The sequence below is a fragment of the Streptomyces sp. NPDC013455 genome (assembly GCF_040632975.1).
Classification (GTDB): Bacteria; Actinomycetota; Actinomycetes; order Streptomycetales; family Streptomycetaceae; genus Streptomyces.
Genome location: NZ_JBEYCX010000020.1, coordinates 55,366 through 111,979, shown reverse-complemented (window position 1 = coordinate 111,979; position 56,614 = coordinate 55,366). Strand labels below are relative to the sequence as shown.

At 75.3% G+C, this 56,614-nt stretch carries 45 protein-coding genes and 3 pseudogenes (1 of these 48 cut by a window edge); 22 read left to right on the top strand and 26 right to left on the bottom strand.

Annotated elements, in window-relative coordinates; translation table 11 throughout:
* Positions 1-34: 34 nt before the first annotated feature.
* Together ABZ576_RS27635 and ABZ576_RS27630 are read right to left on the bottom strand one after the other, a co-directional pair.
* Complete coding sequence (locus ABZ576_RS27635) at positions 35-745, bottom strand: ABC transporter permease subunit (protein WP_360746368.1); 711 nt, start codon at positions 743-745, stop codon at positions 35-37.
* Positions 746-747: 2 nt separating this feature from the next.
* On the bottom strand, positions 748-1,668 hold the full coding sequence (locus ABZ576_RS27630; RefSeq protein WP_360746366.1) for an ATP-binding cassette domain-containing protein: 921 nt from the start codon (positions 1,666-1,668) through the stop codon (positions 748-750).
* Between the two features lie 107 nt (positions 1,669-1,775).
* Here ABZ576_RS27630 and ABZ576_RS27625 point away from each other — a divergent pair, with 107 nt between their 5' ends.
* From ABZ576_RS27625 to ABZ576_RS27615, 3 genes are all read left to right on the top strand, one after another.
* On the top strand, positions 1,776-2,930 hold the full coding sequence (locus ABZ576_RS27625) for a histidine kinase (RefSeq protein WP_360746362.1): 1,155 nt from the start codon (positions 1,776-1,778) through the stop codon (positions 2,928-2,930).
* A gap of 14 nt (positions 2,931-2,944) precedes the next feature.
* Positions 2,945-3,601, top strand: coding sequence for a response regulator transcription factor (locus ABZ576_RS27620; RefSeq protein WP_360746359.1), 657 nt, complete (start codon positions 2,945-2,947; stop codon positions 3,599-3,601).
* A 95-nt stretch (positions 3,602-3,696) separates the two neighbouring features.
* Positions 3,697-4,854: an ROK family transcriptional regulator gene (locus ABZ576_RS27615; RefSeq protein ID WP_360746356.1), complete on the top strand. Its 1,158-nt coding sequence runs from the start codon at positions 3,697-3,699 to the stop codon at positions 4,852-4,854.
* Between the two features lie 187 nt (positions 4,855-5,041).
* Here the strand turns inward: ABZ576_RS27615 and ABZ576_RS27610 are convergent, their stop codons facing one another.
* Positions 5,042-5,803 carry a GntR family transcriptional regulator gene (locus ABZ576_RS27610; RefSeq protein ID WP_360746353.1) on the bottom strand — a complete coding sequence of 254 codons (762 nt, stop codon included), beginning with the start codon at positions 5,801-5,803 and terminating at the stop codon, positions 5,042-5,044.
* Between the two features lie 277 nt (positions 5,804-6,080).
* Positions 6,081-6,965 carry an RNA polymerase sigma-70 factor gene (locus tag ABZ576_RS27605; RefSeq protein WP_360746350.1) on the bottom strand — a complete coding sequence of 295 codons (885 nt, stop codon included), beginning with the start codon at positions 6,963-6,965 and terminating at the stop codon, positions 6,081-6,083.
* Between the two features lie 122 nt (positions 6,966-7,087).
* On the opposite strand from ABZ576_RS27605, the gene ABZ576_RS27600 reads away from it, so the two are divergent.
* The 4 genes from ABZ576_RS27600 to ABZ576_RS27585 all read left to right on the top strand — a co-directional run bounded on the left by ABZ576_RS27600 (position 7,088) and on the right by ABZ576_RS27585 (position 11,975).
* Positions 7,088-7,741, top strand: coding sequence for an NAD(P)-binding domain-containing protein (locus tag ABZ576_RS27600; RefSeq protein WP_360746347.1), 654 nt, complete (start codon positions 7,088-7,090; stop codon positions 7,739-7,741).
* 152 nt (positions 7,742-7,893) lie between these two features.
* Positions 7,894-8,724, top strand: coding sequence for an alpha/beta fold hydrolase (locus ABZ576_RS27595; RefSeq protein WP_360746344.1), 831 nt, complete (start codon positions 7,894-7,896; stop codon positions 8,722-8,724).
* Between the two features lie 115 nt (positions 8,725-8,839).
* Positions 8,840-10,426: an alkaline phosphatase D family protein gene (locus ABZ576_RS27590; RefSeq protein ID WP_360746341.1), complete on the top strand. Its 1,587-nt coding sequence runs from the start codon at positions 8,840-8,842 to the stop codon at positions 10,424-10,426.
* A gap of 145 nt (positions 10,427-10,571) precedes the next feature.
* Positions 10,572-11,975 (top strand): GNAT family N-acetyltransferase, encoded by a 1,404-nt coding sequence (locus tag ABZ576_RS27585; RefSeq protein WP_360746338.1) that lies wholly within the window; start codon positions 10,572-10,574, stop codon positions 11,973-11,975.
* A gap of 225 nt (positions 11,976-12,200) precedes the next feature.
* On the opposite strand, the gene ABZ576_RS27580 is transcribed toward ABZ576_RS27585, so the two are convergent.
* Positions 12,201-13,415: a PLP-dependent transferase gene (locus tag ABZ576_RS27580; protein WP_360746335.1), complete on the bottom strand. Its 1,215-nt coding sequence runs from the start codon at positions 13,413-13,415 to the stop codon at positions 12,201-12,203.
* Positions 13,416-13,475: 60 nt separating this feature from the next.
* Between ABZ576_RS27580 and ABZ576_RS27575 the strand changes: the two genes are divergently transcribed.
* From ABZ576_RS27575 to ABZ576_RS27550, 6 genes are all read left to right on the top strand, one after another.
* The gene (locus ABZ576_RS27575) at positions 13,476-13,961 is read left to right on the top strand and encodes an Lrp/AsnC family transcriptional regulator (RefSeq protein WP_360746332.1); all 486 of its coding nucleotides are present in this window, start codon (positions 13,476-13,478) and stop codon (positions 13,959-13,961) included.
* Positions 13,962-14,013: 52 nt separating this feature from the next.
* Complete coding sequence (locus ABZ576_RS27570; protein WP_360746329.1) at positions 14,014-15,705, top strand: DUF885 domain-containing protein; 1,692 nt, start codon at positions 14,014-14,016, stop codon at positions 15,703-15,705.
* A 173-nt stretch (positions 15,706-15,878) separates the two neighbouring features.
* Positions 15,879-16,556 carry a hypothetical protein gene (locus ABZ576_RS27565; protein WP_360746326.1) on the top strand — a complete coding sequence of 226 codons (678 nt, stop codon included), beginning with the start codon at positions 15,879-15,881 and terminating at the stop codon, positions 16,554-16,556.
* 160 nt (positions 16,557-16,716) lie between these two features.
* Positions 16,717-16,965: a ferredoxin gene (locus ABZ576_RS27560; protein ID WP_360746323.1), complete on the top strand. Its 249-nt coding sequence runs from the start codon at positions 16,717-16,719 to the stop codon at positions 16,963-16,965.
* Complete coding sequence (locus ABZ576_RS27555; RefSeq protein WP_360746320.1) at positions 16,955-18,346, top strand: FAD-dependent oxidoreductase; 1,392 nt, start codon at positions 16,955-16,957, stop codon at positions 18,344-18,346. Before ABZ576_RS27560 ends, ABZ576_RS27555 begins: the two co-directional genes overlap by 11 nt.
* 51 nt (positions 18,347-18,397) lie before the next feature.
* A complete protein-coding gene (locus ABZ576_RS27550; RefSeq protein ID WP_360746317.1) occupies positions 18,398-19,633 on the top strand; it encodes a cytochrome P450 in 1,236 nt (411 codons plus the stop codon).
* Between the two features lie 15 nt (positions 19,634-19,648).
* Here ABZ576_RS27550 and ABZ576_RS27545 read toward each other — a convergent pair whose 3' ends face one another.
* Positions 19,649-20,125, bottom strand: a complete 477-nt coding sequence (locus tag ABZ576_RS27545) for a rhodanese-like domain-containing protein (protein WP_360746314.1) — start codon at positions 20,123-20,125, stop codon at positions 19,649-19,651.
* Positions 20,126-20,219: 94 nt separating this feature from the next.
* Between ABZ576_RS27545 and ABZ576_RS27540 the strand changes: the two genes are divergently transcribed.
* Entirely contained in the window at positions 20,220-20,768 is a 549-nt protein-coding gene (locus ABZ576_RS27540) for an Lrp/AsnC family transcriptional regulator (RefSeq protein ID WP_360746311.1), read from the top strand.
* On the opposite strand, the gene ABZ576_RS27535 is transcribed toward ABZ576_RS27540, so the two are convergent.
* The 5 genes from ABZ576_RS27535 to ABZ576_RS27515 all read right to left on the bottom strand — a co-directional run bounded on the left by ABZ576_RS27535 (position 20,725) and on the right by ABZ576_RS27515 (position 27,071).
* Positions 20,725-23,715 carry an SMC family ATPase gene (locus ABZ576_RS27535; protein WP_360746308.1) on the bottom strand — a complete coding sequence of 997 codons (2,991 nt, stop codon included), beginning with the start codon at positions 23,713-23,715 and terminating at the stop codon, positions 20,725-20,727. The genes ABZ576_RS27540 and ABZ576_RS27535 overlap by 44 nt on opposite strands.
* Positions 23,712-24,875 carry an exonuclease SbcCD subunit D gene (locus ABZ576_RS27530; RefSeq protein ID WP_360746305.1) on the bottom strand — a complete coding sequence of 388 codons (1,164 nt, stop codon included), beginning with the start codon at positions 24,873-24,875 and terminating at the stop codon, positions 23,712-23,714. Before ABZ576_RS27530 ends, ABZ576_RS27535 begins: the two co-directional genes overlap by 4 nt.
* A 107-nt stretch (positions 24,876-24,982) precedes the next feature.
* Positions 24,983-25,609, bottom strand: a complete 627-nt coding sequence (locus ABZ576_RS27525) for a YigZ family protein (RefSeq protein ID WP_360746302.1) — start codon at positions 25,607-25,609, stop codon at positions 24,983-24,985.
* A 35-nt stretch (positions 25,610-25,644) separates the two neighbouring features.
* Positions 25,645-26,187, bottom strand: a complete 543-nt coding sequence (locus ABZ576_RS27520) for a histidine phosphatase family protein (protein WP_360746299.1) — start codon at positions 26,185-26,187, stop codon at positions 25,645-25,647.
* On the bottom strand, positions 26,184-27,071 hold the full coding sequence (locus tag ABZ576_RS27515; RefSeq protein WP_360746296.1) for a hypothetical protein: 888 nt from the start codon (positions 27,069-27,071) through the stop codon (positions 26,184-26,186). The genes ABZ576_RS27520 and ABZ576_RS27515 overlap by 4 nt, the downstream gene beginning before the upstream one ends.
* 142 nt (positions 27,072-27,213) lie before the next feature.
* Between ABZ576_RS27515 and ABZ576_RS27510 the strand changes: the two genes are divergently transcribed.
* The gene (locus tag ABZ576_RS27510) at positions 27,214-27,624 is read left to right on the top strand and encodes a CoA-binding protein (protein ID WP_360746293.1); all 411 of its coding nucleotides are present in this window, start codon (positions 27,214-27,216) and stop codon (positions 27,622-27,624) included.
* An 88-nt stretch (positions 27,625-27,712) separates the two neighbouring features.
* Positions 27,713-28,933: a 4-hydroxybenzoate 3-monooxygenase gene (locus ABZ576_RS27505; protein ID WP_360746290.1), complete on the top strand. Its 1,221-nt coding sequence runs from the start codon at positions 27,713-27,715 to the stop codon at positions 28,931-28,933.
* A 19-nt stretch (positions 28,934-28,952) separates the two neighbouring features.
* Here ABZ576_RS27505 and ABZ576_RS27500 read toward each other — a convergent pair whose 3' ends face one another.
* Entirely contained in the window at positions 28,953-29,318 is a 366-nt protein-coding gene (locus tag ABZ576_RS27500) for a metalloregulator ArsR/SmtB family transcription factor (protein ID WP_360746287.1), read from the bottom strand.
* A gap of 17 nt (positions 29,319-29,335) precedes the next feature.
* Here ABZ576_RS27500 and ABZ576_RS27495 point away from each other — a divergent pair, with 17 nt between their 5' ends.
* Positions 29,336-30,595 (top strand): cation diffusion facilitator family transporter, encoded by a 1,260-nt coding sequence (locus tag ABZ576_RS27495; protein WP_360746283.1) that lies wholly within the window; start codon positions 29,336-29,338, stop codon positions 30,593-30,595.
* 2 nt (positions 30,596-30,597) lie between these two features.
* On the opposite strand, the gene ABZ576_RS27490 is transcribed toward ABZ576_RS27495, so the two are convergent.
* From ABZ576_RS27490 to ABZ576_RS27480, 3 genes are all read right to left on the bottom strand, one after another.
* Entirely contained in the window at positions 30,598-31,155 is a 558-nt protein-coding gene (locus tag ABZ576_RS27490; RefSeq protein ID WP_360746280.1) for a YbaK/EbsC family protein, read from the bottom strand.
* A gap of 43 nt (positions 31,156-31,198) precedes the next feature.
* On the bottom strand, positions 31,199-31,771 hold the full coding sequence (locus ABZ576_RS27485; RefSeq protein WP_360746277.1) for an XRE family transcriptional regulator: 573 nt from the start codon (positions 31,769-31,771) through the stop codon (positions 31,199-31,201).
* Between the two features lie 169 nt (positions 31,772-31,940).
* Positions 31,941-32,705, bottom strand: coding sequence for an acyltransferase (locus tag ABZ576_RS27480; protein WP_360746274.1), 765 nt, complete (start codon positions 32,703-32,705; stop codon positions 31,941-31,943).
* 108 nt (positions 32,706-32,813) lie between these two features.
* On the opposite strand from ABZ576_RS27480, the gene ABZ576_RS27475 reads away from it, so the two are divergent.
* Positions 32,814-33,347 (top strand): gamma carbonic anhydrase family protein, encoded by a 534-nt coding sequence (locus ABZ576_RS27475; RefSeq protein WP_360746271.1) that lies wholly within the window; start codon positions 32,814-32,816, stop codon positions 33,345-33,347.
* Positions 33,348-33,360: 13 nt separating this feature from the next.
* Here ABZ576_RS27475 and ABZ576_RS27470 read toward each other — a convergent pair whose 3' ends face one another.
* The 10 genes and pseudogenes from ABZ576_RS27470 to ABZ576_RS27425 form a co-directional block, all read right to left on the bottom strand.
* On the bottom strand, positions 33,361-34,005 hold the full coding sequence (locus ABZ576_RS27470) for a DedA family protein (RefSeq protein ID WP_360746268.1): 645 nt from the start codon (positions 34,003-34,005) through the stop codon (positions 33,361-33,363).
* Positions 34,006-34,252: 247 nt separating this feature from the next.
* Entirely contained in the window at positions 34,253-35,323 is a 1,071-nt protein-coding gene (locus ABZ576_RS27465) for a class I SAM-dependent methyltransferase (RefSeq protein ID WP_360746265.1), read from the bottom strand.
* Positions 35,320-36,501 carry a glycosyltransferase gene (locus tag ABZ576_RS27460; RefSeq protein WP_360746262.1) on the bottom strand — a complete coding sequence of 394 codons (1,182 nt, stop codon included), beginning with the start codon at positions 36,499-36,501 and terminating at the stop codon, positions 35,320-35,322. Before ABZ576_RS27460 ends, ABZ576_RS27465 begins: the two co-directional genes overlap by 4 nt.
* Positions 36,498-37,298: an alpha/beta hydrolase gene (locus ABZ576_RS27455; protein ID WP_360746259.1), complete on the bottom strand. Its 801-nt coding sequence runs from the start codon at positions 37,296-37,298 to the stop codon at positions 36,498-36,500. Before ABZ576_RS27455 ends, ABZ576_RS27460 begins: the two co-directional genes overlap by 4 nt.
* Positions 37,299-37,301: 3 nt before the next feature.
* Positions 37,302-37,622, bottom strand: a complete 321-nt coding sequence (locus ABZ576_RS27450) for an acyl carrier protein (protein ID WP_360746256.1) — start codon at positions 37,620-37,622, stop codon at positions 37,302-37,304.
* Positions 37,619-42,700: a beta-ketoacyl synthase N-terminal-like domain-containing protein gene (locus ABZ576_RS27445; protein ID WP_360746253.1), complete on the bottom strand. Its 5,082-nt coding sequence runs from the start codon at positions 42,698-42,700 to the stop codon at positions 37,619-37,621. Before ABZ576_RS27445 ends, ABZ576_RS27450 begins: the two co-directional genes overlap by 4 nt.
* A 1-nt stretch (position 42,701) precedes the next feature.
* A pseudogene (locus ABZ576_RS27440) lies at positions 42,702-43,532 on the bottom strand (SDR family oxidoreductase); the annotation flags it as partial.
* Between the two features lie 8 nt (positions 43,533-43,540).
* Positions 43,541-44,185, bottom strand: a pseudogene (locus ABZ576_RS27435) (hypothetical protein); the annotation flags it as partial.
* A 694-nt stretch (positions 44,186-44,879) separates the two neighbouring features.
* Positions 44,880-50,150, bottom strand: a pseudogene (locus ABZ576_RS27430) (beta-ketoacyl synthase N-terminal-like domain-containing protein); the annotation flags it as partial.
* Positions 50,151-50,865: 715 nt separating this feature from the next.
* Positions 50,866-52,914 carry a ricin-type beta-trefoil lectin domain protein gene (locus ABZ576_RS27425; protein ID WP_360746249.1) on the bottom strand — a complete coding sequence of 683 codons (2,049 nt, stop codon included), beginning with the start codon at positions 52,912-52,914 and terminating at the stop codon, positions 50,866-50,868.
* Positions 52,915-53,282: 368 nt separating this feature from the next.
* Here ABZ576_RS27425 and galU point away from each other — a divergent pair, with 368 nt between their 5' ends.
* Together galU and ABZ576_RS27415 are read left to right on the top strand one after the other, a co-directional pair.
* Positions 53,283-54,287, top strand: coding sequence for a UTP--glucose-1-phosphate uridylyltransferase GalU (galU, locus tag ABZ576_RS27420; protein ID WP_360746246.1), 1,005 nt, complete (start codon positions 53,283-53,285; stop codon positions 54,285-54,287).
* Between the two features lie 168 nt (positions 54,288-54,455).
* Complete coding sequence (locus ABZ576_RS27415) at positions 54,456-54,632, top strand: hypothetical protein (RefSeq protein WP_360746243.1); 177 nt, start codon at positions 54,456-54,458, stop codon at positions 54,630-54,632.
* A 208-nt stretch (positions 54,633-54,840) separates the two neighbouring features.
* On the opposite strand, the gene ABZ576_RS27410 is transcribed toward ABZ576_RS27415, so the two are convergent.
* Positions 54,841-55,302: a DUF4442 domain-containing protein gene (locus ABZ576_RS27410; protein ID WP_360746240.1), complete on the bottom strand. Its 462-nt coding sequence runs from the start codon at positions 55,300-55,302 to the stop codon at positions 54,841-54,843.
* 62 nt (positions 55,303-55,364) lie between these two features.
* On the opposite strand from ABZ576_RS27410, the gene ABZ576_RS27405 reads away from it, so the two are divergent.
* Together ABZ576_RS27405 and ABZ576_RS27400 are read left to right on the top strand one after the other, a co-directional pair.
* Positions 55,365-56,450, top strand: a complete 1,086-nt coding sequence (locus tag ABZ576_RS27405; protein ID WP_360746237.1) for a hypothetical protein — start codon at positions 55,365-55,367, stop codon at positions 56,448-56,450.
* A gap of 69 nt (positions 56,451-56,519) precedes the next feature.
* Positions 56,520-56,614 carry the 5' portion of an MFS transporter gene (locus ABZ576_RS27400; RefSeq protein ID WP_360746233.1) on the top strand. Its footprint extends 1,207 nt past the window's final position, so 95 of the gene's 1,302 nt are visible here — the first part of the coding sequence; the start codon lies at positions 56,520-56,522; its stop codon lies off the right edge, out of view.

Here is a 56,614-nt window from a genome sequence, read left to right as displayed (position 1 = left end):
AGTAAAGCGGGCCGCACTGACAATTGGCGGCTCGTCAGGCGTCCCTGAGGCGGAGGCTCCAGGCACCCGCGAGCAGGGCCGCCGCCGTCCACAGCGCGGTCACCGCGAGCCCGCCGAACGGGCCGAGTGCCCCGTCCCAGCTGCTGTGCAGGGCCACTTGGCCGGCCCGGTCGGGGAGGAAGTCGGCGACCGAGCCGGACAGGTCGCCGATGACGAACGACACGACCAGCAGGAACGGGACCAGCACCGACAGGGTGGCGACCGCGCTGCGCAGCACGGCCGCGACCCCGGCCGCGAACAGCGCCATCAGGGTCAGGTGCAGTCCGCAGCCGAGGGCGCCGCGCAGCCCCTCGGCCCAGCCGGGGGCGGACGCGCCGAGGGCCGCCCGGCCCACCAGGAGGGTGACGAGCCCGGTGAGCAGCCCGACGGCCAGTGCGGGCAGGGCGATCGCCGTGGCCTTGGCGGCGAACCAGCGGTCCCGGTCGGGCACCGCGGACAGGGTCAGCCGCAGCGCACCGCCCCGGAACTCGGAGGCCACGGCCGCCGTACCGAAGGCGATCGCGGCGACCTGCCCGAACGCGATCCCGAAGAACACCGAGTACAGCGGGTCGGAGTCGTCGGCGTCGGCCGCGGCGAGCGCCGAGAACGCGGTGGTGGAGACGAAGACGGCGGCGAGGGCGCCCAGCAGGGAGCGCAGGCTCCGGATCTTGATCCACTCGGCGCGGAGCACGGGTGCGAACGACATGGTCAGACCTCCTGGCGCGGTGCGGTGAACTCGGCCTCGGCAGCGGTCAGATCGAGGTACGCCTCCTCCAGGGTGGCCTCGCGGGCCGCGAGTTCCAGGACGGGGACGCCCGCGTCGGACATCAGGCGGCCGAGGTCGTCCACGCGCGCCTGCCGCACCGTCCAGGTGCCGTCCGCGTCCCGGGTGGCCTCGTGACCGTGCCGGGCGAGGAGCTCGCCGAGGGCGGCGGGGTCGGTGGTGCGGACGCGGACGTGGGGCCGCACGCGCGCGTGGATGAACTCCCGGACCGGTGTGTCGGTGAGCAGGCGGCCCCGCCCGACGATGAGCAGGTGGTCCGCGAAGGCGGCGGTCTCGCCCATGAGATGGCTGGAGACGAGGACCGTACGGCCCTGTGCCGCGAGCCGGCGCAGCAGGGTGCGGATCCACACGATGCCCTCGGGGTCGAGTCCGTTGGCGGGCTCGTCCAGCAGGACGACCTCGGGGTCGCCGAGCAGGGCGGCGGCGATGCCGAGGCGCTGGCGCATCCCCAGGGAGTAGGTCCGCACCCTGCGGCGCGCCACGCCGGCGAGGCCGGTCTCCTCCAAGGCGGTGTCGACCCGGCGGGCCGGGATGCGGTTGCTCGCGGCGAGGGCCAGCAGGTGGTCGCGGGCGGTGCGGGAGCCGTGCGCGGCACGTGCGTCGAGCAGGGCGCCCACCCGGCGCAGGGGTTCACGGAGCCGGGCGTACTCCTGGCCGCCGATGGTGGCGGTACCGGCGGTGGGCCGGCCGAGGCCGAGAACGAGGCGCATGGTGGTGGACTTGCCGGCGCCGTTGGGGCCGAGGAAGCCGGTGACCCGGCCGGGGCCCACCCGGAAGGTGAGGTGGTCCACGGCCCGCCGGCCGCCGTACTCCTTGGTGAGGTCTCGTACGTCGATGCTGGTCATGGCAGCAGCCTGGCCGGGCGGCGCGGCCGGTGCCTCCCCCGCCGGTGGAGACCGTCTCCCCCGTGCGGGGGAGGCCGGTCGTCGGTGCCGCCTGCCACGATGAGGCCATGGCCCGCCTTCTGCGCCCGCTGCTGCGCGGGCGGACGTACACACGCCTGCTGCACCTGTGGGTGCCGATGCTGGTGGTCAGCGTCTGGCTCTTCATCGACCTGTCGACCCCGTGGGTGCCCGCGCTGCTGATCGGCCCGCTGGGGTTCGTGCCCGTGGTGCGGCAGGGCGAGGGCGTGCAGGCGCGGCTGCTGCTCACCCCCGGCGATCCGGATCCGGGCATCTCCGAGGCGCCGGCGGTGAGCGGGCGGGACCGGCTGCGTACGGTGGTGTGGCTGGAGCTGCGCATGGTGCTCGGAGCCGTGGCCGCGTTCGCGTCGGTGTGGCTGCCCGTCCTCGCCTTCGAACTGGCGCGGTGCGCGTGGTCGGTGGCGCCGGCCGGGGTCCCGTTGCCGGACCGGCTGCCGCCGCACCGCGCCTGGGCGCTGCTGGCGCCGCTGCCGCTGCTCGTTCTGTACGGGGTGGTCGTCGGGCTCGGCGCGCTGGTGACGGCCGCCGCGCGCCGGCTGCTCGGGCCGTCCGCGGCGGAGCGGCTGGCCGCTCTGGAGGAGCGCACCGAGCAGTTGCTGGAACGCACGCGGATCGCGCGGGAGTTGCACGACTCGATCGGGCACGCGCTGACGGTGGCGGTGGTGCAGGCCGGGGCCGCGCGGGCGGCGGGCGACCCGGAGTTCACCGAGCGGGCACTCGACGCCATCGAGGAGACCGGCCGCGCCGCCCTGGCGGACCTGGAGCGGGTGCTGGGGGTCCTGCGGGAGGCCGAGCGGCCGGTGGGCGCCCGGCCCACGCTGGCCGACGCCGACCGGCTGCTGGAGTCGGCGCGGGCCTCCGGGGCGAAGGTCGACGCGGAGGTGACGGGACCGGTCGGGGCCGTGCCGGGCCCCGTGTCCCGCGAGGGCTACCGCATCCTTCAGGAGGCGCTCACCAACGTGCTGCGGCACGCGGGGGCCGTGCCCGTGACCGTCCGGGTCTCGGCCACCGGCACCAGGCTCGTCCTGGAAGTCCGCAATCCGCTGCCCGGGGTGGTGTCCGGGCCCGGCCGGGGCAGCGGGCTGCGGGGCATGCGCGAACGGGCCGCGCTGCTGGGCGGCACCGCGCACAGCGGCCCCGAGGAGGGCGACTGGCGGGTGCGCGCGGAGCTGCCGACGGGTTGATCTAGGCTGGCCGGATGCCGGTCACCGTTCTTCTCGTCGACGACGAACCCCTGGTCCGTGCGGGTCTGCGGGCGGTGCTGGAGGCGCAGCCCGACATCGAGGTGGCGGGTGAGGCGGCCGACGGCGCGGCGGTGATCCCGCTCGTGCGGCGACTGCGCCCGGACGTGGTCGCGATGGACGTACGCATGCCCCTGATGGACGGCATCGAGGCCACGCGGGCGGTGCTGCGCACGGTGGCCGAGCCGCCGAAGATCCTCGTGGTGACGACGTTCGAGGACGACGAGTACGTGTACGAGGCGCTGCGCGCGGGCGCCGACGGGTTCCTGCTGAAGCGGGCCCGTCCGGCCGAGATCGTGCACGCGGTCCGGCTGGTGGCGGAGGGCGAGTCGCTGCTGTTCCCGGCCTCCGTACGGCGCCTGGCCGCCCGGTACGGCGACGGCGGCCGGCCGGCGCGGGGCGGGCCGGAGCTCGCCCGGCTGACCGAGCGGGAGGCGGAGGTGCTGCGGCTGATGGCGCGGGGCCTGTCGAACGCCGAGATCGCCGCCCGGCTGGTGGTGGGCGCGGAGACGGTGAAGTCGCATGTGAGTGCCGTCCTGGCCAAGCTCGGCGCGCGCGACCGCACGCAGGCGGTGATCGCGGCCTACGAGTCGGGGTTCGTGGAACCGGGGTGAGCGGGGCGCGCGGCCGGGCGGAACCCGGCACTCGCAGGGGTGCGCCGCGCCGAGTACGATCCGGCCAACACGCCCGCGAGCTGGGAGGACGGACGGTGGGCCAGCTGACCGGCGGCGATCCCTCGCTGCTGCGGAGGATCAATTCCGCGGTGGTGCTGCACGCGCTGCGTGCCGCGGACTGCGCGACGCTCACCGAGATCACCCGGGTCACCGGACTGTCCCGGCCGACCGTCGAGGGGGTCGTGGAGGGGCTCATCGAGGGCGGCCTCGTCGTGGAGGCGGCCGCCGACGAGGGGGGTGCGCGCCGGCAGGGGCGGCCCGCCCGGCGGTTCCGGTTCCGGGCCGAGGCGGGTCACCTGCTGGGCCTGGAGGTCGGGCCGCACCGGGTCGCCGCGCTCCTGTCCGACCTGGACGGGCGGGTGTTGGGCGCGCAGGCCAAGGAGGTCGGCGAGAGGGCCCCGGCGGACGAGCGGCTCGACCGGCTGCGCGGTGCGGTCGCCGAGCTGCTGCGCCGGGCGGGGGTGGCGCGCTCCTCGCTGCGGGCGGTGGGCGTGGGCACGCCGGGCATCGTGGAGGCGGACGGCACGGTACGGCTGAGCACGGCGCTGCCGCAGTGGACCGGCCTCAGGCTCGGTGAGCGGCTGAGCCGTTCGTTCAGGTGCCCGGTGCTGGTGGAGAACGACGCCAACGCGGCGGCGGTCGCCGAGCACTGGAAGGGTTCGGCGACCGGGACGGACGACGTGGTGTTCGTCCTGGCCGGGCTGAGCCCGGGTGCCGGTTCGCTGATCGGCGGGCGGCTGCACCGGGGGTACGGCGGGGCGGCCGGGGAGATCGGCGCGCTGCACCTGCTGGGCCGGGAGGCGACGCCGGAGGCGCTGCTGTCCACCACCGACGAGCCGCTGCACCCGCTGGACGAGCAGGCGGTCGCCGAGGTGTTCGCGCTGGCCCGGAAGGGCGACCAGCGGGCGCAGGCGGCCGTCGAGCGGTTCATCCAGCGGCTGGTGCACGACGTGGCCGCGCTGGTGCTGGCGCTCGATCCGGAGCTGGTCGTGATCGGCGGCTGGGCGGCCGGTCTGGACGGCGTCCTGGAGCCGCTGCGCCGTGAACTGGCCCGCTACTGCCTGCGGCCGCCCCGGGTGGCGCTGTCCATGCTGGGCGAGGCGGCCGTGGCGACGGGAGCGCTGCGCCTGGCGCTGGACCACGTGGAGGAACAGCTGTTCGCGGTGGAGGGCTCGGTGACGGCCCGGCGGTGAGCTGCCGGCCGGGGCGCGCCGGGAAGCGGAACACCGGCTGACGCCGTCGTACGGGCGCGGCCGCCTGCGCGGTCTTCCCGGACCTCCGGGAGGCGGCCCCGCGCCTTCGGCTCCCGGGCGTACGGGACGCCCCCCTGGGCCGGCCGCCGTGACGGCGTCGCGGGTTCCCAGGGGGGCGTGGGGTGTGTCAGGAAGCCCGCTGCTCCGGGGCGTGGTGTATCTCCACGCCGGGCGATTCGCCGAAGGTCAGCCGGCAGGTGTCGGCCCGGTAGGTCGCGACCGAGAGTGCCGCGGTGCGGCCCTGGGCGAAGAAGCGGGTGGTGAGGACCAGGACGGGCGAGCCGGGCAGCCGGTCGAGTTCCCGGGCGTCGTCCGCGCGCGCGGAGCCCAGCTCGACGGCGCGGTCCTCGCCGTCCAGCGGCAGGTGCTGCAGTTCCCGCAGCACCGCACGCGCGCGTGCCGCGCCGGACGGCGCGTCGATCGCGGTCAGACCGGGCACGGCACCCGCCGGGACGTACAGCAGTTCGGTGGCGACCTGCTGGCCGTGGGACATGCGGGAGCGGCGGACGATGTGCACCGGCTCGTCGGCGCCGGTCTCCAGGGCCGCGGCGACGGCGGCGGGCGGCGTCGCCTGGAGGCTGTCGACGGGCTGCCAGGCGTCGTGGGCGGCGCCGGGCCAGGAGGGCTGCTCGGTGCCGACGGCCACGCCCACCCGTGGGGGCGCCACGGTCGTGCCGACCCCGCGGCGGCGCTGGAGCCTGCCCTCCAGCTCCAGCTGTTCCAGGGCCTGGCGGAGCGTGGCGCGGGCCACGCCGAAGCGGGCGGCCAGCTCACGCTCGTTGGGCAGGATCTCGCCGACCGAGAACTCCGAGTCCAGTGCCTCGGTGAGCACGGTCTTGAGATGCCAGTACTTCGGTTCCGGTACCGATTCCAGCTGCGTGGTCCCCACCCTGTCCTCCGCAAGAGCCGTGGTCCGGCGGTTTTGGCGCCCTTGTTTATTAAAGGTTGTTGCAGTTCTCTGCGACCATAGGGCGGCCGTCACCCTTGGTCAAGACCAATCCTCGGTCGCGTGGGGAGTGCGCGGGCGTCCCGCCGCGGAGCGTTCACACGGCGTTCGCACCCCCCGGTGTGGGTGACACCGCGGCAAAACTCCCGTCGCACGGCGCGGGCGGCGGCGGTACGGCGGAGCCCCCGCCGGCACGACGGGGGCTCCGGGGGCGGACGGCTCAGCGGCCGGTGAGGTGCCGCAGCTTGTCGGGGTTGCGGATGATGTAGACGGCGGTGATGCGGCCGTCGGCGATGTCCAGCTGGAACAGGCTGTCGGGCTCGTCGCCGGCCAGTGCCAGCGCGGCGGGGCCGCCGTTGACCTCCAGGGGCCGTACGGACAGGCCGGCCGGGAGTTTGCGGGTGACCCCGATGAGGAAGCGGGCGACCTTGTCGGCGGTGTGCAGGACACGTAGCGGCGCCTTGGCCTTGCCGCCGCTGTCGCCGACCAGCTGGACGTCCGGGGCGAGCAGGGACAGCAGGCCGTCGAGGTCGCCCTCGGCCGCGGCGGTCAGGAAACGTTCGGTCAGGTCCCGGCGCCGGGCGGGGTCGACCTCGTACCGCGGGCGCCGCTCCGCCACGTGGCGGCGGGCCCGCCCGGCCAGCTGCCGTACCGCCGCCTCGCCCCGGTCGAGCAGCGTGGCGATCTCGGCGTAGGGGTAGCCGAACGCCTCCCGCAGCACGAACACCGCCCGCTCCAGCGGCGACAGCGACTCCAGGACGACCAGGACGGCCAGGGAGACGGTGTCGGCGAGGACGGCCCGGTCCGCCGTGTCCGGGGCGGTGTCGGCGAACTCGGTGAGGTACGGCTCGGGCAGCCACGGCCCGAGGTACGCCTCGCCGCGCGAGCGCACCTGGCGCAGCCGGTCGATGGCCAGCCGGGTCGCGATCCGCACCAGGTAGGCGCGCGGTTCGCGGACCTCGGCGCGGTCGGCCTGGTACCAGCGCAGCCAGGTCTCCTGGACGACGTCCTCGGCGTCGGCGACCCGGCCGAGCATGCGGTAGGCGACCCCCATGAGCAGGGACCGGTGTTCCTCGAAGACATCGGTGGCTGGGTGTGCGGTCACACGTCCCATCCCATCCGACACACCTGCCGGTGTCCACCCGGAATGCCCGCTTCCATAAGCGGTCCGGATCACAATGACCGCGGACCGCCGACGCGCGGCGGCCGACGATCCCGAGGTGGGCTATGCGGTACGCGGTGCTGGGCACGGGCGAGGTGGGCCGTACCCTCGCCGGCCGGCTGCTGGAGCTGGGGCACGAGGTGACCCTCGGCTCGCGCTCCGCGGACAACCCGGTGGCGGCGGAGTGGGCCACGGCCGCGGCCGGCCGGGCCCACGCCGGGACCTTCGCGGACGCTGCGGCGGCCGGCGAGGTGGTCGTGAACGCGGTCGGCGGCCGGGTGGCACTGGAGGCGCTGGAGGCGGCGGGCGCGGAACACCTGGCGGGCAAGGTGCTGGTGGACGTCTCCAACCCGCTGGCGTTCGAGGACGGGCAGCCGCGGCTGGACCCGGTGGAGTCGGACAGCGTGGGCGAGCGGATCCAGCGGGCGTTCCCGCACGCGCGCGTGGTGAAGACGCTGAACACGGTCAACTGCCGGGTGATGGTGGATCCCGGCCGGGTGCCGGGTGAGCACCAGGTGTTCGTGTGCGGGGCGGACGCCCGGGCCAAGGAGCACGTGCGGGCGCTGCTCGGGGAGTTCGGCTGGCCGGCCGGGCGGGTGCTGGACCTGGGCGGCATCCGGGCGGCGCGTGCGCTGGAGATGTATCTGCCCCTGTGGCTGGCCCTGTTCGGCCGCTTCGGGGACGCCGACTTCAACATCGAGGTGCGCCGGCCGGGTTGAGGGCCGGAGCGGTGGCCGGCCGGTGTCCGCGGAACTCGCGGACGGGCGGCCGGCGCCGGCCGCGGGGAGCGGCGTACCGGGGCTACCCACTGGTAGTAATTGCTGACAAGCTGTCTACGGCGTCCGTCAGCAGCCCAGACGAGGAGCACCCCATGTCCGCCACCGTCTCCTTGAAGGTCCCCGGCCCGCACGGCCCGGGCGATGTCACCGTGTCCTACGCGCGCGTGGGCCGCGGCGAACCGCTGGTCCTGCTGCACGGCATCGGCCATCACCGGCAGGCGTGGGACCCGGTCGTGGACATCCTGGCCACCGAGCGCGAGGTGATCGCCGTCGACCTGCCGGGCTTCGGCGCGTCCCCGGGGCTGCCGGACGGCCTGGCCTACGACCTGTCCACCACCAACTCCGTGCTCGGTGCCCTGTTCGAGGCGCTGGAACTGGACCGCCCGCACGTCGCCGGCAACTCGCTGGGCGGGCTGCTCGCACTGGAACTGGGCCGGGAGAAACTGGCGCGGTCCGTCACCGCCCTGTCCCCGGCCGGCTTCTGGACGGAGGCCGAACGGCGGTACGCCTTCTCGGTGCTGCTCGCGATGCGGGGCGTCGCCCAGCGGCTGCCGCTGCCGCTGGTGGAGCGGCTCTCCCGGACAGCGGCCGGGCGTACGGCGCTGACCAGCACCATCTACGCCCGCCCCGCGCGCCGTTCACCGGAGGCGGTGGTCGCCGAGACACTCGCCCTCGTGGGGGCCGCCGGCTTCGAGCAGACCCTGCGGGCGGGCACCACCGTCCGGTTCACCGACACCCTGGCGGGCCTGCCGGTCACGGTGGCCTGGGGCACCCGGGACCGTATCCTGGTGCGCCGCCAGGGCATACGCGCCAAGCGGCTCATCCCGCACGCCCGGCTGGTGCGGCTGCCCGGCTGCGGCCACTGCCCGATGAACGACGACCCGGCCCTGGTCGCACGGGTCATCCTGGACGGCAGCCGCTGAACCGCCGACGGCGTACCGGCCGGCTGGAGTTCACCTCCATTTCGTGTGCGCGCCGCGGCGCCCCAGTAGGTGTGGCTCTGCACACCGGCCGGATCCCGTCCTTGGAGGCGCAGCCATGTCACACCGTCCGTTCCCCGGCCGCCGCAGCGTTCTGCGCGGTTCCCTCGCCGCGTCGGCGGCCCTGACCCTGCCCGCCGGCCTCGGCGCGGCCCCGGCGTTCGCCCGCTCCGGACGGCCCCGGGCGGAGTGGGGGGTGCAGACCGGTGACGTGACCGCCGACTCCGGCCTGGTGTGGGTGCGTTCGGACCGGCCGGCCCGGATGGTCGTGGAGACCTCGGCCACCGAGTCGTTCCGCAACCCGCGCAGGTGGCACGGCCCGCTGCTGGGCGCCGGCACGGACTTCACCGGCACCACCCGGCTGCACGGCCTGCCCTCCGGCGAGCAGATCCACTACCGCGTCCTGCTCGCCGACCCGGACGACCCGCGCCGCACGGGCGAGCCCGTGACCGGCACCTTCCGCACGGCCTCCCGGCGCCGCCGGGACGGCGTGCGCTTCCTGTGGTCGGGCGACTTGGCCGGCCAGGGCTGGGGCATCAACCCCGACCTCGGCGGCTACCGGATCTACGACGCCATGGCGCGGCTGGACCCGGACTTCTTCCTGTGCAGCGGCGACACCGTCTACGCCGACGGCCCGATCGCCGCCACCCAGGCGCTGCCCGACGGCACCACCTGGCGGAACATCACCACGGAGGAGAAGGCGAAGGTCGCCGAGACCCTCGCCGAGTACCGGGGCAACTTCCGCTACAACCTGCTCGACGCCAACCTGCGCCGGTTCAACGCCCAGGTGCCCTCGATCGTGCAGTGGGACGACCACGAGGTGCGCAACAACTGGTACCCGGGCGAGGTGATCGCCACCACCGACACCCGCTACACCGAGAAGAGCGTCGACGTGCTGGCGGCGCGCGCCCGGCGGGCGTTCGGCGAGTACTTCCCCGTCTCCACGCTGCGTCCGGGCGCGCGGGAGGGCCGCGTCCACCGGGTGCTGCGCCAGGGCCCGCTGCTGGACGTGTTCGTGCTGGACATGCGCACCTACCGCAACGCCAACTCCCCCGACGACCAGACGACCGATCCGCAGGGCATCCTCGGCCGGGAGCAGCTGGAGTGGCTCAAGCGGGAGCTGGCCCGCTCGCGCGCGGTGTGGAAGGTGCTCGCCGCCGACATGCCGCTCGGTCTCGTCGTACCGGACTCGATGGAGAACAAGCCGAACTTCGAGGCGGTGGCCCAGGGCGACCCGGGCGCCCCGCTCGGCCGTGAGCTGCAGATCGCCGAGCTGCTGCGGTTCATCAAGCACCGGCGGATCACCGGCACGCTGTGGCTGACGGCGGACGTGCACCACACCTCCGCCCAGCACTACCAGCCCTCCCGGGCGGCGTTCACCGACTTCGAGCCGTTCTGGGAGTTCGTCTCCGGGCCGCTGAACGCCGGCGCCTTCCCGGCCACGGCGCTGGACGCCACCTTCGGCCCGGAGCGGGTCTTCGTGAAGGCGCCGGCCGCGTCGAACGTCTCCCCCGCGGGCGGTTACCAGTTCTTCGGCGAGGTCGACATCGACGGGGGCAGCGGCGAGCTGACGGTCCGGCTGCGCGAGCAGGACGGCACGGTACTGTTCACGCGGACGCTGCAGCCGGGCCGGGTCGGTCAGTAGCCCGGGGCCGGGCCGGTGGGCAGCCCGGGGCCGGGCCGGTGGGCAGCCGGGCTGTAAAAAGTGCAACAAAAAGGGCGGAGCGTGCTTTACCCAGCGGTCACAAGCAGTTCGTGATCACGCAACACCCTTCGCGCACAGTGGCTGCATGACTCCGGAAATCCCTGATGTGACGCGGGCGAAGCACGGCCGCCCCGTGCACCACTGGCGGCGGGACGTCGTCGAGCTCGCCGCGCTCTTCACGGCCGTGGCCGTCGCGGACGCGGTGGCGAACCTGATCGGGCACGGTCCCGACGGCCCGGCCCTGCTGCTGATCTCGGCCACCGTGCTGGCCGCGACGGCGGCTTTCCACGTCTGGTGGTCACGCCGCCACGGACACGCCCCGCCGGTGAGCGATACCGGTGCCCGGCCGACCGCCGAGACGCGGCCGTCCGGGCAGCCGGCCGCCGAGCGGATCGCCGGCGCGCTGTGGCGGATGCGGACGACGGTGAAGGACGAGCCGGGATCGCTCGCCACCCTGTGCAGCGCCCTCGCCGGTCTGCGGGTGGACATCCTGAGCCTCCAGACGCATCCGCTGGCCGACGGCACCGTGGACGAGTTCCTGCTGCGGGCACCGGGCACCCGGACGGCGGAGGAGATCCGCCGGGCGGTGGCGCTGGCCGGGGGCACGGCCACCTGGATCGAGCGGGCCGACGCCCACGACCTGGTCGACGCGCCGACCCGGGTGCTCGGCCTGGCGGCCCGCACCGCGCTGGACACCGCCGAACTGCCGCTGGCGCTGCGCCAGCTGCTCGGCCGCTGCACGATCCGCTCGCTGCCCGGCAGGCCGGCCGGCGACGGCGGTGCCCCGCGGCCGGTGCCGGCCGAGGGTGTCCTGGAGGACACCGTGATGCGGCTGCCGGCACCCGAGGGCGGTGTGCTCACCGTGGAACGGCCGTACCTGCCGTTCACCCCCACCGAGTTCGCGCGGGCCCGGGCGCTGGTGGAGCTGGACAGCCGGCTCGGGCCGCGGATCCCCCGCGGCGAGGACGTGCTGACCCTGCCCGAGGGCAACGACATCACCGTCCGCCGGGCCGACACCGGTGACCTGCCCGCGGCCAGGGCGATGCACGAGCGGTGCTCTCCGCAGACCCTGAGCCTGCGCTACCACGGGCCGTTCGGCGACGCCGACCGGTACCTGAACCACCTGCTCAGCCCCCGCTTCGGGCGCACGCTGGCCGCGCAGACCGCCTCCGGCCGGATCGTCGGCCTCGGGCACCTGCTGTGGGACGGCGACGAGACGGAGGTCGCGCTGCTGGTCGAGGACGCCTGGCAGCAGCGGGGCATCGGCGGCGAACTGCTCGGCCGGCTGGTGACGATGGCCGCGGAGGCCGGCTGCGCGAGCGTGTACGCCGTGACCAAGGCGTCCAACACCGGCATGGTGGCCGCGATGCGCGGCCTCGGCCTGCCGCTCGACTACCAGGTCGAGGAGGGCACGCTGGTCATCACGGCCCGCCTGGACACGGCACCGCTGACCACCGCGCCGGGGGTACGGCCTCCCTGGCTGGACTGAGGCGCCGTAGCCCCGGCAGACCGTGCCGGCACCGGCCGGCACCGGCCGGGACGGGCACGACCGGGCCCGGTCACGAAGATGCGTGCCCCGGCCGCCGTACCAGGTGGCCGGGGCCGGCGGGCGGGGTCGGCCGCCCGTGGTGCCGGGCCCCGCACCACCACCCCGCGGGGCCCGGCACCGTCAGCGCACCACCTGCGCCACCGCCCCTCTCGGCGGCGCCACTGCTCAGCGCACCGCCTCCCGCACCGCCTCCCCCGCCGGTGCCGTGGGCCGCTTCGGGGCAGCGCCCAGTGCCTGGTCCAGGTCGGCCCACAGGTCGTTCGCGTCCTCCAGCCCCACCGACAGGCGCAGCAGCCGGTCGCTCACACCCGACCCGCGGCGGTCGTCGGCGTCGACGATGCGGTGGCTGATGGAGGCCGGGTGCTGGATGAGCGTGTCGACGCTGCCCAGGCTGACCGCGGGGGTGACGAGGCGGACCCGTGAGATGACCTCGTGCGGGTCGCCGTGCACCTCGAAGGCGATCATCGCGCCGCCGAGCCGCGGATAGCGCACCCGGGCCACGCGCGGGTCGGCGGCGAGCCGGCGGGCCAGCTCGGCGGCGTTCGCGGAGGCGGCCCGCACCCGCACCGGAAGCGTGGACAGGCCGCGCAGCAGCAGGTAGCCCGCCAGCGGGTGCAGCACCCCGCCCGTGGCGAACCGGATCTGCCGCAGCCGGCCCGCGAACTCCTCGTCGCAGGCGACCACCCCGGCCAGCACATCACCGTGGCCGCCGAGGTACTTGGTGGCACTGTGCAGCACCAGCCGGGCGCCCTGCTCGGCCGGGCGCTGGAGCACGGGGGTGGCGAAGGTGTTGTCGGCGAGCAGCGGCACGGAGCCGCAGGCATGGGCGACGGCCCGCAGGTCGAGTTCGGCGAGCGTCGGGTTGGCCGGGGACTCGACCATCACAAGGCCGGTGTCCGGGCGCAGCGCGTCCCCGATGCCGGCCGGGTCGGTCCAGGTGACCTCGGTGCCCAGCAGCCCGGCGGTGAGCAGGTGGTCGCTGCATCCGTACAGGGGCCGTACCGCGACGACGTGCCGCAGGCCCATGGCGGAGCGTGCCAGGAGGACGGCGCTGAGCGCGGCCATGCCGCTGGCGAAGGCGACCGCGGACTCGGTGCCCTCCAGACGGGCCAGGGCGGTCTCGAAGCGGGCGACGGTCGGGTTGCCGAGCCGGCCGTAGACCGGCGGTCCCACCGGGTCGGCCCCGTCGGTGGCGAAGGCGTCGATGCGGGCGGCCTCGGCGCGGCTGTCGTAGGAGGGGTAGGTGGTGGACAGGTCGATCGGCGGAGCGTGCAGGCCCTGGCGGGCGAGATCGTCGCGGCCGGCGTGCACGGCCTCGGTGGCCAGGGCTCTCGGAGCGGGGCGTACGTCGTCGTAGGCACCCGTGCTGACTGTGTCCATGGGCGGAAGAGTGAACATCGGACGGTTCACGGGAATCGAACACCGTGCTACGTTCGGCCAATGGCCGAATCCGTCGTACTGGATCCGGTGGACCTGCATCTGCTGCGGCTGTTGCAGAACGACGCCCGGACCACCTACCGCGACCTCGCCGCCCAAGTGGGCGTCGCGCCGTCGACCTGCCTGGACCGGGTGACCCGGCTGCGCCGCTCGGGCGTGATCCTCGGCAACCGGCTCCAACTCGATCCGGCCAAGCTCGGTCGCGGCCTCCAGGCGCTGCTGTCGGTGCAGGTACGGCCGCACCGGCGGGAGCTGGTGGGACCCTTCGTCGAGCGCGTCCGGGCGCTGCCGGAGGCCCGGACGGTGTTCCACCTGACCGGTCCGGACGACTATCTGGTGCATGTGGCCGTCGCGGACATGGCCGACCTCCAGCGGCTGGTGCTCGACGAGTTCACCGCGCGGCGCGAGGTCGCCCGGGTGGAGACCCGGCTGATCTTCCAGCAGTGGGAGTGCGGCCCGCTGTTGCCGCCCGGCCACGCCCAGAGCTGAATCCCCCCTGCGTGGGTGACGCGGAGATCCTCCTCGTACGAGGATGGCCCGTATGTCTGAGACCCAGAGCTTGCTGCCCCGTCAGGTCGCCGACGCCTACGTCGACGACCTCATCGCCCTCGACCCGGTCACCGGTACCTACCTCGGTGTGAAGGAGAGTTCGAGCAGGCTGCCCGACTACTCGCCCGCCGGTCAGGAGGCCCTCGCGGAGCTGATCCGGGGCACCCTCGCCAAGCTGGACGAGGCGGAGCGGCGGCCCGGGGCGGACAGTGACGTGGAGCGGCGCTGCGGACGGCTGCTGCGCGAGCGGCTGACCGCCGAGCTCGCCGTGCACGAGGCGGACGAGCACCTGCGCGCGATCGGCAACATGAGCACGCCGGGCCACTCGGTGCGGGACGTCTTCACGGTCACCCCGGCGGAGACGGAGGAGGACTGGGCGGCCATCGCCGAGCGGCTGCGCGCGGTGCCGGGCGCGCTGGCCGGCTACCGCGAGTCGCTCCGGCTCGGTCTCGAACGCAAGCTGTTCGCGGCGCCCCGGCCGACCGCGACCTTCATCGAGCAGCTCACCGAGTGGACGGACACCGACGGCGAGGGCCGCGGCTGGTACGAGGACTTCGCCGCCGCGGGCCCGCAGGCGCTGCGCGCGGAGCTGGACGAGGCGGCCCGGGCGGCGACCGGCGCCCTGGTGGAGCTGCGGGACTGGCTGCGGGACGTGTACGCGCCGGCGATCGAGGGCGCCCCGAACGTCGTCGGCCGGGAGCGGTACGCGCGCTGGGCACGCTACTTCAACGGCACCGACCTCGACCTGGACGAGGCGTACGCGTACGGCTGGGCGGAGTTCCACCGGATCCTGGGCGAGATGCGGCAGGAGGCGGAGAAGATCCTGCCCGGCGCCGAGACGCCGTGGGTGGCGCTGGCGCACCTGGACGAGCACGGCCGGCACATCGAGGGCGTGGACGAGGTCCGGGAGTGGCTCCAGGCCCTGATGGACAAGGCGATCGAGGAGCTGGACGGCACGCACTTCGAACTGGCCGAGCGGGTGCGGAAGGTGGAGTCGCGCATCGCCCCGCCCGGCGGCGCGGCGGCCCCCTACTACACGGCGCCGTCGGAGGACTTCTCCCGGCCCGGGCGCACGTGGCTGCCCACGATGGGCGAGACCCGCTTCCCGGTCTACGACCTGGTCTCGACCTGGTACCACGAGGGCGTGCCCGGCCACCACCTCCAGCTCGCGCAGTGGGCGCACGTCGCCGAGAACCTCTCCCGCTACCAGGCCTCGGTCGGCGGGGTCAGCGCCAACGCCGAGGGCTGGGCGCTGTACGCGGAGCGGCTGATGGACGAGCTGGGCTACCTGGCGGACCCCGAGGAGCGGCTCGGCTACCTGGACGCGCAGATGATGCGGGCGGCCCGGGTGATCGTGGACATCGGCATGCACCTGGAGCTGGAGATCCCCGCGGACTCGCCGTTCCACCCCGGTGAGCGGTGGACGCCGGAGCTGGCGCAGGAGTTCTTCGGCGCGCACAGCAGCCGGCCCGCGGACTTCGTGGAGAGCGAGCTGACCCGGTACCTGACGATCCCGGGCCAGGCGATCGGCTACAAGCTCGGTGAGCGGGCGTGGCTGCTGGGCCGGGAGAAGGCGCGCGAGCGGCACGGCGACGCGTTCGACCTGAAGTCCTGGCACATGGCCGCGCTGTCGCAGGGCTCGCTGGGCCTGGACGACCTGGTGGACGAGCTGTCCCGGCTCTGACGTCCCGGGGGCCGGCCGCCCGCGTGCGCGTCCCGCCGCCTCCGTCCGTCTTCCGCGTGCCTTTCGAGAGGAGGCGTACGGGCGCGCGCCCGTACGGGCGTCTCCCGGTGGCGCGGGCCGGGCGGAGGCGGCTAGCTGGTGCCCGGGGGCCGATGCGGAGAGGCGGGCCGGGCATGCGGGAGAAGGGGCCTGGGCAACAGGCACTGGAGACTCCGCGTGCCGCGGGGCTGGCCGGAGTCGTCTTCGCGCTGCTCCTGGCGGCCGCGATCGTCCTGGTCAGGCTGGGCTTCCCGGAGGGGGCCGACACGGTCGCCGCGCCCGGCTCCACGGACCCGGCGCGGCGCGGCGCCCTGCGGACGGCCCTCGCGCTGGTGCCGTTCGCCGGCATCTTCTTCCTGTGGTTCATCGGCGCGGTCCGCGCACACGTCGGCGCGGTGGAGGACAGGTTCCTCGCCACCGTGCTCCTGGGCAGCGGGCTGGTCTACACCGCCACGATGTTCGCCGCCGCCGCGGCGGCGGACGCCGTGCTGGTGGTGGCGCCCGCCGCCGGCACGCTGCCGCGGCCGGCCGCCTGGGACTTCGGCCGCCACCTGGCGTACGGCCTGATGACGGGGTACGCCACGCGGATGGCGGCCGTCTTCGTGTCGTCCATGTCGGTGATCGGCCACCGCCTCGGGGTGCTGCCGCGCCCGCTGACGATCCTCGGCTTCCTCACCGCCCTGACGCTGCTCTTCGTCTCGCCGAGCGTGCCCTGGGCGGAACTCGTCTTCCCGGCGTGGTCCCTGCTGCTCGGCGTGCACATCCTCGTGACGGCCCGGCGCCGCCGGCCCCGGCGTGCGGCGGCCGGATGAGCCGCGCCCGTCGCCGGGGACTCACTCGATCGGCATGCGCGGCGCGCGGCCACCCCTCCTCGGCTCGCATGCTGGCGGGCGGGGGACGACCGCCGTCCGGGAACGCCCGCGGGAGCCGCGTGGTGCGCACCGGACCTGCCACCGGAAGAGCGGAGCGTCGATGAGGCTCGTCGTCGATCTCAACAAGTGTCAGGGGTACGCGCAGTGCGCGTTCCTCGCGCCCGACGTCTTCGCCATGCACGGCGATGAGTCGCTGGTCTACAACCCGCGCGCGGACGAGGAACAGAGGGAGCGGCTGGCACGGGCCGTCGCCGCGTGTCCGGTGCAGGCGATCACGGCGGACGGGCTCGACGGTGCCGTGGGCGTGCCGGTCGCCGGTTCCGCCGGGGAGGCGCCCGATGGCCGCTGACTACGTGGAATGGCTCAGGCGCGAGGGCCGGATCGTGATCGTGGGTGCCTCGCTGGCCGGTCTGCGGGCGGCCGAGACCCTGCGCGCCGAGGGCTTCGCCGGTGAGCTCACCCTGATCGGGGACGAACCATACGAGCCGTACGACCGGCCGCCGCTGTCCAAGTCCGTGCTGCTGGGCATGGCGTCCCCGCACCACACCGAGCTGCCGCACCGCTGGGAGATCGACGCCAAGTGGCGGCTCGGCGTCGCGGCGGCCGGTCTGGACCTGACGGCCAAGCGGGTCCGGCTGGCGGACGGGGACGAGGTGGAGTACGACCGGCTGCTCATCGCGACCGGTGTCCGCGCCCGGCCGTGGCCGAAGGAGGAGGAGGCCCGGCTGGACGGTGTCTGCCTGCTGCGGACCCGGGAGGACGCGGCCGAGCTGTACCGGCGGCTGAAGGCGGGGCCGCGCCGGGTGTTCGTCATCGGTGCCGGATTCGCCGGTTCGGAGGTCGCCTCGGCGTGCCGGGAGATGGGTGTCGCCGTCACCGTGGCGGAGCGCGCCGGCGCACCGCTGGTGGGGGCGCTCGGCGGAGTGATCGGCGCGGTCGCGGCCGACCTCCAGACCGAGAACGGCGTCGATCTGCGCACCCATGTCACGGTGACCTCGCTGGAGGGGGACTCGGTCGGCAGGGTGCGGGCCGTGCACCTGTCCGACGAGAGCGTGGTCGAGGCGGACGTGGTGGTGGTCTCGCTCGGTTCGCTGCGCAACACCGAGTGGCTGGCCGGGTCGGGGCTGGGCGCCGGGCCGCGGGGCATCGCCTGCGACGCGGGCTGCCGGGCCTTCGACTTCCGCGGCATCGTCACCGACGACGTCTTCGTGGCGGGCGACGTGGCGCGCTCCCCGCACGCGCTCTTCGGGTACCAGTTCCTCTCCCTGGAGCACTGGGGCAACGCCGTCGCCCAGGCGGAGACCGCCGCGCACAACATGATCTGCCACGGCGTCGACCGGCGGCCGCACCTGTGGATGCCGGCCTTCTGGTCCTCGATGTTCGGCGTGAACATCAAGTCGGTCGGGGTGCCGCCCATGGGCGAGGAGCTCATGATCACGCAGGGCTCGCTGGCCGAGCGCCGGTTCGTCGGGGTGTACGGCCACCAGGGCCGTGTCGTCGCCGCCGTGACGTTCGACAACACCCGGTGGCTGGAGTTCTACCGCCGGCAGATCGAGCGGGGCGCGCCGTTCCCGGTGGAGTTCCCGACGATGGACCGGCGTCCGGAGGGCCGGCAGCCGGTGGCCGCCGCCTTCCCCGACCCGTCCCTGCCGACCCACGGCCCCATGGTGACCCTCAGCGGCTACTCACCGGCCGACCAGCAGCTGGTCTTCCATCCCTCCCGGCACTGACCGCCTCCCGGCACTGACCGCCGCCCGGCCCGAACGCTCCAAGGACCTGTCATGACGCGATCCTCGCTGGTGCGCCAGATCACCGACTTCGCCAACCGCGCCGATCCCTATCCGCTGTACGAGGAACTCCGCCGGACTCCGGTGCTGCACGAGGAGGAGGGCGGTCCCTACGTCTTCAGCTCCTACTACGACATCGAGGCCCTGCTGCACGACCCCCGGCTCAGTTCGGACGCCGCCAACATCGCCGCCGCGGGGGAGGACGAGACCGGGCAGGCGGAGAGCGGGGGGCTGCCGCCGTCGTTCCTGCGTCTGGACCCGCCGGAGCACGACCGGCTCCGGCGCATCGCCAACAGTGCCTTCGGGCCGCCGCACCGGCCCCGCCGCATCGACGACCTGCGCGGCGAGATGGCCACCGTCGTCACCGGGCTGATCGACGGTTTCGGGGAGGCGCGCCGGATCGACCTGGTCGACCAGTTCGCCTACCCCTTCCCGGTGGCGGTGATCTGCCGGCTGCTCGGTGTGCCCCGGGAGGACGAGCCGCGGTTCCGCTCCTGGGTCGACCCGCTCGTCGCCGGCCTGGACCCCGCGACGCGCCGGTCGGGGGACGGCGAGTTCGCCAAGCGGGCCCAGGAGGCGCGGATGCAGCTCGGCATGTACCTGGCCGGGCTGGTCGAGGAGCGCACCAGGGAGCCGCAGGACGACCTGCTGTCCGACCTGGTCGACAGCCGTGGTCCGGAGGGCTCCATGACGATGATGGAGGTGCTCAGCACCGCGGTGCTGCTGCTCATCGCCGGACACGAGACGACGGTCAACCTGATCACGAACGGCATGCTCACGCTGCTGCGCCACCCGCACGTCCTCCAGCGGCTGCGGGAGGACCCGGGGCTGTCCGTGAAGATCGTGGAGGAGCTGCTGCGCTACGAGCCGCCGGTGCAGATCGTGCCGCAGCGCACCAACATCACCGACATCGAGGTGCGCGGGGTCACCATCCCCAAGGGGTCGCGGATCTGGCTCGTCCTGGCCGCGGGCAACCGGGACCCCGAGCGGTTCGAGAACCCCGGGCGCTTCGACCCGGACCGGAGGGACATCCAGCACCTGGGTTTCGGCAGCGGCATCCACAGCTGCTTCGGCGCTCCGCTGGCCCGGCTGGAGACCCAGCTCGCCCTGTCGGAGCTGGCCCGGCGGCTGGAGAATCCGCGCCTGGTCGAGGATCCGCCGCCGTACCGGCCAAACGCCGTGCTGCGCGGTCCCCGGCACTTGGAGATCGCCTTCGACGCGCTGCGCTGACCGGGCGGCGGGGCGTCAGCAGCCGCAGGCCCCCGCCACCGGTATCGTCAGCGGGTCGGCGTCCTGGCGGGCCGGACCCTGCCAGGTCTCGTACGCGAGGCCCTCCCGCGCCCAGTACTCGAAGCCGCCGAGCATCTCCTTGACGTGGTAGCCGAGTTCGGCGAGGGCGAGGGCCGCGCGGGTGGCGCCGTTGCAGCCGGGGCCCCAGCAGTACGTGACCACCGGCACGGACGGGTCGAGGAGCTGTCCGGCCTGCTCGGGGACGAGCGCGGTCGGCAGGTGGACGGCGCCGGGGACGTGGCCTTGGTCCCAGGACTCGGCGGAACGGCAGTCCACCACGACGAAGCCGGGGTCGTCGCCGGCCTCGAGACCGGCGGCGACGTCGGAGACGTCGGTGTGGAAGGCCAGGGCGGCGCGGAAGTAGGCGGCGGCCTCGGCGGGGGCGGCGGGGGCGACGCGCAGGACGGGGTTCTCCGAAGTCGTGTTGATCATGACGGGAAATCTATGTCCCCTGCGCCGTCCGCTGAAGGGGAGATCCACCGCCTTGCCCTTGCCCGGCCGGGGATTCCCCTGCTATCCATCCGGGATGACCGTGTATTCCCCGGACGCCACCGACTGGCGCATTCTCGAAGTCCTCCAGCGCGACGGACGGGCCAGCTACGCCGAGCTGGCGCGCGCCGTGTCCATGTCGCCCAGCGCCGTCACCGAGCGGGTGCGGCGGCTGGAGGAGGCGGGCGTGATCGAGGGGTACGCGGCGGTGGTCGACACCGAACGGCTGGGCCTGCCGATCCTGGCGTTCGTGCGGCTGCGCTACACCCTCCCCCGGGGCGAATGGCGCAGTGCCCCGCAGGATCCGTCCGGCAACTACAAGCCCTTCCACGACCTGGTCGCCGCCACGCCCGAGATCCTGGAGGCACACCACGTGACGGGTGACGACTGCTTCGTCATCAAGGTCGCCGCGCGGTCCATGTCCCACCTGGAGGAGGTCTCCGGCAAGATCGGCGCGCTGGGCTCGGTGACGACCAGCGTCGTGTACTCCTCCCCACTGCCCCGACGGCCGCTGGCCGCCAGCGGGGTGCCGCACCCCCTGGCTAGGCACCCCGCTGGCGCAGTGTCGAGCCCGAGCGGTCCTTGACGATCTGCAGCTGGGCGTGGACCCGGCGGCGCAGGTCGGCGACGTGGCTGACGATGCCGACGCTGCGGTCCCGTTCGCGCAGGCCGTCCAGGACGTCCAGGACCTCGTCCAGCGTCTGGTCGTCCAGGCTGCCGAAGCCCTCGTCGATGAAGAGGGTGTCCAGCCGGACGCCGCCCGCCTCGTCCGTGACGACGTCGGCGAGGCCGAGGGCGAGGGCGAGGGAGGCGAAGAAGGTCTCGCCGCCGGACAGGGTCGCGGTGTCCCGTTCGCGTCCGGTCCAGGCGTCGACCACGTGCAGCCCGAGTCCGCTGCGTCCGCGCCCGGTGCGGTCGTCGGAGTGGACGAGGGTGTAGCGGCCCGACGACATGCGCTGGAGGCGGGCGGTCGCGGCGGCGGCGACCTGCTCCAGCCGGGCCGCCAGGACGTACGACTCCAGGCGCATCCGGCGTTCGTTGTCGGCGGACGTGCCCGCGGTGAGGGCGGCGAGCCGGGCCACGCGGTCGTACTCCGCGCGCACCGGGGCGAGCCGGCGTACGGCCTCGGTGGCCCGGGCCGAGAGGCGGTCCAGCTCGGTGGCGCAGCGGGCGGCGGCATCGCGCGCGGAGGCGGCCTCGCGCAGCCGCCGTTCCGCTTCGGCCGCGGCCCGCTCCGCCGTGGCCGGGTCGGCGGGCGGCTGCTGGGCGGCCGCGGCGGTGCCGGCCTCGGCGAGGACCGCGCGGACGGCGGCCTCCTCCTGCTGCCAGGCGTCCAGGCGGTGCTGGAGCTCGCGGTGGGCGGCCGGGTCGAGGAGGGCCGCCGCGGCGGCCTGCGGGGTGTCGAAGCCGGCCCGGTAGGCGGCGTCGGCGAGGCGGGCGTCGGCGTCCTTCAGCCGCTGGGCCGCGTCCTCCGCGGCGCGCACGGCGTCGGCGGCGTCGCCGAGCCGTGCCGCGAGCCGCTCCAGCTCGGCAGCGCGTTCGGCCACGCTCCCGGCGCTCCCGCGCGCCTGCCGCAGCTCCCCTTCGAGCAGCGCCTGTTCGCGCTCCAGGGTCTCCCGCCTGGTGAGCCGGGAGGCGGCGCGTACGGCGGCCTGCTGGCGGTCGGCGAGCCGCTGCTCGCGCTCCTGCTCGGCCCGCCGCAGCTGCTCCTGGGCGGCGTGCAGGGCCGAGGCGTCGCCGCGGGCGCGGGCGTACTCCCGCTCCAGTTCGGCGGCCTCGGCGGCGAGCCGGGCGGTGGGGCCGTCGCCGGCCTCGGCGGTGGCGGCGGCCAGGGCCTCGCGGACCAGCCCGAGGCGCCGCTCGGCCTCGGTGCGCTGCTCCTCGGCCCGCTGGGAGGCTGCGAGGGCGCGTTCCTCGGTCTCGCGGTCGACGTGTCCGGTGCTCTTGCGGGCGGGGGCGGGGTGTTCGGTGGCTCCGCAGACCGCGCACGGCTCGCCGGCGGTGAGGTGCGCGGCCAGTTCGGCCGCGATGCCGTTCAGGCGCTGTTCCTTGAGGTCGAGCCAGTGGGCGCGGGCGTCGAGGGCGTGCTGTTCCGCCGTGCGCGCCTGCTGCCGGGCCTGGTCGAGGTCGGCGGCGAGCCGGTCGCGGGCGCGGGCCGCGTCGAGGCGGCGCTGCACGGGGGTGCGCTGGACGGCGAGCTGTTCGGCGCGGGTGGCGGCCTCCTGTGCGGTGTCGATCCGGGTCCGCAGGGCCGCGCGGGTGCCGTCCCAGTCGGCGAGCCAGGCGTCGGCCTCGCGCAGGACGTCCTCGTCGGCGCGCTCCTGCCGGTCGAGTGCGGCGCGCTCGTCGGCGAGTTCGGCGAGCCGTCGCTCGGCGCGCCGGGCCGCGTCCAGGGCGCCCAGCTCCTCGGCGGCCCGGCGGGCGGCGGCGGTGAGGCCGCTCGCGTCCGCGTCGGCGCGGGTGCCGGGGAGCCGGCCGCGCGCGTGCGCCTCGGCCGCGGCGGCCCGGCGGTGTTCTCTCTCGGCCTCCTCCCGCAGCTCCAGCGCGGGCGCGACGGCCTCCGCCTTGCGGGCCCGCGCCATGCGCTCCTGTGCCTCGCGGTGGGCGCCGGCCCGCTCCCGGAGGCGCTCGGCACGCTGCCGGGCCTCGGCGGACCGGGCCTGGAGGCGGGCGAGTTCGCGTACGTCGTCCAGGGCGCGCCGGGCCGCGGCGTGGGCGGACTCGGCGGCGGCCAGCCGGCACTGGGCGACGGTGAGGCGTTCCCGGGCCGTGCTGCGGGCGACGGCGGCGGCGCCGAGGACGGCCTCGGCCAGGCCCGGGTCGCCGGCGGTCAGGTCGGGCAGCTCCATGGCGTCGCCCGCCTCCTGCTGCATGCGGTGGGCGTCGGCGAGCAGGGCCGTGTCGCCCTCGCGCACGCGGGCTTCGGTGGCGCGCCGGCGTTCGGCGAGGCGCTTCTCGACGTCGGCGAAGCGCTGGGTGTCGAAGAGGCGGCCGAGCAGCTTGCCGCGGGCCTCGGCGTCGGCGCGCAGGAAGCGGGCGAAGTCGCCCTGGGGCAGCAGGACGACCTGGCAGAACTGTTCCCGGCTCATGCCGAGCAGCTGCTCGACCTCGGCGCCGATCTCCTGGTGGGAGCGGCTGCGGTCCTTCCAGGCGGCGGCCCGGGTGTCGTACTCGCGCAGCCAGGTCTGGGCCTTGTCGACCGTCGTGCCCTTGCCGCGCAGCTTGGGGCGCTCCCACGGGGGCTGCCGGGTGATCTCCAGCCGGCGTCCGGCGACGGTGAGTTCGAGGCGGACCTCGGTGCGGGTGCCGGGCCGGGCGTGGTCGCTGCGCAGGTGCATGCCCTGGCTGCCCTGCCGGGCGCCGGGGACGGAGCCGTACAGGGCGTAGCAGACGGCGTCCAGGACGGAGGTCTTGCCCGCGCCGGTGGGGCCGTGCAGCAGGAAGAGGCCGGCGGCGGACAGCGCGTCGAAGTCGACCGTCTGGGAGCCGCCGAAGGGCCCGAAGGCGGTGATGTCGAGGCGGTGCAGCCTCACCGGGCCACCTCCCGTACGGCGGCGTCGGCGCGTACGGCGTCGAACGCCTCGCGCAGCACGGCCGCCTCGCGCTCGTCGGGTCCGGCGCCGCGCACGTGGGCGACGAAGTCCTGGGCGATCTGCTGGTCGCTGCGGCCGGCGAGGCGCCGGGCGTACGACACCCGGAGGCCGTCCGCGGTGCGCTCGGGGGCGAAGGCCAGGCTGAGGGTGTGCGGGAAGCGCTCGGTGAGGCGGGCCATGGGGTCGGCCGGGCGGACCGGGTCGGTGAGGGTGGCCTCGACCCAGGCGTCCTCGTGACGGGTCAGCTCCGGGTCGGCGAGGAGGTCGTCCAGGGTGCCGCGGAGGCGGGCGAGCGGGCGTGGCACGGGGCAGTCGACGCGCTCGGCGGTGACCGAACCGGCCGCGTCCAGGTCGATCAGCCACATGCTCTTGCGGTGGCCGGCCTCGGAGAAGGAGTAGGCGAGCGGCGAGCCGGAGTAGCGCACGCGCTCGGTGATGGTCTGGCAGCCGTGCAGGTGGCCGAGCGCCACGTAGTCGACGCCGTCGAAGATGCCGGCCGGTACGGCGGCCACCCCGCCCACGGTGATGTCCCGCTCGCTGTCGCTGGCTTCGCCGCCGGTGACGAAGGCGTGGGCGAGGACGACGGAGCGGGTGCCCGGCGCGCGCGTGGCGAGGTCGGCGCGGACGCGGGCCATGGCGGCGCCGAGCACGGCTTCGTGGCCCGCCTTGTCGACGCCGAACTCGTCTTTCACCAGGGCGGGTTCGAGGTACGGCAGGCCGTAGAACGCGACGTCGCCGTGGGCGTCGCGGAGGACGACCGGGGTGCCGGCGGCGGACGGTTCGGTGCGCAGGTGGATGCCCGCCCGGCCGATGAGTCCGGCGCCGACGCCGAGGCGGCGGGCCGAGTCGTGGTTTCCGGAGATCATCACCGTGGGCACGCCGAGGTCCGCGAGGCGGTGCAGGGCGGTGTCGAACAGCTCGACGGCGGCGAGCGGGGGGACCGCGCGGTCGTACACGTCGCCCGACACGACCACCGCGTCGACCTCGCGCTCACGCACGGTGGTGACGAGGTGACCGATGAACTCCGCCTGGGCCCCGAGCAGGTTCACCCGGTGGAAGGCCCGGCCGAGGTGCCAGTCGGACGTGTGCAGCAGTCTCATGGTGACCGACCCTAACGGCCGCGTCCGACATCACGGGCGGTTACTCCCGTACCGGGCCGCCACACCCCGCACAACAAAGGGGCGTTATGACCGATTCGCGGCAATAGTCAGGCGTCTCCGTAGGCTTCGCCGCCCAGTTCGAAGCCGGCCGTGCCCGCCGTCACATCGGCGAGCCAGCCGCGGAACGCGTCCACGTCGGCGTCCGGCAGGCCGATCTCGATGGTGACGGCCTCGCCGTAGCGGACGTCGCGCACCTCGCGGCCGGTGGCCCGCAGGTCGTTCTGGACCTTGCCCGCCCGCTGGTGGTCGACGGTCACCGTGGCCAGCCGGAAGCGGCGCCGGGTGAGCGTGCCGAGCGCGTCCAGGGCCTCGCCGACCGCACCGCCGTAGGCACGGATGAGCCCGCCCGCGCCGAGTTTCACGCCGCCGTAGTAACGGGTGACGACGGCGACGACGTAGCGCATGTCACGGCGCAGGAGCATCTGGAGCATGGGCACGCCGGCGGTGCCGCCCGGTTCGCCGTCGTCGCTGGCCTTCTGCACGGAGGCGTCGGCGCCGATGACGTAGGCCCAGCAGTTGTGGGTGGCGTCGGCGTGCTCCTTGCGCACGGCGGCGATGAAGTCCTGCGCCTCCTGCTCGGTGGCGGCCGGGGCGAGGGCGCACAGGAAGCGGGAGCGGTTGATCTCGGTCTCGTGCACGCCCGCGCGGGCGACCGTGCGGTACTCGTCCTGCATCCCGCCAGCCTATGTGACCGCCGGGACGCCCCCGGCTACCTCTTCCTCCCCCGTGGCACGGTGAACGAGGTCAGCAGGGCCGCGCCCGGGGCGAGGGCCGGCCAGCCGGCGCCGTGCCAGGCGAGCACGGCGATCGCGGAGGTCGGGAACTTGTGCCGCACCCGGTCCAGGGTGTCGTCCAGACCGTCGGCGGCCAGCGCCGGCACCAGCTCCTCCAGGCCGGGGTTGTGACCGATCAGCAGCAGCGTCCGCACCTCCGGCGGCACCTCGTGGACGACCGCGAGCAGCTCCGGTACGCCGGCCGCGTACAGCCGCCCGTCGTAGTGCACCGGCGGCGGAGTGGCCCACTCGGCCGAGACGAGCTCCCAGGTGCGGCGGGCGCGCACGGCGGTGGAGCACAGGGCGAGGTCGGGCAGGGAACCGGCGGCGGCGAGGGCGCGGCCGGCGGCCGGCGCGTCCCGCAACCCGCGCGGCGCGAGCGGCCTGCGGTGGTCCTCGACGCCCTCGGGCCAGGCGGACTTGGCGTGCCGCAGCACCACCAGCCGGCGCAGCGGGCCGGTGCCCGCCGGCCGGTTCACGCCGGGCTCCCGAGGTCGCGCGCCAGGTCGAGGGCGAGCAGGCGGTCGGCGTAGGCGTAGGTCTCGAAGCGGGCGCCGTCGGGGATCCCGGGCGCGCTCTCCACCTCGCGCAGGACGCCGAGCACCGCGGGCAGGTCCAGGTCGTCCTCCCAGGCCGCCCGCAGCCGCTCCCGCACCTCGCCGGGCACCGGCCGCGAGGGCCGCCGCGCCCACCCGGCGACGGCCCGCCGCCATCGGGCCAGGCCCCGCGCGGCGTCGTCCAGTGCGCCGGGGTCGAGCCGCGCGGGCTCCCCGCGCGGGACGGCGAGCAGGGCGAGCCGGAGGGCCGAGGGGTCGGCGAGGAGCACGGGCGGCAGGGAGCGGCCTTCGGAGCGACCGGCGGCGGCACCGGCTCCCCCCTCCGCGGCCGCTCCCCCGGTACGAATTCCCCCCTCCGTCCCGCCGGCCGTTTCCCCGGCACGGGGTCCCCCCTCCGTCCCGCCGGCCGCTTGCCCGGCGGCCGGGCCGGCTCCGGCCGTCCACTCCACCGGGGCCACCGACACCACCGGGCCCTCCCCCGGTGTGTCCTCGAAGCCCCGCCGGGCCACGTGGAGGGCCTGGGCCTCGCCGAGACCGGAGGCGAGGTCGCGGCCGTCCTCGAAGGGGCGGATGGCGAGCCGGGCGGCGGCCGTGCGCAGCTCGGGCTGGTCGCGGGGCGCGGTGAGGATCGTCCAGACCGGGGTCCCGCCCAGTTCCAGGGCCCGGACCAGCAGGTCGGCGGTGAGCAGCACCCGCAGGCCGGTCGGATCGAGGCCCGAGGCGTGGACCCCGATGCGGGTCAGGCCGCGGCGGGCGGGCGCGGCGGGGACGGGCTCACCGGTTCGGGCGTCGAGAATGCGCAGCACGGCCCGAGCGTAGGCGGACGCGCGGCCGTACGCAGGCAGCTCGCGCCGATTCCGGTCACCGTGCCGGGGTACGGCGGGAATCGGCACCCACCCGGGTGCTGTTGCCCCGGCACACAGTTCCCGCAGCCCGAGGAGGCGGCCGATGTACGGCGACGACGCGACGATCCGCAGGATCCTGACCGACCTGGGGGACACCTGGGCCGTGGTCGGCCTGTCCTCGAACCGGAGCCGGGCGGCCTACGGGGTGGCCCAGGTGCTCCAGCGGTTCGGCAAGCGGGTCGTGCCGGTGCACCCGAAGGCCGAGACCGTGCACGGGGAGCGGGGCTACGCCTCCCTCGCGGACGTCCCCTTCGACGTGGACGTGGTGGACGTCTTCGTCAACAGCGCGCTGGCCGGTGCGGTGGCCGACGAGGCCGTGGCCCGGGGCGCGAAGGCGGTGTGGTTCCAGCTGGGCGTCGTCGACCCGGCGGCCTACGAGCGGACCCGCGCGGCCGGCCTGGAGATGGTCATGGACCGGTGCCCGGCGATCGAGATTCCCCGACTGGCCCGGTGATCGCCCCGCGGGCCGCACGCCGGCCCGCCCGCGGCCCGCACCCGGTGTCCCGTCGGATCCGCTGACGGGACACCGTCATAATGCTCGCGTGACGTCACCCTCCCCCCACTCCAACTCCCCTGCCCCCGAACGGTTTCCGGTCGTCGTCGTGGGCGCCGGGCCGGCCGGCCTGACCGTCGGGAACATCCTGCGCGCCGCGGGCGTCGACTGCCTGGTGCTGGAGGCCGAGAGCCGCGAGTTCATCGAGCGGCGGCCACGCGCCGGGGTCATCGAGGAGTGGGCCGTACGCGGCCTGGAACGGCGGGGCCTGGCGGGCGGCCTGACGGTCCGCGCCCAGCGGCACACCGAGTGCGAGTTCCGCTTCGACGGCCGCGCCCACCGGTTCGCCTACGGCGAGCTGACGGGCCGGCACCACTGGATCTACCCGCAGCCGCTGCTGGTGACGGACCTCGTCCACGAGTACGCCGACGTGCGCGGCGGCGACATCCGCTTCGGCGTGCGGGACGTCCGCCTGCACGACGTGGACTCCGGCCGGCCCTCCGTCTCGTACACCGACCCGGACAGCGGTGAGCGGCGGCTGGTGCGCGCCGATTTCGTGGCGGGCTGCGACGGGGCCCGCGGGGCGAGCCGGCAGGCGCTGCCGGCGCGGGCCCGCATCTCCCGGCACGACTACGGCATCGGCTGGCTCGCGCTGCTCGCCGAGGCGCCGCCGTCGGCCGACCGGGTGCTCTTCGGCATGCACCCCGACGGGTTCGCCGGCCACATGGCCCGCAGCCCCGAGATGACCCGCTACTACCTCCAGTGCCCGCCCGGCGACGACCCGGGCAACTGGCCGGACGGACGGGTCTGGGAGGAGCTCCAGCGGCGTCTGGGCGCGGCGGACCGCCCACCGCTGACGCAGGGGCGGCTGGTGGAGAAGCGCGTGCTGGACATGCACAACTACGTCGTCGAGCCCATGGTGTTCGGCCGTCTCTTCCTCGCCGGGGACGCCGCGCACCTCGTCGCGCCGATCGCCGCGAAGGGCATGAACCTGGCCCTGAACGACGCCTTCCTGCTCGGCGACGGTCTGGTCGCGCAGCTGACGAAGGGCGACCGCAGCGGGCTGGACGGCTACTCCGAGGCGTGTCTGCGGCGGGTGTGGGACTACCAGGAGTTCTCGGCGTGGCTCTCGGAGGTCTACCACGGCACGTCCTGCGGCGACCCGTACCGCGCCGGCACCACGCTGGCGCGGCTGCGGCGGCTGTTCACCTCGCCGGCGGCGGCCGCGGCGTTCGCCGAGCAGTACCTGGGCACCGCCGGCGCGTACTGAGCCCCCGGCGGCGCCCGGCTCACGGCGGGGCGTCACCGGACCGCTCGGCAAGGCGGTGGTCGGCCGTCTTCAGGGCTTCCCCGACCAGTCGGCGCAGGTGCCCGTGGCGGAGCGAGTAGATCACGCGGCGTCCCTCCTTCCGGGTGTCCACCAGGCCGGCGAGGCGCAGCCGGGCCAGGTGCTGGCTGACGGCGGGCCGGGCGGCGCCGCACGCCCCGGTGAGCGTGGTGACGTCGGCCTCGCCGGAGGCCAGCGTGTGCAGCAGGACGAGCCGGGTGCGGTCGCCCAGCAGGGCGAGGAGCTCGGCGGCGAGCGCGAACTGCTCCTCGCCGGGGGTGTGCTCATGCGCATGGTGCGCAGGTGACAGGTGCATGCGTGCGCTCATACGCACATAATGGCGCCATGGACGCCGCGCGTCCATCCACGCACCGGAAGGGGATCGATGTGAGCGACCGGCACCCCGACGAGCACGGCCCGCACGAGCACGGACCGCACGAGCACGGACCGCACGCCCACCGGCCCCGGGACGCCGGCGGCCGGCACGGGAACCGGGACCACCCGCACGCGGACCGTGGCCACTCGCACGGGCACGACGGGCACGGCCACGCGCACGGGCCGGGGCACCCCCGTGGAGGCGGCCGCGCGCGAGGTCACGGACACGGGCACGCCCACTCCCCCGGTCTGCGGCACCGCCTCGGCCATCTACTCACCCCGCACTCACACGAGACCGCCGACAAGCTGGACGCGGCACTGGAGGCCTCGGCGCGGGGCACGCGCGCGCTGTGGGCGTCGCTGGCCGTGCTGGGCGCGACCGCGCTGGCGCAGGCGGTCGTGGTCGCCGTCTCCGGATCGGTGGCGCTGCTCGGGGACACGGTGCACAACGCCGCCGACGCGCTGACCGCCGTCCCGCTCGGCATCGCCTTCGTGCTGGGCCGGCGGGCGGCGACCCGCCGGTTCACCTACGGCTACGGCCGGGCCGAGGATCTCGCGGGTCTGGTGATCGTGCTGACCATCGCCGCGTCGGCGGCCTTCGCCGGCTGGACGGCGGTCGGGCGGCTGCTCGAACCGCGCCCGGTGGCGCACCTGCCGGCGGTCGCCGGGGCCGCGCTGCTCGGCTTCGCCGGGAACGAGTGGGTGGCCCGGTACCGGATCCGGGTGGGCCGGGAGATCGGCTCGGCCGCCCTCGTCGCCGACGGGCTGCACGCCCGTACCGACGGATTCACCTCGCTGGCCGTGCTGCTGGGGGCCGGGGGCTCGGCGCTGGGCTGGCGGTCGGCCGACCCGGTCGTCGGACTGGCGATCACCGCCGCGATCCTGCTGGTGCTGCGGGACGCGGCGCGGGAGGTCTTCCGGCGGGTGCTGGACGCCGTCGACCCGGCGCTGGTGGACCGGGCCGAGCGGGCGGTGCGCGAGGTTCCCGGGGTGCGCGGGGTGGGCGAGCTGCGGCTGCGCTGGATCGGGCACCGGCTGCGGGCCGAACTCGCGGTGGTGGTGGACGGCGAGGCGACGCTGCGGCAGGCGCACGCGATCGCCGTCGAGGCCGAACACGCCCTGCTGCACGCCGTACCGCGGCTGACGGCCGCCCTGGTGCACGCCGACCCGGCACCCGTTCCGGGCGAGGCGGACCCGCATCTCACGCTGGCCCACCACGCGGCGGCCTGAGGTCAGGCGACGCCCAGTCCCTCCAGGACGACCGCGCCCGGCAGTTCGGCGAGGGCCTTGCCCGGCACGAGCAGCTTGCCGCGCCGGCGGCCGCTGCCGACCAGGACGTAGGGCAGTTCGACGACGGCCGCGTCCACCAGCACCGGCCAGCCGGTGGGCAGCCCGACCGGGGTGATGCCGCCGTACTCCATGCCGGTCTCGCCGGTCGCCGTCTCCATCGAGGCGAACGAGGCCTTGCGTGCGCCCAGTTGGCGCCGCACGGCGCCGTTGACGTCGACCCGGGTGGTGGACGGCACCACACAGGCCGCCAGGGTGGTCGCACCCGCCCGCTTGCCGGCGACCACCACGCAGTTCGCCGACTGCTCCAGCAGGTCGCGGCCGTAGTGCTCCACGAAGACGGCCGTGTCGGCCCACTGCGGGTCGGTGTCGACGTAGACGATCCGGTCGGCCGGGACCGCGCCCTGCCAGTGGCGTACGGCGTCGGCGACGGGAGCGGTCAGCTCGTCCAGGGCGTCGGGGGCGGGGATGGCGGTGTCGAAGTGTCCGATGGGTGCGCGCATGGCCGCACGCTAGCAACAGCGGCCCGCCCGCCGTTCTGGCGTCTCAGGGCACGGGCGGGACCGACACCGCCATCACCATCTCCATCGGCACGTCGCCCTGATTGCCGTACCGGTGGGGGACGTTGGCCTCGAAGGAGGCACTGGCACCCGCCGGGACGCGGTACTCCTCGCCCTCCACGGTGAGCGTCAGTTCACCGGCGGTGACGTGGACCAGCTCGACCGTGCCCACGGGGTGCGGCTCGGAGGGGCTGCTCTCGCCCGGCATCAGCCGCCAGTCCCACATCTCCAGCGGTCCGGGGGCCTCGGTGCCCGCCAGCAGCCGGTTGTAGCTGCCGGCCTCGGTGTGCCACAGCCGTACGGCCCGGTCGGCGGGGACGACGCGGACCGTGGGGCCCTGGTCGTAGTCGAGGAGCGTGGTGACGCTGACGCCGAGCGCGTCGCCGATCTTGACGACCGTGCCGATGCTGGGGTTGGTCCGGGCCTGCTCGATCTGGATGAGCATGCCACGGCTGACACCGGCCCGGGCGGCGAGCACGTCCAGCGTGAAGCCGCGCACCGCGCGCCAGTGCTTGACGTTGCGCGCCAGGGACTGGGTCAGGAGTTCGAGGTCCGACACGTTCCGTCCACTTCCGACAAGGCCGATCGTTGTGGTGGGTGCGGTCCGCTCGACCGGGACTACGGTCAGGTGCACCCGCTCGTACAGCGAACTGTACTGCGAGGTCGCCCGCGCCAGGGACGGCGCCGCCCGGCATGCTGCCGCCGCCTGCCGTCCGAGCGGCTCCGCGTCAGCCCTCGGGTTCCAGCGCGGCCAGCTTCGCCACCTCGTCCTCGGCCAGGTCCGCCAGCGCCCGCAGCTGCTGTGGCGTCGTACCGTCCGGGATCGGCACGGGGGCCGGGGTCCGCAGCGGCGGCTGCCAGCCGTCCTCGGGTGTCCAGCGCCGCACGACCCGGGCCGGCGCCCCGGCCACCACCGCGTGGTCGGGCACCGTGCCCCGGACCACCGCGCCCGCCGCCACGACGGCGTTCCGGCCGATCCGCGCCCCCGGCAGGATCACCGCGCCGGTGCCGATCCAGCAGCCCGGGCCGATCTCGACCGGCTCCATCCGCGGCCACTGCTTGCCGATGGGCTCGTGCGGGTCGTCGTAGGAGTGGTTGGTGGAGGTGACGTAGACATACGGGCCGAAGTAGCAGTCGTCGCCGATCGTCACCGTGGTGTCGGCGATGACGTGGCTGCCGCGGCCGAGGACCACGCCGTCACCGATCCGCAGGATCGCTTCCGGGCCGAGGTCGAGGTCGGGCATCAGACCCGCGGTGAGGGTGACCTGCTCGGCGATGATGCAGTACGAGCCGATGCGGATCCAGGGTTCGCCGAAGACCGTGCCGAGCGGGAAGGCCAGCCGGGTGGCCTCGCCGAGCGAGCGGAAACGGAAGCCCGCCGGGTGCTCGGCCGTCACGGAGCCGGTGCGCTGCACCCACGACCACGCCGCGTGGACGGCGCGCTGGGCCAGGCCCCGTCGCCAGGATGAGAACGTGTTCTTGCGCTTCGGCACGCGCTCACGTTACTCACCGGTTGTTTCCGGTGAGAGCCCGCACCGCTGTGATCTTTGCCCCACGCGGTGTCGTACCGTGCCGTGTACTGCCGACACGAGGAGACGGTGATGACGCACAAGGCGCTGGTCGTGGGTATCGGGGGCAAGGAGCCGCGGATCGACCCGGAGGCGTTCGTGGCCCCCTCGGCCTCCGTGATCGGGGATGTCACGCTGCACGCCGGGGCCAGTGTCTGGTACGGGGCGGTGGTGCGCGGTGATGTCGAGAGGATCACGGTGGGGGCGCGGGCGAACGTGCAGGACAACGTCACCCTGCACGCCGATCCCGGCTTCCCGGTGACCGTCGGCGAGCGGGTGTCCATCGGACACAACGCGGTGGTGCACGGGGCGACCGTGGAGGACGACTGCCTGGTCGGGATGGGGGCCACCGTGCTCAACGGTGCGGTGATCGGGGCGGGATCCCTGATCGCGGCGCAGGCCCTGGTGCCGCAGGGGATGGTGGTGCCGCCCGGCTCGCTGGTGGCGGGGGTGCCGGCGAAGGTGAAGCGGCCCTTGTCCCAGGAGGAGCGGGAGGGGGTCATCCTGAACGGCACGTTCTACGCCGACTTGGCGAAGGCGCACCGCGGGGTGCACGAGCAGGGCTGAACGCGGGGGCGTCTCAGTCCCCGGCGGCCACCGGTTCCGGCTCGGGCTGCTCCGCCTGGGCCTTCTTCGCCTTGCGCTTCAGGATCAGCATCGAGGTGACGCCGATCAGCAGGGCCGCCACCAGGCCCAGGTACGAGAAGCGCTTCAGCCAGTCCTCGGCGACGACGCCGACGTAGTAGATGACGGCCGTGGTGCCGCCGGCCCAGAAGATGCCGCCGAGGACGTTGGCCGTCAGGAACTTCCAGTACGGCATGTGCAGGACGCCCGCCAGCGGGCCGGCGAAGATCCTGAGGAGGGCGACGAAACGGCCGAAGAAGACCGCCCACATGCCCCACTTCTCGAAGGAGCGCTCGGCGGTGGCGACGTGTCCCGCGCTGAAGTGGCGTGGGAACTTCCGGCCGAGCCAGGCCAGCAGCGGGCGTCCGCCCTTGCGGCCGATGGCGTAGCCGATGGAGTCGCCGATCACCGCACCGGCGGTCGCGCAGGCGCCGAGGATCACCGGGTTGACGCCCGTGTGCTGCGAGGACATCAGCGCCGCGGAGACCAGGACGATCTCGCCGGGCAGCGGGATGCCGAGGCTCTCCAGACCGATCACCAGGGCCACCACGGCGTATACGGCGGCCGCGGGCACCGAGTCGAGCCATTCCTGGACGTGCACCGCCGGTTCCTCCCCTGTCGCTGATCCTGCTCTCCGGCATACCGGGCCGTCGCATGAGAAGCACGCCCCGAGGGAAGGCTACCTGGTCGCCGCTGAACGGCGGCTCCCGCGCACTCGCCCGGCGACGGCACCGCGCCCCGCCCGTCATATTTTCGGACATTCCGGTGTCACACGGGATCTCCCGCGCCCGACGGCCCTCCCCCGGGTACGCGCCCGCTCGGGTGTGGAGAGGGTGGCCGTGCGCGGATCAGTCCCGGCGCGCCACCAGGCGGTAGGCGTTGGACAGGGGCAGGCGGTGGGACAGCGGGCGGAGCGCCCAGCGGTCCAGGAGCGTGGCGGTGAGCAGCGCGGGGACACCGGCCAGGAGCAGCGCGGTGCGCGCGGCACGGCGCGGGGCGCCGGGCGGCTCGGGGAGCCAGGGCGCGTCCTCGCGGGGGGCGTGGTGGTCGAGCGCGAGCCAGACCGCGGCGAGCAGGTCGACCGGATCGTGCGCCTCGGCGTGCTGTTCCGCGAGCACCGTGAACCCGAGCTCGGCGAGACGGTGACGGAGGTTGGCGACCGGCATGAGGTGCAGGTGCTGCGGCTGGAGCCAGGGCAGCCACCAGCGGCCGAGGAGCCGGGCGAGGCGGCTCTCCGGGTCCGGTACCTCGATCAGGAGGTGGCCGCCGGGGCGTACCGCCCGGTGGGCGGCGCGCAGTTCGCGGTCGGGGTCGGTGCTGTGCTCCAGGTAGTGGAACATGCTCACCACGTCGTAGCGGGCGGTGAGTCCGGGAGCCAGGTCGGGGAAGGCGCCGCGGTGGGCGTGGTCCACGCGGCCCTCGCGGGCGGCGAGGTCGACGCCGTCGGTGAAGTCGAGCCCGTCGAAGGCGGTGCCGGGCAGGACGGCGCGGGCGGCCGCGCAGAAGTGGCCGTGGCCGGTGCCGACGTCCAGCCAGGTCTTCGGCGCGGGGTCGTAGGGCAGCATCGCCTCCGCGCGGCCCCGGTACATCGCGCCGCGCCCGCCGAAGGTCCCGCTCATCCGCCGCTCGCCGAGCCCGTCGTAGAAGTCCCGGTAGTAGAACTCCAGTCCCTCGGCGGTCAGTCGCGGGTTCTGGAAGACGTGGCCGCAGTCGGCGCAGCGGTCCAGCGAGAAGCGGCCGGGCTTGTGCTGGAGCAGGTCGGTGGTGCGCAGGCGGTGGGTGAGCCGCCCGGAGCCGCACCAGGGGCAGCTGGTGCGGCGGGGTGCGAGGAAGCGGTCGGTGCCGCCGGCCAGGTCGGCCTGGTAGCCGGGGCGCAGGGCGGCGACGCGGGCCGACGAGTTGTCCCGGGCGTCGCTCATCGGTCCTCCGCTGCCAGTCGTTCGAGGTGGGCCGCCGCGGCCCGGGCACCGCCCGCCGCGCGGAACGCGGCTCGGACCCGGGCGGCGGCGGCCCGGTGGGCGGGGTCGTGCAGGACGGTGTCGAGGGCCTCCCCCAGCCGGGCCGCGGTGGTGCGGCCGAACCTGACCCGGACGCCCGCGCCGGCGTCCACGACCTGCCCCGCGACCACCGGCTGGTCGTCCCGGACGGGCGCGACGACGAGCGGGACGCCGTGCCACAGCGCCTCGCACACGGTGTTGTGGCCCGCGTGGCACAGGACGGCGTCCGTCCGCCGGAGCAGCGCGAGCTGGGGCACGGACGGCAGGACCAGGACGTCCTTGTCGTCCGCCGGCACGGGCAGGGTGCCGCCCGGGTCGGCGATCACCGCCTGGATCCGGTCGGCGCGGTCGCGCAGCGCGGTCAGGCACGCGGCGAGGAAGCGTCCGCCGGCGTCGTCGTTGACCGTGCCGAGGGTGACCAGGACCGTGGACCGGCCGCGATCCAGCCGGGCCCACGGGAAGTCCGGTCCGGGCGGGCGGCCGGTGAGCGACGGTCCGACGTAGTGGATGTGCGGCGCCGACGGCGCCCGCGCGCCGATGAGTGCGGGCGTGGAGAAGACCAGCGTGAGGTGGGGCGAGAAGCGGGGGTCGGCGGTACCGGACGGGTCGCCGATGCGGGCGCGCAGCCCGGTCAGGCGCTGCCGCAGCCAGTCGGCGACCCTGGGCAGGCCGTCGTAGGCGCCGGCGAACTCGGCGGACGTCGTCGCCGAGGTGGCCCAGGGCAGGCCGAGGCGCTCGGCCACCAATGCCCCGGCGAACGCCTGCTGGTCGGCGACGACGACGTCGGGGCGGACCGCCTCGGCGGCCGCGCGCACGCCCGGCGCCATCGCGTCGGCGAGCGGCAGCAGGTACCACTCCCAGAGGAACCGCAGCGCCCGCGCGCCCCGCAGCTCCGGGGGGCGTACGGCGCCCGGGGCGCCCGGCACCGGTCCCGCGCAGCCGAACACCTCGGCGTCCGGGCCCGCGAGCCGCCGTACCAGCGCGGGGTCGGCGCAGACCCAGGCCACCCGGTGCCCGTGCGCGGCGAGCCGGGCGGCGACGCCGACGGCTGGGTTGACGTGCCCGGTCAGCGGCGGGACGACGAAGAGGAAGCCGCTCACCGGACGCCCGCCCCCGCCCGGACCTGGTCCAGGATGTGCGCGCCGACCGGGCCGGGCGCCTCGACCAGGACCGAGTGTGCGTGCCCCGGCAGGACGACCGCCCGGAAGTCCGTCAGCAGCCGCCGCTGCGCCGGCACCAGGTCCGCCAGGTCGGAGTCGCCGCCGTAGACACCGAGGACCGGGCAGCGTACGGCTCCGATCTGGGCCGCGGTCAGTACCCGGCTGGCGGGCACGTCCCGGGCGAGGGTCGTCTCGCGGGCGAGACGGGCCGCGCCCTTGGCGAGGCGAGCGGTGTTGTGGCCGCGGTGGGCGGTGATCCAGGCGATCGCGTCCGGTTCGTTGTGCGCCAGCTCGGTCGTCACCCGGCGCAGGATGCCGCCGAGTTTCGCGGCCCAGGCGGCGGTCGCCGGCTCGGACTCGATCAGGGTCAGGCCGGCCACGCGGCCGGGGTGGCGGGCCGCGTAGCCGAAGGCGATGGTGCCGCCGAAGGAGTTGCCGGCCAGGTGGACGGGGCCGCCGATGCCGAGCCGGTCGAGGAGGGCCGCCAGGTCGTCGATGTTGTGGTCCAGGGTGTAGCCGTCCGGGGGGCGCTCGCTGCGGCCGTGGCCGCGCAGGTCGTACATGACGACGTCGAGTCCGGCGGCCGCGAACCGGGGGGCGACGGTGAAGTAGTAGCTGGCCAGGCTGTCGGTGAGCAGCCCGTGGACCAGGACGACGGTGCCGTGCGGGGCGCGGCCGTCGGCGGGGCCGGTCCGCTGGACGTGCAGCCGGACGCCGCCGGCGTCGACCATCGCCATCGCTCAGGCCCCCCGGGTGGTCTTCAGGCTCCACAGCACGTACTCCACGAGCCGGCCGACGGTCAGATCGATGATCTCGTCGAACTCCATGCCGGCCAGGAACGCGGCGAGGTTGACGCGTTTCCCGTACCGCTCCTCCAGCAGGCCCGCCAGGGTGACGAGGTCGATGCTCTCCAGCCCCAGGTCGCAGTTGAAGGTGGTGGACATCCCGATCACCAGGTCGTCGTCGCCGTACTCCGCCAGCACCGTGCGGAGCATGCCGGTGACGTCGGCGAGCACGGTGTCGGCAGTGGGCTCCGGCGGGACCGGCTGGGTGGGGTTCATCGGGCGTACTCCTCGGCTGGTGCGTCGGGGGGTTCGTCGTCGGCTGAGGGGCCCGTGGTCCAGGCCACCACATAGGCGCGCCGGGGCAGGGCGGCCGGGTTGCTCACCGGGGCGCAGCGCACGGTGTACGCGCGCTCCAGGCGGCCGGAGACCAGCAGCCGGCCGCCGTCCGGGGAGGTCTCCAGGACGGTGAAGTCCCTCGGGCGGCCGCCGAATCCGACGCCCTCGGCCTTGGCGACCGCCTCCTTGGCGGCCCAGAACCGCGTGAACCACACGGCTTCCGGCTCGCCGCCCTCCGCGCACCGGGCGCGCAGCAGCCGCAGTTCGGCCGGGCCGAGTGCGGTGGTGAGCGTCGCCGGGTCGCGCTCGGTGACCTCTTCGATGTCGATGCCGGGGCCGGGCCCCGGCGAGTGCGGCCGGACGATCGCCACGGCGGCCTCGGCCCGGTGGGCGAGCGAGACGTCGAGCGGGGGCAGGGCGCGGCCGTGTACGCCGGTGGCGTAGGGGCGGCCGAGTTCGTCGTTGCGGATGCGCAGTTCCGCCGGGAAGACGGGCCCTTCGCCGTGCTGCCAGAGCCACTGCCGTACGGCGTCCTTGGCCGCGATCCGGCCGAGCAGCCACTGCCGGCGGCCGCGCGGGGGGCGCGCGGCGTACGCGGCGCGTTCCGCTCTGCCCAGCGAGTTGCGCATGATCAGTTCGCGTGAGGCCAGGTCGGGCCACCGCTCGTGCACCAGCGCCCAGCCCCCGGGCATGGCCGTGGCGAGGGTGTGGCGCTCGGGGAACCGTTCGACGGGCCGGGTCGTGGGGTCGTTGTCGAAGCGGCGGTCCTGCCAGCCGGTCAGCCGGGCCCACACCCTGCCGCCGACGGTCAGCTCCGCGTCCGCCTCCAGCAGGGTGTCCGTGAGCGAGGTGATCCGCAGCACGCAGTGGACGCCGGTGCCGGGCGCGGGGTGCGGTCCGTGGAAGCGCGCCTCCCCCAGCCGCACCGGGAAGACGACGGTCCGCTCGGTCCGGGTCGCCATGATCCAGTAGCCGAGCAGCTGCCCCACGTTGTCCAGCAGGGCACCGGGCGCGGCGGGGGTGGTGATCACTCCGCGGACGTGCCGCTCGCCGATCGCGCTCAGCTCGGTCAGGCCCTGGTAGACCGGGCCGTGGAACATCCAGCGCTCGTCGTACAGCTGCCTGGCGGTGTGCTCCGGCGGGCGCGCCGGCTCGCCCGGGAGGGGGCTCGGCGGGGGTGGCGCCGGGTGCCGTGCGGCGAGTTCGACCACGGCACGGGCGGTGGTGCCGAAGGTGACGGCGACCCGGTCCGGGCGGCCGGTGTCCGCGGTGACGGTGACCGGGACGTCGACGGGGGGTGTGGCGGTGAGCCAGCGGTCGAAGCGGGCGCCGTGCACGGCGACGGCGAGCAGGCTGGGGGCCGCCGCCTCCGCCGCGTCCATCATGTGCCGCACGATCGTGGTCGCGGGCACGACCGGCCAGCGGTCCTCCACCTCCGGCCAGCCGGGCCGCTGGGGGAAGAAGCAGTGGTCGAGGAGGTGGGGCATGACCCGCGGGGAGACGTGCAGGGTCGTGGTGGCGGGGGTGCCGGTGAGTGCCGTGGGGGCTCCCGGGGGTGTGGGGGTGGGGGTGGGGGTGGGGTGGGGGCTTGCGGGGGGCGGGGGCGCGGGTGCGGGTTCGGATGCCGTGGTTGCGGCGGGGGCGGGGGCCGGGGGGTGGCGGTCACCGCGCCGGCGGCCCGCGGCGATCAGTTCCGCCGCCGTGTCCGCGGTGTCCCGCAGCAGGGCGGTCAGTTCGGCGGCGGCCGGGTGCCGGCGGGCGAGCTCGTCGAGGGCGGGGACGGGCGCGGCGCGTGCGCTCCTAGCCGCGGGAGAGGTCCGCGGAGCCGCGGGAGAGACGCCCGGCCGTGACGCGCGTACGGCTGTCTCCCCCGGCCGTGGCGCGCGTACGGCTGTCTCCCCCGGCCCTGGGGCAGGTACGGCTGTCTCTTGCGGCCGTGCGGCTCCTTCACCCGACCGCACAACTGGTCCGTCCGACCGCGGAGGAGAGCCTTCCGGCCGCGCGGTCGGTTCCGCCGGTCGTCGGGCCGGACCGGCCGTTCCTAGCTCCGAGCGCAGCGCCTCGCGGGTCCGGGCGTCGAGGGAGACCAGGGCGCTGCCGAGGTCGAGCCGGACGGGCCGGCGTGCCGCGTCCGGCCGGGGTGCCGGGGCTTGCCGTGCTGCCGTCGCCGCCACGGACGCGCCGGCCGTCCACAACGCGGCGGCGACCCGCCGGAGTTGGCCGAGGCCCGTGTGGTGGGGCGAGTTGGCGGCGACGGCGAGGTGGTCGCGGTCGCCGAGGGTGTCGGTGATGAGGGAGGTGAGCCGGCCGGGGCCGGTCTGGACGAAGACGCGGTGACCGGCAGCGTACATGGCCTCGGTCAGCTCACGGAAGCGGACGGGCTCCAGCAGGTGCCGTACGAAGAGTGAGCGGATCGCCGGCTCGTCCCGCGGGAAGGGCGCCGCGGTCGTCCCGGACCACACCGGGACGGTCGGCGGGTGGAGACGGAAGCGGTCGGCGGCCGCCCTGATGGGCGCCAGGAACGGTGCGAGCATCGGCGTGTGGAAGCCGGACCGGAAGGGCAGGACCTGGCAGAGCACGCCCTCCGCGCGCAGGGACCGGACGAACTCCCGCACCGCCGTGCCGGGGCCGCACACCATGGACTGGCGAGGCGCGTTGTCGTGGGAGAGGACGATCCCGGAGTCCGCCCAGCCACCCGCGAGGGCGGCGCGGACGCGGGCGGCGGAGGCGCCGACGGCGGCGAAGACGAGGCCGGGGACGGTGACCGAGTCCGGGTCGAACCCGGCCATGAACGCGTCCACCTGGTCGGCCGGGTACAGCCCGGCCGCGGCCATGGCCGTCCACTCACCGACGCTGTGCCCGGCGACCGCGTCCGGTACGACGCCCATGCGGCGCAGCGCCTGGTCGAGCAGGCGGCCCACGCCCACGACGCCGAAGCCGTGCCGGCCGACGTCGCCGACCGGCAGGTCCGGGCCGGTGCCGGTGACCGGGGGCAGACCGAAGTGGGCGGCGACGTCGTCGGTGCGGGGCGTGAAGTCGGCCTCCAGACCGGGGAAGACGAACGCCAGCCTGCCGCCCGCCGGGCCGAGCAGCGGGGCCGGCCGGAACCACACGTCACCGCGGCCGTGCCAGGGGCGCCCCTGGGCGACCGCGCGGCGGGCGAGGGCGAGCCGCTTGGCGCCCGGGTCCACGACGGCGAGCCGCACCGGGCCGGGGCCGGGGCGGGGCCCCCGTGCGGCGCCGAGTCCGGCGACGTCGAGTACGGCGGCATCGGGCGCGGCGACGTCGAATGCGACGGCGTCGAGCCCGGCGGCACCGCGCCCGGCGACGTCGAGTCCGGCGGCGAGTACGGCCCGGTCTTCGGCATCGAGCAGCGCGGCGAGCGCGGGCACGCTGTCGGCCGCGAGCAGGAGAACGCGTTCGGGCTCGGTGACGCGCGGGTGGGGCGAGGCGGGGCGCGCGGCCGCCGGAGTGGGTGCCTGCTGCACTGACGGGCGGTCGTCGGCGCGGGCGCGCTCCGCGTTGGGACGGCCGTGTGACGACCGCACCGCGGCGGGATGGCCGTGTGACGACCGCACCGCGGTGCGACGGCCGTGCGACGGCTCCTCCAGCACCACGTGGGCGTTGATCCCGCCGAACCCGAACGCGTTCACCGCGGCCCGCCGGAGGGGTTGCCGCGGGCCGGTCTCCCAGGGCCGGGCGGACTCCAGGGGCGAGAAGCGCGTCGCGGCGAGGCCGGGGTGGGGGTCGTCGCAGTGGAGGGTGGGCAGCAGGGTGCGGTGGTGGAGGGCGAGCGCGGCCTTCACCAGGCCCGCCACGCCCGCCGCCGGCATGGTGTGCCCGATCATCGACTTCACCGAGCCGAGCACCGGGCGCTCGTCGCGGCCGTAGCCCGCACCCGGTCCGAACACCTCCGCGAGCGTGGTGAGTTCGGCCGTGTCACCGGCGGGCGTGGCCGTGCCGTGCGCCTCCAGCAGACCGACCGAGTCCGGCGCGGCGGGGTCGAGTCCGGCGGCCCGCCAGGCCTGGCGCACGGCCCGGGTCTGCCCGCCCGGATCGGGGTTGACGAGCCCCGCCGTACGGCCGTCGCCGGCGATGCCGGTACCGCGGATCACCGCGTAGACGCGGTCACCGTCGCGTTCGGCGTCGGCAAGCCGTTTCAGTACGACGACGCCGGTGCCCTCACCGATGAGGATGCCGTCGGCGTCACGGTGGAAGGGGCGGATGCGCTCCGTCGGGGACAGGGCACGCAGCTGGGAGAAGACGCTCCACAGGGTGATGTCGTGGCAGTGGTGCACTCCCCCGGCCAGCATGAGGTCGCAGCGGCCGGCGGCGAGCGCGGCGACCGCCTGGTCGACGGCGACCAGGGCGGAGGCACAGGCCGCGTCCACGGTGTACGCGGGGCCGCGCAGATCGAGGCGGTTGGCGATGCGGGAGGCGGCGAGGTTGGGGACCAGGCCGATCGCGGCATCGGGGCTGTCGGGGCCGAGCCGCTCGGTGAAGGCGGCCCGGACGCGTTCGAGCTGGCCGGGTGCCAGGTCGGGCAGCAACTCGCCTAGCGTGCGGACGAGTTGGCTCGCGGTGCGCACCCGCTGGTCGAGCCGGGCCAGGCCGGGGGTGAGGTAGCCGCCCCGGCCCAGGACGACACCGACCCGGTGCCGCTCGGGCAGCCGGTCCGCTCCGCCCGCGTCGGCGAGCGCGGCGGCGGCCACGTCGAGGGCGATCAGCTGGTCCGGCTCGGTGACGGGCACCGAGGCGGGCATGACGCCGTAGCGGGTGACCTCCACCTCGGCCAGGCCGTCCACGAACCCGCCGCGCCGGCAGTACACCTGGCCGGCGACGGCGGGTCCGGCGGCCGAGCCGGGACGGTAGTGGTCGGCGTCCCAGCGACCGGCGGGCACCTCGCTGATCGCGTCGGCGCCGTCCCGCAGGTTGCGCCAGTAGGCGTCCAGGCCGGCGGCGCCGGGCAGCAGGACCGCCATGCCGACGATGGCGACGGGTGTCTGGCGTTCCGTCATCTCACCAGCCCGACGCGGTGTAGACGACGGCGCGGGTCGCCGGGTCACCCCAGGCGAGTTCGCGGAGCAGGGCCGCGGTGCCCTCGTCCGGGTCGATCAGCGCGACCCCGCGCCGGGCGTACTCGCGGCCGAGTTCCGCACCGACCATGCCGGTGTGGTGGCCGGCCGGCGCCCAGGGACCCCAGTGGACGGTGAGCGTGCGCCGGCCGGTACGGCGGGCCCGGTCGGCGCCGAGCACCTCCAGGGCGTCGTTCGCGGCGGCGTAGTCGGCCTGTCCCCGGTTGCCGAGGACGGCGGCGATGCTGCCGAACAGCACGGTGAAGGCCGGCGCGGCAGGCAGGTCGTCCAGCGCGGCGAACAGCGCGGCGGCCCCGGCCGTCTTCGTGCCGTAGACCCGGCGGAAGGACTCCGGTGTCTTGTCGGCGATCAGCCGGTCCTCGATCACTCCGGCGGCGAAGACCACACCGTCCAGGCGGCCGTGTTCGGCGTGGATCTCCTTGACCGACCGCAGGACCGCGTCCCGGTCCCGGACGTCGGCCGAGCGGTAGCGGGCCGGGCTGCCGAGGGCGCCGAGTTCGGCGAGCGTGGCGGCGATCTCCCGCTGGGCGAGGATCAGTCGGGCCGCGCGGTTGATTCCGGCGGGCTCCGGCTTCGGAGCGCCGGGGCTCGCCGCGAGCGCGGCGCGCAGTTCGGCCGGGGTGCGGGCGGCCGCGGTGTGCGGGGCCTCGGATGCGGTGGGCGCGGGCGTTCGGCCCAGCAGCTCGATCCGGCACCGGCAGGCGGCGGCCAGCGCGCTCGCGAACCGCGCGGTGATGCCACGGGCGCCGCCGACCAGCAGGATCACGGAGTCCCGGTCGAGCCCGAGCGCGGCGGCCTCGGCGGCGCCGTCCCCGGCCGGCCCGGCGCCGGTCGTGCCGAGCGGGCCGAGGGGCGCGGGCACGAGCTGCACGCCCCGGCGCTGTCCGGCGGGCGTGCGGAGCACGACGGGGGCCGCTTCCGGGGCCCGCAGTTCCGCGAGCACCGCTTCGGCGACGGCCGCCGGGCTGGTGTCGCCGACCGCCAGCACCCGTGCCCGCAGGTGCGGGTACTCGCGGCCGACGCTGCGGACGAGGCCGTCCAGGCCCGCCGCGCGCAGCGCCCCGGCGCCGTCGGCGGCACGCACGGCCAGCAGCACCCGGGGGTCGCGCGCCAACGCCGCCTGGAGCAGCGGGAAGGCGTCCGGCAGCACGGGGACGCCGGAACCGGACAGCGCGCCCAGGTACAGGACACCGTGGACGGGGCCACCGGCCGTACGATCGGGCCCGCCGCCGCCCGGACCGCCGGCCGAACCGCCTGCCAGACCGCCGACCGAACCGCCTGCCAGACCGCCGGCCGAACCGTCTGCCGGACCGCCGGCCGAACCGTCTGCCGGACCGTCGGACGAACCGTCTGCCGGACCGTCGGACGGGCTGTCGGCCGGACCGTCGGCCCGGCTGTCAGGTGGACTGTCGGGTGAGCCGTCGGGCGGGCCGTCGGGCGGGCCGAGCAGCCGGGCGCGGTCGACGGTCACGGCGTCGGCGCCGTACGCGGCGAGCCGGGCCGCGACCTCGGCCACCACGCTGCCGCCGCCGCCCACCCCTCCCTCACCTTCGACCTCGCTGTGGCCTTCGCCCTCGACTTCGCCCGGGGTGACCCCCTGAGCGGGTCCGTCACCGATGATGAGGAACCGCTTGCCCGACAGGCCGGTGCCGGGGGCCGGGTCCGGGTCGGGCAGCGGAACGGTCCGTAGCTCACAGCGCTGGGGGGCGGCGCCGCGGGGGCTGTCCCACCCGTCGAGGACGGTCCCGCTCGAACCAGTGACCGCGAGGGACGCCCCGCCGCCTCCGCCGCCCGGATCGGCGGCTGCGCCGAACACAGGACCACCCGCGCCGATCGCAGGACCGCCCTGGCCACCCGGATCCGTGACCGCGCCGGACCCCGGACCACCCCCTCCGCCGGTATCCGCGACCGCGCCGGACACCCGTCCGCCTCCACCGCCCCGACCGGCGACCGCGCCGGGCGCCCGGCCGTCCCCGCCGCCAGGTTTCGTGCCCATGCGTGCCGTCAGCCACGCCGTCACGGCGGCCGCGGTGCGTGCCTTGGCGAGTTCCTCCAGTTCCGCGTCGCCGAGCAGTTCGGCGCCGCCCGCGATGCCCAGGCGACGGGCGAGTTCTCCCGCGATCTCGGCCCGCTTGATCGAGTCGATGCTCAGGTCGGCTTCCAGGTCGAGCTCGGGCTCGATCATGTCGACGGGGTAGCCGGTGCGTTCGCTGATGATCTCCCGTACGACAGCCGCCACGTCGGCAGCCGGCCTCGCCTCCACCGGTTGGGCCGACGGCCCCTCCGGGAGCACGAGCCGCGCGGGCTCGGCGAACCGTACGGCCGGTCCGGGCGACTGGTGTTCCGGCACGGCGGGTCGGGCCGGCTCGGCGAACCGTACGGCCGGTCCGGGCGACTGGTGTTCCGGCACGGCGGGTCGGGTGGGCTCGGCCACCCGTACGGCCGGTCCGGGTACGACGGGGGTCGGCGTCGCACCGCCGAAGTAGGTGAGCAGCACGTCCCGCTGGGCGGCGATCATCTCCCGGCTGGTGCGCAGGAACTCGGAGATCAGCGCGTCCCCGTCGGCGGGGGTGCCGTTCGGCTGGTCGGTCGTCACAGTCGTCTCCACCACGCGTCGGGCCGGCGCGAGCGCGCCGGGCAGGAGGGCTCCGTCGGCCGTACGGACCAGGTGCCCGTCGACCGTCCAGCCGGGCCGCTTCGGCGCCGGGGTGCGCAGCGCGTCGACGGCGTCCCGGCCCCGGAAGAGCCACGCGGTGCGCACCGGCTGCCCCGCGACGGCGAGTCGGGCGAGGGCGTCGAGCCAGCCCGCCAGGCCGCTGTCGGCTCGTGGTTCGCAGGCGACCGTGCGGTGCGGGCGGTCGCCGAGGATCTGGCCGACGAGGCGGGTGAGGACCGTGCCCGGACCCGCCTCGACGAAGATCCGCGCTCCCGCCTCGTACATCGCCTCGATCTGCGCGGTGAACGCCACCGGGGCGCCGATCTGGGCGGCGAGCCCGGCGCGCACGGCGTCGGGGTCCGCCGGGTAGGGCGTGGCGGTGCGGTTGGACCAGACGGGAATCTCGGGTGCCCGGACCGGCTTGTCCGCGAGCACCTTGGCGAACCGCTCCTCCGCGCCGGCCACCACCGGGCTGTGGAAGGCGCAGGCGACCGGGATGCGGCGGGCGCCGAGCCGGGCCGCGCGCAGTGCCCGAAGGGCGGCTGCGACATCGTCGGTGGGTCCGGAGATCACCGTCTGGCGGGGCGAGTTGAGGTTGGCGACGACGACCGAGGCGGGTACCCCGGCCGCGCGCAGGGCGACTCGCACCTCCTCGGCGGGGGCGCCCACGGCGGCCATGGTGCCGGGTTCGTCACCGGCCGCCGCCAGGATCGCGGCGGCCCGCTCGGCGCTCAGCTCCAGCAGTGTCTCCGGATCGAGGGCGCCGGCCGCGGCGAGGGCGACCAGCTCGCCGTAGCTGTGCCCGGCGGCCAGATCCGGGTGGACGCCGGCGGAGGTGAGGAAGGCGTGCGCGGCCAGTCCCGTGATGCCGAGGGCGGGCTGTGCCGTCCGGGTGTCGGTGAGGGCGGCCTGGTGGCGCTCGCGGGCGGCGTCGTCGAAGGCGGCCGGCGGGAAGACGCGGTCCGCGTGGGCCCGGCCGAGCAACAGGTAGTGGCGCAGCTCCGGCAGGGTGATCAGCAGCTCGGCGAGCATGCCGGTGCGCTGGCTGCCCTGGCCGGGGAAGAGGAAGGCGAGCCGGCCGTCGGTCGGGGCCGCGAGGTGGATGCCGCTGCCCGGGTCGGGCTCGTCGGCGAGGATGTGGCGCAGCCGGCCGATCAGCTCCCCGGTGTCCCGCGCCACCACCGCCGCCTGCACCGGTTCGTGCGAGGTGTCGGCGCGCCGGGCCGCCGCGAGGGCGAGGTCGCGCAGCCGCCAGGGGCAGCCGTCCGTCTCGGCGGCCCGGAGGATCTCGGCGGCCACCCGGCGGGCCGCCGCCGTGTCCCGGCCCCGGAAGAGGAACAGTTCGGCGGGCCAGGCGTCCAGGGTCTGCCGGGGCGGTGGCGCGTCGCCGTACGCGGACAGTACGGCGTGGAAGTTTGTGCCGCCGAACCCGAACGCGCTGACCCCGGCGAGGCGTTCGGCGGGCGGTGCGGCCCAGGGCTGGGCGCGGGTGTGGAAGACGAACGGGCTGTCCCCGGCGTCCCAGGCCGGGTTGGGCCGCTCCAGGTGCAGGGTGGGTGGCCTGACCCCGGTGTACAGCGCCAGCGTGGCCTTGATCAGTCCGGCGAGTCCGGCGGCGCACTTGGTGTGCCCGATCTGCGACTTGACCGAGCCGAGCGCGCAGCCGCCGTTCACGGCGCCCGACTCGGCGAACACCTCGGCGAGCACTCGGAGTTCGGTGCGGTCGCCGACGACGGTCCCGGTGCCGTGCGCCTCCACCAGGCCGACGGCGGCGGGCGCGACACCGGCGTTGCGGTACGCCCGTCGCAGCGCGGCCCGCTGGCCTTCGGCGTGCGGCGCGGTCAGGCCGAGGGCGCGGCCGTCGCTGGCGGAGCCGAGGCCCTTGACCACGCCGTAGATCCGGTCGCCGTCGCGTTCGGCGTCCGCGAGCCGTTTGAGGACCAGGCAGGCCACGCCTTCGCCGAGCGCGATGCCGTCGGCGGAGGCGTCGAAGGCGCGGGACCGGCCGGTCGGCGAGAGCGCGTGGACGGAGGAGAACAGGACGTAGTCGTTGATGCCGTTGTGCAGGTCGGCGCCGCCGCACAGCACCAGGTCGCTGGTGCCGCAGACGAGTTCCTTGCAGGCCACGTCGAGGGCGGCGAGGGAGGAGGCGCAGGCGGCGTCGACGGTGTAGTTGGCGCCGCCGAGGTCCAGGCGGTTGGCGATCCGGCCGGAGATGACGTTGGCCAGCATGCCGGGGAAGCTGTCCTCGGTGAGCCGGGGCAGCTGCTCCTCCAGTCCGTCGGGGACCTTGCCGTAGTACGACGGCAGGACGGCGCGCAGGGTGGCGGCGTTGGACAGGTCGCTGCCGGCCTCGGCGCCGAAGACGACGGACGTGCGGGAGCGGTCGAACTTCCTGCCCTGGTCGCCGTACCCGGCGTCCTCCAGTGCCCTGCGGGCCGCCTCCAGGGACAGCAGCTGCACGGGTTCGATGCTGCCGAGGGAGGCGGGCGGGATGCCGTAGCGCAGTGGGTCGAAGGGGATGGGCGGCAGGAAGCCGCCCCATTTCGACGCGGTGCCGCCCGCGGTGTGGTGGACGGCCGGGTCCCAGCGGTCGGCCGGCACCTCGGTGACGGCGTCGCGCCCGGCGACGGTGTTCGCCCAGAAGGTGGCGAGGTCGGGGGCCTGCGGGAACATGCACGCCATGCCGACGATCGCGACGTCGAGGGGTGGGAGCGGGGGCGGGGGCGGGGACGGGGTCGGTTCCGTGCCGACGGCACGGAGGGCGGGCGCCGCGCCTCGGGCCGGCGCCGCACCTCGGGCCGGCGCCGCACCTCGGATACCCGCCAGGAAATCGGCGGCGCCGTCGGTCACCGCCCGGTGGAGGGCCGCCACGGTGGTGGTCGCCGAGCGCAGGACGGCGGCCTGGCCCGCCATGAACAGCCCGTCGGCGAGCTGCCGTTCCTCGGCGACTTCCCGCACCTCACCGTCGTCCGCGCGGGTCAGGCCCTTGCTGGCGATGCGCAGCCGGCCGACGTTGAGCCGTTCGAGCCGCTCCCAGATCTGCCGCTCGGGTAGGCCCTGCGCCCGTAACGCGGCCTGCCGCTCGCGGTGGTCGCGGGTGAAGGGGCTGGGCACGCAGCGGGTGGCGTGGCCGGGTGCGGTCTCCAGCAGGGCGGTCGAGGTGGCGGCCAGGACCTGCCGCTGGAACAGCGGCCGGACGGCACCGCGGGCGACCGCCTCCTCGGTGAACAGGTAGGCGGTGCCCATGAGGACGCCGACGGCGGCGCCCCGGGCGGTGAGCGGCGCGGCCAGGGCGGCGACCATCGCCGCGGACCGCTCGTCGTGGATGCCGCCGGCGAAGAACACCTCCAGCCGGGGCGCCTCGTCGGCGCCGCCGCTACCGGTCCGCTCCAGGAAGTCCTCCAGCACGGCCAGTTGTGCTTCCCACAGCGGGAACGAGGCCCGGGGTCCCACATGGCCGCCGCACTCGGACCCCTCGAACACGAACCTGCGCACGCCGGCGTCGAGGAACTGCCGGAGCAGCCCCGGCGAGGGCACGTGCAGGAAGGTGCGGATCCCGGCCCGCTCCAGCGCCTCGGCCTGGGCGGGCCGTCCGCCCGCGACGATCGCGTGGGTGGGCCGCAGCTCCCGTACGGCGTCCAGTTGGGCGGCGCGGATGTCCTCGGGCGCGAAGCCGAGCACGCCCACGCCCCACGGGCGGCCGTCCAGCACCGCGCGCGCCTTGGTGAGCATCGCCCGGGCCCGTTGCCCGTCGGCCAGCGCCAGCGCGAGGAAGGGCAACGCCCCGGCCTCGGCGACGGCGGCGGCGAAGCCCGCCTGGTCGCTGACCCGCGTCATCGGCCCCTGCGCGACGGGCAGCCGCGTCCCCAGCGCCCGGCTCATGACGGCTCCCGGCCGCAGGGCCGCGGCCGGCCCCGGAGCCACACCGGTCGGCGCCGGACTCGCGCCGGTCGGCGGTGGACTCGCGCCGGTCGGCGGTGGAGTCGCATCGGTCAGCCCCGGAGCCACACCGGTCGGCGCCGGACCGGTCGGCGCCGGAGTCGCACCGGTCGGCGCCGGCTCCGCCGCCCGGGCCGTCTCCCGTATCGCGTCCGTCAGCGCGCGCACGACTCCCCGCACGTTCCGCCACCGCTCCGCGAACCGGGCGGCGAGGAAGCCGTCCTGGCCCACCGGGAGCAGCCGGCCGCGCAGCTCGCGTCCGCTCAGCAGGGAGGCGACCGCCACGGGATCGTCGGCGGGTGGCCGTGGGGCGTCCGGGCCGCGTCGCCGCAGTACCCGGTGCCCGCCGAGCACCACCGTCTCGGATCCGTCCAAGGACCGCAGCACGGCCTGGACCGCCTCGGGCAGCCCGGACTCGGCCAGCAGGGCGAGTTGGCTGTCCAGGACGACCCCGGCCGCCCCGGCGGCGACGGCGGCCGCCGCGGTACGCGGGCCGATGCCTCCGCAGGCCCACACCGGCAGGCCGCTCAACCCGTCGTCGGCCAGCACCTGCTGGAGGAGGACGAAGGTGCTCAGGTCGCCGACACGGCCGCCGCTCTCGCCGCCGCGGGCGATCAGTCCGCAGGCACCCGCGCGGACGGCGGCACGTGCCTGCCCGAGATCGGTGATCTCGGCCAACACCCGGCAGGCGGAGGGCAGTTGGCCGGCCGTCCAGGTGGCGTCCGGGGCGAGGACAACGGTGTCCACGGCGCCGCCGAGGTCCGTGGGGGTCATCGCACAGCGGCCGGGGACCCGCACCCCGAAGGGTCCGGGTGCCGTCCGTCTCAGCCGGGACAGCTGCTCACGGGACACTCGGTCACCGGCACCCAGGTCCAGGATGCCGAGCGCGCCGGCGGCGGAGGCGGCAGCGGCCAGGCCGGCGTCGGGTTCTCCGAAGGGGGTGAGGCAGAGGATCAGGTCGTGGGCACGCACAGGGGAGGTCATGATGCTCCGGCACGATCGGCGAGACAGCACGGTGGGGGGATGTGCGGCGTGACGCTGCGGTGCGAGGGCAACGGAAACTAGCGAGGTGTTACTCGCCGGTCAATAACGCCGCTGCCTTTCCGCGTGCGGTGGCGCCGATTCGGCCAGGGGCCCGAAATCCCCGCAAGAAGCAGCAAAACAAGCGAACTCCCGCCACGCGCGGAGACGGACGCCCTCCCGTCCCCGCGCGTCACACCGGCACAAGCCCGTCAAACCGGCCGTCCGCCACCTCACGCGGCCACCCCGCACCACGCGCCCGGACGCCCCGCCGCACCATGCGCCATCCACATGCCGTCCTCCCGGAGACCCGAACACGGCCGACGGGATACGGACAGGGCGGCGGGCGTGCCCACGGCCGTACGGCAGGACGGCGTTCACGGCCGTACGACCGGGGCCTTCACGGCCGTACGACCGGGGCCTTCACGGCCGTACGACCGGGGCCTTCACGGCCGTACGTCAGGGGCGTTCACGACTGTACGGCCGGCGGGGTGCGCGGCGATTCAGCCAGGGGCGTGCGCGGTTGCGGCACCGGGACCGCATGGGTCCCCGGGACCGGGAACACCGGCGGTCCCGAGACGGGGACCACGCGCAGTCCGGGAGCCGGGACCACGGGTGGCGGTACGGTGGCGCGTGCGCGCGGCGGTACGGCGGGAAATGCGCGCGGCGCGTCTCCGCCACGCCCGTGCGGCCGCCCGCCCCACCCCTCGGACCGTTTCGACCCCTCCGAACCCTTGGGCCTCTTCGTCCCGTCCGGCCTCTCGGATCCCTCCGGCCTCTCCGGCCCGTCCGGCCCTTCCGGCCGCCCGGCAGGGGGCACGTCGGGCACGTGCACCCCGCCCTTCCCGTCCACGTCCTTCCCGACCACGCCTTTCCCGTCCCCGCCACCCGGCCCGCCCTGCCCGTGACGCCCGTATCGCCCGCCCCGGCCGGCATGCCCTCCCCGGCTGCCCGGCTCCGGAGCCGACGCCGGACCGGAGCGCGAGCGTCCGTCCGCCGCCCCCGGCTCCAGCGACCACCGCTGCTGCGCCGAATCGTCACGCCGGGAGAGCCCGACCCGCCCGGCGGAACGGCCGGACCCCGGTGCGAGAGCCAGCCCGTGCCGCCGGCGGAGCACGATTTCGCCGCGCACCGTGAAGTCGTACGACACCTCCCCGGCGGGCCCCGCGCAGTCGGCCAGCGCGACGCTTCCCGTACCGGGGTCGGCGGCCAGGCAGAGGGTGGGATCGTCGGCGCTGCGCAGCGAGCCGTCGTCCCGGTACGACCACTGCTGCGAGGTGGCCGCCGAGCACGGTGCGAGCCGGACCCGGGAGCCCGCCGCGCCCCTGCCTCCGGACACGTCCAGGCAGTGCCCGGAGGCGAGGCCGCGCAGGGCGCCGCGACCGATCTCGACGGGTCGCCCGACCGAGGCCGCGGACGGCGAGGAGGTGGGACCGGGGCCGGCGCCGCCCGGCCGTGAGGTGCTGTCGGCGGGCGCGCCCCAGGTCGCGCCGGGTGCGCGGACACCGTTGTCATCGAACCGGCTTGCGGCCGCGAGGACGGTGGCGAGCAGCGCCAGGGAGGCGAGTCCGACACCGACGGCGACGGCCCGGCGGTGACGGTGCTCCGGGCCGGTGCGGTGCCGGCCTCCGGCCGCCGGGGACGCGGCCGGCGGCTCCGGCGGCGGGGGCGGCCAGTCCTGGCGGGCGCCGCGGCCGGGCCGCGAGTCGAGGTAGCGGCGGGCGCCCCAGCCGAGCACGGTCTCGGCCAGCAGCAGGGGCAGGGCGCCGTCGAAGTGGCCGAGCTGTTCGGCGAAGTGCCGGCAGTGGCGGCAGACCGTCAGATGGCGGCGGACGTCGGGCAGCAGAACGCCGCCACGGCGGATGGGGACGTCCAGGAGACGGTTGTGGAAACGGCATTCCCTGCTGGGCGCGAGTTCCCGGTGGGCGCTTACGCAACCGGCACGGAATTGCTCGCGTGCCTGCTCCAGAGCGGTCATCGCGGTGGCCGTGTCGATGCCCAGCAGACCCGCCGGTATGTATATGGGTTCGGCCTCGACCTCCGCGTGCCAGAGAAGACATTGCGAGGCTCCGGGAAGGGCCCGGAATGCACGGGCGGCGAGCTGCCTGCTTTCCGCCGGTCCCGGCTTCGCGGCGCGCAGGCCACGAGCGCCGGTGGTTTTGCGCAATTCCGGCAGCATGGCGCGGGCCGCGTCGTCCGCGGCCCAGGCGCGGACGGTGTCACGGACGGCGAGGAGCAGCCGGGGGCGGAGGGCACCGCCGAGCACGCCTCCCGCCATGCGGCCGAGCACCTGGTGGAAGGCGGCGGTGGCCACCAGCTGGGCGGTTGGCCCGGCGGAGGCCAGGCAGACGACGGCGTAGTCGCGGGTGGCCCGCCAGTGCCGGGCGAGCAGCAGGGCCACGGCGTGGTGCCGGGCGCCGTCCGGCCCGCTCAGCCGGGCGACGAGGTCGTGGTCGGATTCCCCGGTCGGGCCGGGCAGCGGTGGGTACGGCGGGCGTGGGGGGTAAGGGGACGGCACGGAACCATTTCCTTTCCAGCCGCAGGACGCCGTGCGCGAGCGCGTCCTGTCGGAAAGCAGTGCGTGATTGGTGCATACCTAATGGGCAGGCTCTGACGTCGGCGTCTGCCTCTGCCCTCCCGCGGGGAGGCTCACCTTGGCACAGGCGACTCACAGGAAACAAGGAGTGGGAATGCACGTGCGGCGAACTCGCGATATGGCCTGGCAGTTACCGTCGGTATCCTTTGCCGGGGTCGCCGTCGGACCCTCAACTCCTGTGCGGCAAAGGCCGGATGACATACGCCTTCTCCGTCTTCCCGGCCGCCCGCACAGCGGACACCCACACCGCTGAGGGCCGGCTCTCATGCGCGTGCTCCAGCATGGCCCGCATGATCAGCCCCCACTGCACAGCGACCCCCGCTCCCTCCCCGGCAGCCGTACCCGTCGTGCGGAAAGCGGTCGTACCGGCCGCCGGTCTCGGCACCCGGTTCCTGCCCGCGACCAAGGCCACGCCGAAGGAGATGCTGCCGGTCGTCGACAAGCCGGCGATCCAGTACGTCGTCGAGGAGGCCGCCGCGGCCGGCCTGGACGACATCCTGATGGTGACGGGCCGGCACAAGCGGGCCATCGAGGACCACTTCGACCACGCCTTCGAACTGGAGCAGGCGCTGGCGGCCAAGGGGGACACCGTGCGCCTGGACGCCGTACGCGATCCGGCGCGGCTCGCCGGCATCCATCACATCCGCCAGGGGGACCCGCTCGGTCTCGGCCACGCGGTGCTCTGCGCCCGGCAGCACGTCGGGGAGCAGCCCTTCGCGGTGCTCCTCGGCGACGATCTGATCGACCCGCGCGAGACCCTGCTGAGCCGCATGCTGGAGGTCCGTGAGCGGTACGCGGGCAGCGTGGTCGCGCTGATGGAGGTCGATCCGGAGCGGATCCACCTCTACGGCTGCGCGGCGGTGGAGCCGGCGGACGAGCCGGGCGTCGTCCGGGTGACCGGCCTGGTGGAGAAGCCGGCGCCGGGAACCGCGCCGAGCCGCTACGCGGTCATCGGCCGGTACGTCCTCGACCCGGCCGTCTTCGGCGTCCTGGAGCACACCCCGCCCGGACGCGGCGGCGAGATCCAGCTGACCGACGCCCTCCAGCGGCTGGCAGTGGGCGGCACGGTGCACGGGGTGGTCTTCACGGGTCAGCGCTACGACACCGGCGACAAGGCCGACTACCTGCGCACGGTGGTCCGCCTGGCGAGCGCCCGCCCGGACCTCGGCCCCGGCTTCACGCGCTGGCTCAGGGAGTTCGTGGCCTCGCTGCCGAACGACACGGCGAGGGACGATGCGGCGGCGGGCGGCCGCGCGGAGCGTCACCGGGCCGCGCGACCGGGCGAGGCCGCCTGACCGGGGCCCCGTTCCGGGCCCCCACCGGCCGCCTCCGGACACCGCGCTGACATCCGGTCAAACCCTGGCCGACGCGCCGCGGAACCCTTCCCTCCGCCGGACACGTCGCGTGATGCTCTGTTCACCGGGGGAGATCAGCAGCTCGACCAACCCACGGAGGAGCAGACGATGCCTCTCGGAACGATCGCCGTCTACAACAAGGCGGACGGCGTCGGCATCATCGCCGACGAGGACGGTGCCCGGCGCCCCTTCTCCGGCATGGAGACGCAGACCACCCGCGAGGGTCAGCGGGTCGTCTTCGAGGTCGTCGGCGCGAAGGCCACCAACGTGGTCGCCGTTCGGTGAACCGCCCGGCCCGGCAGCGCCCCGCCCCGGCACAGCGGGAGCGGGGCGCCCGTCACGGAGCGAGCCGGCCACCACGGAGTGGGGCGGCCGGCGCCGAGCAGGGCGGCCGGCGCCGAGCAGGGCGGCCGGCGCCGAGCAGGGCGGCCGGCGTCGAGCAGGGCGGCCGGCGTCGAGCAGGGCGGCCGGCGTCGAGCAGGGCGGCCGGCGCCTACTTCTTCTGGTCGGTCGGCCGGAGCGTCCACAGCACGCTCATCTCACCGGTCACGGCCCCGTCCGCGCGCCGGATCTCGACCGCCACCGGGAACTCGGGACGCTGCCCGGCGTCCAGCTCGGCGACGACGTCGGCGGCCGGCCGGCCCAGCGTCGCGGTCGCGGTGACCACGCCCATCGCCAGCTTCTTGTAGGCGATCTCGGCGCTCACGGCGAGCGGCACCGCGCGCGAGAGCTGGTCCCCGAAGGCGGCCAGCACGATGGCACCGCTGGCCGACTCCCCGAGCGTGAACATCGCACCGGCGTGCGGGCCGCCCACGTGGTTGTGGTACGCGCTCTGGTCCGGCAGGGACACCACCGCCTTGTCGGACGTGGTCTCCAGGAACTCCAGGTTCAGCGTCCGGGCCATGGGCACGGTGGCGGCGAGCATCTCGCCGATCGACTTCTGGTCTGCGCTCATGGCCGCCATGTTACTCACGAGTAGCGGAGCCTGACCAGTGATCCGCACTATGGTTACGGGCCATGTGGCCAGATCAGCAGCCGCCCGGGGGCGCGCAGAACCCGCAGCAGAATCCGCAGGCGAACCCGTACCAGCAGCCGGGTGAACCGCAGCAGAACCCGTACCAGCAGCCGGGGTACCAGCAGTACCCGCAGGCCGGAGCGTACGGACAGCAGCCGCAGGCCGGACCGTACGGGCAGCAGCCGCAGGCGCAGCCGTACGCCCAGCAGCCGCAGTGGGGGCAGCCGCCCACGGTGCCCGTGGCCCAGCCCCCGCAGGGCGGCGGCGGCCGTACCAAGCTGATAGCGATCGTCGCGGCCACCGCCGTCGTGGTCACCGCGGCCGTGACCGGTTTCCTGGTGCTGGGCGGTGCGGAGGACGACGAGGCCGACAACGGCAAGGGCGGCAAGCACACGAGTGCCTCGCCGACGGCCACCTCGTCCGACCCGAACCCCTCGCCGACGTCGTCCGTGAACGACGACCCGCGCGGCAACGAGGCGGCGAAGCCGACGATCGCGGGCTGGAAGGTCGTGGTCAATCCCAAGTACGGCACGGCCTTCGACGTGCCCGCCGACTGGCAGGTGGAGCGGCCCGGCATCTTCTCCTTCTTCGAGGACAAGGCGAAGGGCGACGGCTCGGCGTACATCGGCTTCTCCGCGCCCGCGTTCCTGAAGCCGGACTACTGCTCGTCCGAGGAGAACGGCACCAAGGCGACCTACTCGCTCGCCGGCAGCGGCACCAAGGGGGAGAACGGCGCCAAGGACACCGCCAGCATCGCCCGCGGCGACGCGGCCACGTTCGCCTTCGGCGGCTACACCGACCAGTCGGAAGCGTCCAAGAAGTACCTGCGGATCGGCAAGGCGAAGCCCTTCACCACGGCATCGGGCGTCAAGGGCAGCGTCGCGACGTCGTACGTCGTCGGCGCGCCGAAGAAGAACAAGTGCTCCACCGACGGCAAGGCCACCACCTTCGCCTTCAAGAACTCCACGGGCAGCTTCGTCTCCTGGACGCTGTACGGCGCCACGGGCGTCAAGGACGAACTGCCCGACGCCACGGTCCAGAAGATCCTCGGCACGGTACGGCTGCACGGCGACCCGACCGTGGAGTGACCGCGGCACCGTCCCACGCGTCCGGACGCCGACTTGGCAGACCGGGTGCCGGGCGGAGATAGTCGGCCGGTGAACAAGACCGCCGGCTCCCCGGACCGCCCCCGCAGACCCGCCTGGGCGGGACGCAACTACTCGCTGCTGACCGCGGCCGCCGTCGTGACCGG

Excerpts from the sequence above, each read along its gene's own strand:
- ABZ576_RS27530 (WP_360746305.1), bottom strand. The coding sequence starts at position 24,875 with ATGAGACTGCTGCACACGTCCGACTGGCACCTCGGCCGGGCCTTCCAC.
- ABZ576_RS27550 (WP_360746317.1), top strand. The coding sequence starts at position 18,398 with ATGACGCGATCCTCGCTGGTGCGCCAGATCACCGACTTCGCCAACCGC.
- ABZ576_RS27630 (WP_360746366.1), bottom strand. The coding sequence starts at position 1,668 with ATGACCAGCATCGACGTACGAGACCTCACCAAGGAGTACGGCGGCCGG.
- ABZ576_RS27585 (WP_360746338.1), top strand. The coding sequence starts at position 10,572 with ATGACTCCGGAAATCCCTGATGTGACGCGGGCGAAGCACGGCCGCCCC.
- ABZ576_RS27415 (WP_360746243.1), top strand. The coding sequence starts at position 54,456 with ATGCCTCTCGGAACGATCGCCGTCTACAACAAGGCGGACGGCGTCGGC.
- ABZ576_RS27450 (WP_360746256.1), bottom strand. The coding sequence starts at position 37,622 with ATGAACCCCACCCAGCCGGTCCCGCCGGAGCCCACTGCCGACACCGTG.
- ABZ576_RS27495 (WP_360746283.1), top strand. The coding sequence starts at position 29,336 with ATGGACGCCGCGCGTCCATCCACGCACCGGAAGGGGATCGATGTGAGC.
- ABZ576_RS27580 (WP_360746335.1), bottom strand. The coding sequence starts at position 13,415 with ATGGACACAGTCAGCACGGGTGCCTACGACGACGTACGCCCCGCTCCG.
- ABZ576_RS27575 (WP_360746332.1), top strand. The coding sequence starts at position 13,476 with ATGGCCGAATCCGTCGTACTGGATCCGGTGGACCTGCATCTGCTGCGG.
- ABZ576_RS27555 (WP_360746320.1), top strand. The coding sequence starts at position 16,955 with ATGGCCGCTGACTACGTGGAATGGCTCAGGCGCGAGGGCCGGATCGTG.
- ABZ576_RS27475 (WP_360746271.1), top strand. The coding sequence starts at position 32,814 with ATGACGCACAAGGCGCTGGTCGTGGGTATCGGGGGCAAGGAGCCGCGG.
- ABZ576_RS27565 (WP_360746326.1), top strand. The coding sequence starts at position 15,879 with ATGCGGGAGAAGGGGCCTGGGCAACAGGCACTGGAGACTCCGCGTGCC.
- ABZ576_RS27405 (WP_360746237.1), top strand. The coding sequence starts at position 55,365 with ATGTGGCCAGATCAGCAGCCGCCCGGGGGCGCGCAGAACCCGCAGCAG.
- ABZ576_RS27620 (WP_360746359.1), top strand. The coding sequence starts at position 2,945 with ATGCCGGTCACCGTTCTTCTCGTCGACGACGAACCCCTGGTCCGTGCG.
- ABZ576_RS27465 (WP_360746265.1), bottom strand. The coding sequence starts at position 35,323 with ATGAGCGACGCCCGGGACAACTCGTCGGCCCGCGTCGCCGCCCTGCGC.
- ABZ576_RS27635 (WP_360746368.1), bottom strand. The coding sequence starts at position 745 with ATGTCGTTCGCACCCGTGCTCCGCGCCGAGTGGATCAAGATCCGGAGC.
- ABZ576_RS27595 (WP_360746344.1), top strand. The coding sequence starts at position 7,894 with ATGTCCGCCACCGTCTCCTTGAAGGTCCCCGGCCCGCACGGCCCGGGC.
- ABZ576_RS27600 (WP_360746347.1), top strand. The coding sequence starts at position 7,088 with ATGCGGTACGCGGTGCTGGGCACGGGCGAGGTGGGCCGTACCCTCGCC.
- ABZ576_RS27540 (WP_360746311.1), top strand. The coding sequence starts at position 20,220 with ATGACCGTGTATTCCCCGGACGCCACCGACTGGCGCATTCTCGAAGTC.
- ABZ576_RS27410 (WP_360746240.1), bottom strand. The coding sequence starts at position 55,302 with ATGAGCGCAGACCAGAAGTCGATCGGCGAGATGCTCGCCGCCACCGTG.
- ABZ576_RS27510 (WP_360746293.1), top strand. The coding sequence starts at position 27,214 with ATGTACGGCGACGACGCGACGATCCGCAGGATCCTGACCGACCTGGGG.
- ABZ576_RS27560 (WP_360746323.1), top strand. The coding sequence starts at position 16,717 with ATGAGGCTCGTCGTCGATCTCAACAAGTGTCAGGGGTACGCGCAGTGC.
- ABZ576_RS27455 (WP_360746259.1), bottom strand. The coding sequence starts at position 37,298 with ATGGCGATGGTCGACGCCGGCGGCGTCCGGCTGCACGTCCAGCGGACC.
- ABZ576_RS27500 (WP_360746287.1), bottom strand. The coding sequence starts at position 29,318 with ATGAGCGCACGCATGCACCTGTCACCTGCGCACCATGCGCATGAGCAC.
- ABZ576_RS27545 (WP_360746314.1), bottom strand. The coding sequence starts at position 20,125 with ATGATCAACACGACTTCGGAGAACCCCGTCCTGCGCGTCGCCCCCGCC.
- ABZ576_RS27490 (WP_360746280.1), bottom strand. The coding sequence starts at position 31,155 with ATGCGCGCACCCATCGGACACTTCGACACCGCCATCCCCGCCCCCGAC.
- ABZ576_RS27445 (WP_360746253.1), bottom strand. The coding sequence starts at position 42,700 with ATGACGGAACGCCAGACACCCGTCGCCATCGTCGGCATGGCGGTCCTG.
- ABZ576_RS27525 (WP_360746302.1), bottom strand. The coding sequence starts at position 25,609 with ATGCAGGACGAGTACCGCACGGTCGCCCGCGCGGGCGTGCACGAGACC.
- ABZ576_RS27590 (WP_360746341.1), top strand. The coding sequence starts at position 8,840 with ATGTCACACCGTCCGTTCCCCGGCCGCCGCAGCGTTCTGCGCGGTTCC.
- ABZ576_RS27625 (WP_360746362.1), top strand. The coding sequence starts at position 1,776 with ATGGCCCGCCTTCTGCGCCCGCTGCTGCGCGGGCGGACGTACACACGC.
- galU (WP_360746246.1), top strand. The coding sequence starts at position 53,283 with ATGATCAGCCCCCACTGCACAGCGACCCCCGCTCCCTCCCCGGCAGCC.
- ABZ576_RS27570 (WP_360746329.1), top strand. The coding sequence starts at position 14,014 with ATGTCTGAGACCCAGAGCTTGCTGCCCCGTCAGGTCGCCGACGCCTAC.